The 57671-nt window shown below is 34.9% G+C and carries 65 protein-coding genes and 1 pseudogene (1 of these 66 running past the window's edge); 39 read left to right on the top strand and 27 right to left on the bottom strand.

Features of this window, described 5'->3' with window-relative positions; genetic code table 11:
- The 3 genes from IX38_RS17625 to IX38_RS17615 form a co-directional block, all read right to left on the bottom strand.
- A protein-coding gene (locus IX38_RS17625; RefSeq protein WP_131368711.1) for a hypothetical protein crosses the window boundary here: on the bottom strand, positions 1-326 show its 5' portion. It extends 4 nt beyond the left edge of the window; only the first 326 of its 330 coding nucleotides appear in the window; its start codon is at positions 324-326; its stop codon lies beyond the left edge, outside the window.
- Positions 327-389: 63 nt separating this feature from the next.
- Positions 390-1208: a hypothetical protein gene (locus tag IX38_RS17620; protein ID WP_131368710.1), complete on the bottom strand. Its 819-nt coding sequence runs from the start codon at positions 1206-1208 to the stop codon at positions 390-392.
- A 131-nt stretch (positions 1209-1339) separates the two neighbouring features.
- Positions 1340-1804, bottom strand: coding sequence for a hypothetical protein (locus IX38_RS17615; protein ID WP_034707185.1), 465 nt, complete (start codon positions 1802-1804; stop codon positions 1340-1342).
- A gap of 95 nt (positions 1805-1899) precedes the next feature.
- Here IX38_RS17615 and IX38_RS23510 point away from each other — a divergent pair, with 95 nt between their 5' ends.
- The 3 genes from IX38_RS23510 to IX38_RS17605 all read left to right on the top strand — a co-directional run bounded on the left by IX38_RS23510 (position 1900) and on the right by IX38_RS17605 (position 3873).
- Positions 1900-2010: a transposase gene (locus tag IX38_RS23510; protein WP_117585913.1), complete on the top strand. Its 111-nt coding sequence runs from the start codon at positions 1900-1902 to the stop codon at positions 2008-2010.
- A 240-nt stretch (positions 2011-2250) separates the two neighbouring features.
- On the top strand, positions 2251-2376 hold the full coding sequence (locus IX38_RS23505) for an IS3 family transposase (RefSeq protein WP_117585910.1): 126 nt from the start codon (positions 2251-2253) through the stop codon (positions 2374-2376).
- 225 nt (positions 2377-2601) lie between these two features.
- Positions 2602-3873, top strand: a complete 1272-nt coding sequence (locus IX38_RS17605) for a hypothetical protein (RefSeq protein WP_034707184.1) — start codon at positions 2602-2604, stop codon at positions 3871-3873.
- Between the two features lie 118 nt (positions 3874-3991).
- Here the strand turns inward: IX38_RS17605 and IX38_RS17600 are convergent, their stop codons facing one another.
- Both IX38_RS17600 and IX38_RS17595 read right to left on the bottom strand, forming a co-directional pair.
- Complete coding sequence (locus tag IX38_RS17600; RefSeq protein WP_034707183.1) at positions 3992-5839, bottom strand: chloride channel protein; 1848 nt, start codon at positions 5837-5839, stop codon at positions 3992-3994.
- 235 nt (positions 5840-6074) lie between these two features.
- Positions 6075-7676, bottom strand: a complete 1602-nt coding sequence (locus IX38_RS17595) for a tetratricopeptide repeat protein (RefSeq protein WP_084680320.1) — start codon at positions 7674-7676, stop codon at positions 6075-6077.
- 707 nt (positions 7677-8383) lie between these two features.
- Here IX38_RS17595 and IX38_RS17590 point away from each other — a divergent pair.
- From IX38_RS17590 to IX38_RS17565, 6 genes are all read left to right on the top strand, one after another.
- Complete coding sequence (locus tag IX38_RS17590; protein WP_228377991.1) at positions 8384-8788, top strand: helix-turn-helix domain-containing protein; 405 nt, start codon at positions 8384-8386, stop codon at positions 8786-8788.
- Complete coding sequence (locus IX38_RS17585; protein WP_034707180.1) at positions 8788-9108, top strand: helix-turn-helix domain-containing protein; 321 nt, start codon at positions 8788-8790, stop codon at positions 9106-9108. Before IX38_RS17590 ends, IX38_RS17585 begins: the two co-directional genes overlap by 1 nt.
- A 263-nt stretch (positions 9109-9371) precedes the next feature.
- On the top strand, positions 9372-10199 hold the full coding sequence (locus IX38_RS17580) for a hypothetical protein (RefSeq protein WP_034707179.1): 828 nt from the start codon (positions 9372-9374) through the stop codon (positions 10197-10199).
- Positions 10200-10211: 12 nt separating this feature from the next.
- Complete coding sequence (locus IX38_RS17575) at positions 10212-11036, top strand: hypothetical protein (protein WP_034707178.1); 825 nt, start codon at positions 10212-10214, stop codon at positions 11034-11036.
- 10 nt (positions 11037-11046) lie between these two features.
- Positions 11047-11943, top strand: coding sequence for a hypothetical protein (locus IX38_RS17570; protein ID WP_034707177.1), 897 nt, complete (start codon positions 11047-11049; stop codon positions 11941-11943).
- A 208-nt stretch (positions 11944-12151) separates the two neighbouring features.
- A complete protein-coding gene (locus IX38_RS17565) occupies positions 12152-13153 on the top strand; it encodes an aldo/keto reductase (RefSeq protein WP_034707176.1) in 1002 nt (333 codons plus the stop codon).
- 62 nt (positions 13154-13215) lie between these two features.
- On the opposite strand, the gene IX38_RS17560 is transcribed toward IX38_RS17565, so the two are convergent.
- The 3 genes from IX38_RS17560 to IX38_RS22680 form a co-directional block, all read right to left on the bottom strand.
- Positions 13216-14019, bottom strand: coding sequence for an SDR family oxidoreductase (locus tag IX38_RS17560; protein WP_034707175.1), 804 nt, complete (start codon positions 14017-14019; stop codon positions 13216-13218).
- Between the two features lie 75 nt (positions 14020-14094).
- Positions 14095-15753 (bottom strand): FAD-binding dehydrogenase, encoded by a 1659-nt coding sequence (locus tag IX38_RS17555; RefSeq protein ID WP_034707174.1) that lies wholly within the window; start codon positions 15751-15753, stop codon positions 14095-14097.
- Between the two features lie 215 nt (positions 15754-15968).
- Complete coding sequence (locus IX38_RS22680) at positions 15969-16136, bottom strand: lmo0937 family membrane protein (protein WP_034707173.1); 168 nt, start codon at positions 16134-16136, stop codon at positions 15969-15971.
- Between the two features lie 300 nt (positions 16137-16436).
- Here IX38_RS22680 and IX38_RS17545 point away from each other — a divergent pair, with 300 nt between their 5' ends.
- Complete coding sequence (locus IX38_RS17545) at positions 16437-16901, top strand: NUDIX hydrolase (protein WP_034707172.1); 465 nt, start codon at positions 16437-16439, stop codon at positions 16899-16901.
- 4 nt (positions 16902-16905) lie between these two features.
- Here the strand turns inward: IX38_RS17545 and IX38_RS17540 are convergent, their stop codons facing one another.
- Positions 16906-17397 carry a hypothetical protein gene (locus IX38_RS17540; RefSeq protein ID WP_034707171.1) on the bottom strand — a complete coding sequence of 164 codons (492 nt, stop codon included), beginning with the start codon at positions 17395-17397 and terminating at the stop codon, positions 16906-16908.
- 114 nt (positions 17398-17511) lie between these two features.
- The gene (locus IX38_RS17535; RefSeq protein ID WP_034707170.1) at positions 17512-17901 is read right to left on the bottom strand and encodes a Fur family transcriptional regulator; all 390 of its coding nucleotides are present in this window, start codon (positions 17899-17901) and stop codon (positions 17512-17514) included.
- 85 nt (positions 17902-17986) lie between these two features.
- Between IX38_RS17535 and IX38_RS17530 the strand changes: the two genes are divergently transcribed.
- A complete protein-coding gene (locus tag IX38_RS17530; protein WP_034707169.1) occupies positions 17987-18325 on the top strand; it encodes a MerC domain-containing protein in 339 nt (112 codons plus the stop codon).
- On the opposite strand, the gene IX38_RS17525 is transcribed toward IX38_RS17530, so the two are convergent.
- The 4 genes from IX38_RS17525 to IX38_RS17510 form a co-directional block, all read right to left on the bottom strand.
- Complete coding sequence (locus tag IX38_RS17525) at positions 18322-18930, bottom strand: DNA-3-methyladenine glycosylase (RefSeq protein ID WP_034707168.1); 609 nt, start codon at positions 18928-18930, stop codon at positions 18322-18324. The genes IX38_RS17530 and IX38_RS17525 overlap by 4 nt on opposite strands.
- A gap of 370 nt (positions 18931-19300) precedes the next feature.
- A complete protein-coding gene (locus IX38_RS17520) occupies positions 19301-19867 on the bottom strand; it encodes a YciE/YciF ferroxidase family protein (RefSeq protein ID WP_034707167.1) in 567 nt (188 codons plus the stop codon).
- 95 nt (positions 19868-19962) lie between these two features.
- Entirely contained in the window at positions 19963-20193 is a 231-nt protein-coding gene (locus IX38_RS17515; protein ID WP_131368709.1) for a hypothetical protein, read from the bottom strand.
- A gap of 10 nt (positions 20194-20203) precedes the next feature.
- Positions 20204-20431, bottom strand: a complete 228-nt coding sequence (locus IX38_RS17510; RefSeq protein ID WP_034707165.1) for a hypothetical protein — start codon at positions 20429-20431, stop codon at positions 20204-20206.
- Between the two features lie 174 nt (positions 20432-20605).
- On the opposite strand from IX38_RS17510, the gene xth reads away from it, so the two are divergent.
- The gene (xth, locus tag IX38_RS17505; RefSeq protein WP_034707164.1) at positions 20606-21379 is read left to right on the top strand and encodes an exodeoxyribonuclease III; all 774 of its coding nucleotides are present in this window, start codon (positions 20606-20608) and stop codon (positions 21377-21379) included.
- A 12-nt stretch (positions 21380-21391) separates the two neighbouring features.
- Here xth and IX38_RS17500 read toward each other — a convergent pair whose 3' ends face one another.
- The 3 genes from IX38_RS17500 to IX38_RS17490 all read right to left on the bottom strand — a co-directional run bounded on the left by IX38_RS17500 (position 21392) and on the right by IX38_RS17490 (position 24081).
- A complete protein-coding gene (locus tag IX38_RS17500) occupies positions 21392-22003 on the bottom strand; it encodes an alpha-ketoglutarate-dependent dioxygenase AlkB family protein (protein ID WP_034707163.1) in 612 nt (203 codons plus the stop codon).
- A 19-nt stretch (positions 22004-22022) separates the two neighbouring features.
- Entirely contained in the window at positions 22023-22805 is a 783-nt protein-coding gene (locus IX38_RS17495; protein WP_034707162.1) for an XRE family transcriptional regulator, read from the bottom strand.
- Positions 22806-23004: 199 nt separating this feature from the next.
- Positions 23005-24081: a lipocalin-like domain-containing protein gene (locus IX38_RS17490; RefSeq protein ID WP_034707161.1), complete on the bottom strand. Its 1077-nt coding sequence runs from the start codon at positions 24079-24081 to the stop codon at positions 23005-23007.
- Between the two features lie 441 nt (positions 24082-24522).
- Between IX38_RS17490 and IX38_RS17485 the strand changes: the two genes are divergently transcribed.
- The 3 genes from IX38_RS17485 (at position 24523) to IX38_RS17475 (ending at position 27475) form a co-directional block, all read left to right on the top strand.
- Entirely contained in the window at positions 24523-25083 is a 561-nt protein-coding gene (locus IX38_RS17485; RefSeq protein ID WP_034707159.1) for a recombinase family protein, read from the top strand.
- A gap of 4 nt (positions 25084-25087) precedes the next feature.
- Entirely contained in the window at positions 25088-25984 is an 897-nt protein-coding gene (locus tag IX38_RS17480; RefSeq protein ID WP_034707157.1) for a hypothetical protein, read from the top strand.
- Positions 25985-26128: 144 nt separating this feature from the next.
- A complete protein-coding gene (locus IX38_RS17475; protein ID WP_051884851.1) occupies positions 26129-27475 on the top strand; it encodes a KAP family P-loop NTPase fold protein in 1347 nt (448 codons plus the stop codon).
- A 980-nt stretch (positions 27476-28455) separates the two neighbouring features.
- Here IX38_RS17475 and IX38_RS17470 read toward each other — a convergent pair.
- Positions 28456-28908 (bottom strand): VOC family protein, encoded by a 453-nt coding sequence (locus IX38_RS17470; protein WP_051884849.1) that lies wholly within the window; start codon positions 28906-28908, stop codon positions 28456-28458.
- Positions 28909-29541: 633 nt separating this feature from the next.
- On the opposite strand from IX38_RS17470, the gene IX38_RS22775 reads away from it, so the two are divergent.
- The 3 genes from IX38_RS22775 to IX38_RS17460 all read left to right on the top strand — a co-directional run bounded on the left by IX38_RS22775 (position 29542) and on the right by IX38_RS17460 (position 31372).
- Complete coding sequence (locus IX38_RS22775; RefSeq protein WP_131368708.1) at positions 29542-29724, top strand: hypothetical protein; 183 nt, start codon at positions 29542-29544, stop codon at positions 29722-29724.
- Between the two features lie 510 nt (positions 29725-30234).
- A complete protein-coding gene (locus IX38_RS17465) occupies positions 30235-30897 on the top strand; it encodes a hypothetical protein (protein WP_131368707.1) in 663 nt (220 codons plus the stop codon).
- 61 nt (positions 30898-30958) lie between these two features.
- Positions 30959-31372 carry a hypothetical protein gene (locus tag IX38_RS17460; protein WP_034707154.1) on the top strand — a complete coding sequence of 138 codons (414 nt, stop codon included), beginning with the start codon at positions 30959-30961 and terminating at the stop codon, positions 31370-31372.
- Between the two features lie 98 nt (positions 31373-31470).
- Here IX38_RS17460 and IX38_RS23380 read toward each other — a convergent pair whose 3' ends face one another.
- From IX38_RS23380 to IX38_RS17450, 3 genes are all read right to left on the bottom strand, one after another.
- Positions 31471-31596, bottom strand: a complete 126-nt coding sequence (locus IX38_RS23380; RefSeq protein ID WP_262483460.1) for a hypothetical protein — start codon at positions 31594-31596, stop codon at positions 31471-31473.
- Between the two features lie 57 nt (positions 31597-31653).
- Positions 31654-32343 carry a hypothetical protein gene (locus IX38_RS17455; RefSeq protein ID WP_034707153.1) on the bottom strand — a complete coding sequence of 230 codons (690 nt, stop codon included), beginning with the start codon at positions 32341-32343 and terminating at the stop codon, positions 31654-31656.
- A gap of 122 nt (positions 32344-32465) precedes the next feature.
- Positions 32466-32921 carry a hypothetical protein gene (locus IX38_RS17450; protein ID WP_131368706.1) on the bottom strand — a complete coding sequence of 152 codons (456 nt, stop codon included), beginning with the start codon at positions 32919-32921 and terminating at the stop codon, positions 32466-32468.
- A gap of 383 nt (positions 32922-33304) precedes the next feature.
- On the opposite strand from IX38_RS17450, the gene IX38_RS23250 reads away from it, so the two are divergent.
- From IX38_RS23250 to IX38_RS17400, 10 genes are all read left to right on the top strand, one after another.
- Positions 33305-34078, top strand: a complete 774-nt coding sequence (locus IX38_RS23250; protein WP_228377990.1) for a DUF6630 family protein — start codon at positions 33305-33307, stop codon at positions 34076-34078.
- An 8-nt stretch (positions 34079-34086) separates the two neighbouring features.
- Positions 34087-34875 carry a GLPGLI family protein gene (locus tag IX38_RS22085; protein WP_051884846.1) on the top strand — a complete coding sequence of 263 codons (789 nt, stop codon included), beginning with the start codon at positions 34087-34089 and terminating at the stop codon, positions 34873-34875.
- A gap of 191 nt (positions 34876-35066) precedes the next feature.
- Complete coding sequence (locus tag IX38_RS17435; RefSeq protein WP_034707149.1) at positions 35067-35603, top strand: hypothetical protein; 537 nt, start codon at positions 35067-35069, stop codon at positions 35601-35603.
- Positions 35604-35813: 210 nt separating this feature from the next.
- The gene (locus tag IX38_RS17430; protein ID WP_131368705.1) at positions 35814-37307 is read left to right on the top strand and encodes a serine hydrolase; all 1494 of its coding nucleotides are present in this window, start codon (positions 35814-35816) and stop codon (positions 37305-37307) included.
- Between the two features lie 254 nt (positions 37308-37561).
- Complete coding sequence (locus tag IX38_RS17425) at positions 37562-38125, top strand: TetR/AcrR family transcriptional regulator (RefSeq protein WP_034707146.1); 564 nt, start codon at positions 37562-37564, stop codon at positions 38123-38125.
- Between the two features lie 41 nt (positions 38126-38166).
- A complete protein-coding gene (locus tag IX38_RS17420) occupies positions 38167-38577 on the top strand; it encodes a nuclear transport factor 2 family protein (protein WP_034707144.1) in 411 nt (136 codons plus the stop codon).
- 11 nt (positions 38578-38588) lie between these two features.
- Complete coding sequence (locus IX38_RS17415) at positions 38589-39557, top strand: alpha/beta fold hydrolase (protein ID WP_084680316.1); 969 nt, start codon at positions 38589-38591, stop codon at positions 39555-39557.
- 121 nt (positions 39558-39678) lie between these two features.
- The gene (locus tag IX38_RS17410; protein ID WP_034707142.1) at positions 39679-40317 is read left to right on the top strand and encodes a hypothetical protein; all 639 of its coding nucleotides are present in this window, start codon (positions 39679-39681) and stop codon (positions 40315-40317) included.
- A gap of 622 nt (positions 40318-40939) precedes the next feature.
- On the top strand, positions 40940-41752 hold the full coding sequence (locus IX38_RS17405; protein ID WP_034707140.1) for a helix-turn-helix domain-containing protein: 813 nt from the start codon (positions 40940-40942) through the stop codon (positions 41750-41752).
- Between the two features lie 70 nt (positions 41753-41822).
- Complete coding sequence (locus IX38_RS17400; RefSeq protein WP_034707138.1) at positions 41823-42296, top strand: DUF6265 family protein; 474 nt, start codon at positions 41823-41825, stop codon at positions 42294-42296.
- Positions 42297-42647: 351 nt separating this feature from the next.
- Here IX38_RS17400 and IX38_RS17395 read toward each other — a convergent pair whose 3' ends face one another.
- Positions 42648-42872, bottom strand: coding sequence for a SymE family type I addiction module toxin (locus IX38_RS17395; protein ID WP_034707137.1), 225 nt, complete (start codon positions 42870-42872; stop codon positions 42648-42650).
- A 148-nt stretch (positions 42873-43020) separates the two neighbouring features.
- Between IX38_RS17395 and IX38_RS17390 the strand changes: the two genes are divergently transcribed.
- The 7 genes and pseudogenes from IX38_RS17390 to IX38_RS17360 all read left to right on the top strand — a co-directional run bounded on the left by IX38_RS17390 (position 43021) and on the right by IX38_RS17360 (position 48125).
- Positions 43021-43443 carry a helix-turn-helix transcriptional regulator gene (locus IX38_RS17390; RefSeq protein ID WP_034707136.1) on the top strand — a complete coding sequence of 141 codons (423 nt, stop codon included), beginning with the start codon at positions 43021-43023 and terminating at the stop codon, positions 43441-43443.
- Between the two features lie 57 nt (positions 43444-43500).
- Positions 43501-45000, top strand: a complete 1500-nt coding sequence (locus IX38_RS17385) for an AAA family ATPase (protein WP_034707134.1) — start codon at positions 43501-43503, stop codon at positions 44998-45000.
- 3 nt (positions 45001-45003) lie between these two features.
- Positions 45004-45822: a hypothetical protein gene (locus tag IX38_RS17380; RefSeq protein ID WP_034707133.1), complete on the top strand. Its 819-nt coding sequence runs from the start codon at positions 45004-45006 to the stop codon at positions 45820-45822.
- A 105-nt stretch (positions 45823-45927) separates the two neighbouring features.
- On the top strand, positions 45928-46245 hold the full coding sequence (locus IX38_RS17375) for an ArsR/SmtB family transcription factor (RefSeq protein ID WP_034707132.1): 318 nt from the start codon (positions 45928-45930) through the stop codon (positions 46243-46245).
- A gap of 72 nt (positions 46246-46317) precedes the next feature.
- Positions 46318-46632: pseudogene (locus IX38_RS17370) on the top strand (SRPBCC family protein); the annotation flags it as partial.
- A gap of 121 nt (positions 46633-46753) precedes the next feature.
- Positions 46754-47311: a DUF4256 domain-containing protein gene (locus IX38_RS17365; RefSeq protein ID WP_034707131.1), complete on the top strand. Its 558-nt coding sequence runs from the start codon at positions 46754-46756 to the stop codon at positions 47309-47311.
- A 313-nt stretch (positions 47312-47624) separates the two neighbouring features.
- On the top strand, positions 47625-48125 hold the full coding sequence (locus tag IX38_RS17360) for a hypothetical protein (RefSeq protein ID WP_034707129.1): 501 nt from the start codon (positions 47625-47627) through the stop codon (positions 48123-48125).
- 103 nt (positions 48126-48228) lie between these two features.
- On the opposite strand, the gene IX38_RS17355 is transcribed toward IX38_RS17360, so the two are convergent.
- Complete coding sequence (locus IX38_RS17355; RefSeq protein WP_034707127.1) at positions 48229-49263, bottom strand: threonine aldolase family protein; 1035 nt, start codon at positions 49261-49263, stop codon at positions 48229-48231.
- A gap of 85 nt (positions 49264-49348) precedes the next feature.
- Here IX38_RS17355 and IX38_RS17350 point away from each other — a divergent pair, with 85 nt between their 5' ends.
- Positions 49349-50002, top strand: a complete 654-nt coding sequence (locus IX38_RS17350; protein ID WP_034707126.1) for a metal-dependent transcriptional regulator — start codon at positions 49349-49351, stop codon at positions 50000-50002.
- Between the two features lie 51 nt (positions 50003-50053).
- Here IX38_RS17350 and IX38_RS17345 read toward each other — a convergent pair whose 3' ends face one another.
- The 4 genes from IX38_RS17345 to IX38_RS17330 form a co-directional block, all read right to left on the bottom strand.
- Entirely contained in the window at positions 50054-51220 is a 1167-nt protein-coding gene (locus IX38_RS17345) for an aminotransferase class V-fold PLP-dependent enzyme (RefSeq protein WP_034707125.1), read from the bottom strand.
- 125 nt (positions 51221-51345) lie between these two features.
- The gene (locus IX38_RS17340) at positions 51346-52485 is read right to left on the bottom strand and encodes a hypothetical protein (RefSeq protein ID WP_034707124.1); all 1140 of its coding nucleotides are present in this window, start codon (positions 52483-52485) and stop codon (positions 51346-51348) included.
- A 29-nt stretch (positions 52486-52514) separates the two neighbouring features.
- Positions 52515-53417, bottom strand: a complete 903-nt coding sequence (locus IX38_RS17335) for a TssN family type VI secretion system protein (RefSeq protein WP_034707122.1) — start codon at positions 53415-53417, stop codon at positions 52515-52517.
- Between the two features lie 53 nt (positions 53418-53470).
- Entirely contained in the window at positions 53471-54412 is a 942-nt protein-coding gene (locus tag IX38_RS17330; RefSeq protein WP_034707121.1) for a type VI secretion system baseplate subunit TssG, read from the bottom strand.
- A 362-nt stretch (positions 54413-54774) separates the two neighbouring features.
- Here IX38_RS17330 and IX38_RS17325 point away from each other — a divergent pair, with 362 nt between their 5' ends.
- From IX38_RS17325 to IX38_RS17315, 3 genes are all read left to right on the top strand, one after another.
- Positions 54775-55566 (top strand): S1/P1 nuclease, encoded by a 792-nt coding sequence (locus IX38_RS17325; RefSeq protein ID WP_034707120.1) that lies wholly within the window; start codon positions 54775-54777, stop codon positions 55564-55566.
- Between the two features lie 235 nt (positions 55567-55801).
- Positions 55802-56668, top strand: a complete 867-nt coding sequence (locus IX38_RS17320; protein ID WP_002979276.1) for a sigma-70 family RNA polymerase sigma factor — start codon at positions 55802-55804, stop codon at positions 56666-56668.
- Between the two features lie 168 nt (positions 56669-56836).
- Positions 56837-57427, top strand: coding sequence for a hypothetical protein (locus tag IX38_RS17315; protein ID WP_034707119.1), 591 nt, complete (start codon positions 56837-56839; stop codon positions 57425-57427).
- Positions 57428-57671: the final 244 nt, after the last annotated feature.

Genomic DNA, 57671 nt, shown 5'->3' with positions numbered 1-57671 from the left:
TCCATAACACCTCCATTATCTAGATTGGTTAATAATTCATTTATTTTTTCTTTTAATTCATTCACTAAATTAATTGCTGTATTTATATCTGTTGCATTAACTGTAGTAATACTTTGTACAGGGGATATCGTTTTATCAATACTTATCCAGGAAGAACCATTATAATAGTATGGTTTGTTCTGTTGAGATTCGTAAAATAGCATTCCTTGCACATTGTTGTTAGTGGGAAGTGAAATGGTAGGTTTAATTATAGCTTTTGATAGAGTTTTATTAAACTCTGTCATTCCGAAAGCACCTAAAATAGACCAACTTCCAGAGAGAGTCAAAGTCGGATGATTCGGAAAGTCATATATGTAACTTCCCGCATTAGGATAATTTAAATTATTATTTTAAAATGTGAAATTATTTGGCTCGGAATAACTTTTTATTAATGAAAGATTTAGATTACTAGATGAATCAATAAAATTACATCCTATAATTTGAGTTCTATATATTTCATCGCTAAAATACAAGCAAATAAAATCATCACCATTTGCTACTGCTTGCCCCCAACCATTAAATGTACAATTAGAAATTGATATGTCAGAACAAATTTTTTGGACTTTAAGAGAACTCTTATTTATTCCTGTAATTGTACAATTATTAATTAAAATCATGGAGCTATTTTCAATATAAAACGCATGTCTGGTATACCTGTTTGAACTTGCATAAAGACCTTGTCCAAAGAAATTACAATTACTAAAAACAATATTTTCAGCATATTTTATAGAAACCAAATCATTTGGTATAGAAACCGCCCCTTCCGCGTTTGTTATAAAGGAATTAGAAATTTGAACGTCAAAAACCCTATGTTGAACATTATTAACCAACAATCCTTCAATATTAATAATTGGTTTGACTTCATTTCCTTCACCATAAACCTCCCCAATGTATAAATTTGAAATAGAAGTATTTCGAAGATTAACGGACGAGTTAAGAGGCTTAATTCTCAAGCATCCTTCTTTACCACTATTACACCAAATATTAGTTAATCTGTTTCCACCATCGGTGATATTAATAGGAATATCTCCTCTACTAAATTCGGAATTAGAAACCGCTGAATCACTTCTTAATTGTAATCCAATTTTGTTTTTGTAGCAAAATACATTATTTATTCTCCATAAAGCATTCGCATTTATACCAAATTCTTTAAAATTAAACGCTCCCACATTTTCTATAATTACATGTCCCCCATAAGTAGCATACAACCCTGAGTGACCAATCTTCTCAGGATCATCATTAAGAGGATCAGAATTAGGATCAGAGCCTTCAAGTCTTATATCTGAAATTTTAATCCAATTTACCCTTCATAAAAATCGAAAATTTTAATATTAGGAACAGATACCCATATAACAGAACCGAATTCTTTATTCCATCTGTCATAACCATTCCCTCTAATATGATTTCCAGAAAAATTCATAGTTAAAAATATGGTATTTCGGACATACCAAATTCCAGAAGGAACAAAAATAGAAACTTCTAAGTTTATTAGTTTTTGAAAACAAATTGAATTATCAAAATTAATATCATTTGCTTTTGCTCCAAAATGTTTAATATTAACTTCATCTTGAAGTTCTGCAATCCATGCTCCATTTGCTCCCGTTGGAACTATTATATTCCCTCCATTATCTGAAAACGTTCCTGCTTTATATATATAAATTAAAGGTTCTTTATCCCCCTTAATATAATATCCTAATAAGCAGCAAGTATCATGAGTAGTTGGAATATAATTTCTAAGATCTGTTATTGTATTTATTGTATCCATGAATGTATTATTTTAGATAGTTAGGATATACTAATTTGGCATCCAGTTAAAGTTAAGCATAAAACCTTAATTTAACATATGAAACGAGAGCAAAAATTTATGATCCAGCTTTTAAGACAAGAGCAGTTCAATTGAGCAATGAAAGAACCAATATCTCAGAATTAGCGAGAGAACTTGGAATCAAAGTCACCGTGCTTTATAAATGACGAGAAGAATATGAAGAGTTTGATGAGGGAAGCTTCCAAAGAAATGGAAATTTTAAACTAACTCCAGAGCGGGAAAAAACCTACGAATTGGAGGAAGTTTGCAAAAACAATTGAGTCTTACGGCGTCATTAGAAGTATGAGTCGGAAAGGAAACTGTTGGGATAATGCTGTGGCGGAGAGCTTTTTTAAGTCATTAAAAACTGAGTTAATGTATGACAACAGACTCATAACAAAGAAAAAATGGAATTGGAAATCTTTGAATACATTGAAATCTGGTACAATAAAAAAAGACATCACAGTACTCTAAACTATAAGACAACAGAAGAATTTATTAATCAAAACGGAATTTATCAAAATGTATCTTAATACTGGAAATTTTATTTGCATATCCAAATTTCATTTAAATCAATCATCAATATCCGTTCGGTTTTACTGAACGGATATTTTTTGTAAAAAAAGAAACTCCTTAACAAGAATTTCAGTGTATAAATTATCTGCTAATGTACCACTAAATCTGCAAAAACTAATCATTTTTTATTTCTCATTAATTGGATTTATTATTATATTTGCGCCCTTTAAATATTAAAAACTATGAAAAAAAAATTGCTCCCGCTTATCCTGTTGGGAAGTATGCTGTCTTTATTCTCCTTGCAGGGGTGTGTTCATGATGCATTGGAAAGAGAAGCCGAAACGGTACAACTTCAGCAAAATCCGCTTTCTTACATCAGACAAGAATATGTAAAGGATATGGATCTTATTGCGGGAAAGCAGATCGAATGGGAAAATGCCAGGACTTTTAAGCACAACAACAATGTTATCCTTATTTCCGTTCCGGTAAAAAATGAAAGTGAAAAACTAATTGAAGAGCTTACATTCAGGATCGATGGAGGCAAGATTTCCGGGCATCTATGGAAATTCGAAAGTATTGAAAACTTTTCTTCTGAAGACCACAGGCTGGGCGCTCACGAGATCATGAAAAAGATGACAGGAAATGTCACCTATATAGCGATGGAAGGTTCCATGAGATACCAGATCCGGGTGGTTGACGGGAAAATTGTTTCGGATATTTCATCCAAATTTTCAGGAGACGGAGATATGGATTCATGCGGAAAAAAATGCCACGGTTCCATTGATGAGGTGGTAATCACAGTACCTAACCCGCCTACCAACCCGCAACCTCCTACAGGTCCGCCAATTCCTCCTTTCGTGATCATTCCTCCAACCCCTAATCCGAATGATCCTTGTACAAAGGCCCAGCAAGGTTCACAAAAAGCTACAGACAATTCTAAAACACAGAAATTTAGCGACGCCAAACAGGGAATTCTTAACAATTTCAACCAAAACGGAAAAGAAAATGGAGTAGGCATGGGAAGAGATACGCCAAACGGAGAGCTGAAAGCAACAGGTGTACAGGAATTAAATGCTAACAGTGGCGATATCAGTAATCCGTACGCTTATCCTGAAGCAGATATCCATAACCATCCTGGAAATACACCTCCATCTGCAGGAGATGTCTACAGTATGATCAAATATTACAACAGCCACCCAAGTTTTAATACCAGATATATTGTAACGCCTAACGGGACAGTGTATGCTTTGATCATCACCAATGCCAACTTATTTGAGTCATTTATAACCAATGTTCCTCCAAGTCAGGTTCCCGGTTTTGCTCCTAATTTCTCCGGGGATATGTTTGCAGACTATGTAGATATCTCAAACAGAGAAACAGGAATGGCTTATGTCCTTGATAAATATAATTCCGGGATTGCCCTCACAAAAATGGATGCAAACGGTAATTTTAAAAAAATTAATGTAAAGCCTAACAGTAATGGCTCAGGTTATACTCAGACACCTTGTCCTTAATATCTAAACAGCATATCATTGCATAATAAAAAGCGGTCTTTTAGGACCGCTTTTCTATATTTTATCTTTAAAATCCAGCAAATATTGCAGATTAATTATACATTTCCAGTTTAAAAATTTAATCAGAATATTCTTTTAAAAGCTGTCTGTAGCCCATCAGGATAGATGATTTTGATATAAATCCGATAAAATCATTGTTTTCACTCGTTACAGGAAGATTCCATACACCGGTATCATCAAAGACCTGGAGGATTTCCAGCGGTTTATTTTCCTGATGAATTATTGCGGGCGGAGCTTTCATAATTTGGGCTACCGTCATGGAACCGTCTGCTTCTTTATTGAAAAGATAAGGACGGATATCATCCAGAGTAAGAATACCTTTCAGTTTTCCGGCTTCATCTGTGGCTGCAAAAATATTTTTAGTCCCGTTTTTCACCTGTCCAAATAATTCAGTGACAGAAGCATTTTCATTAATCGTCTCCGAATACTTATCTATAAAATCTTCAGTTCTTAAAGCAAAAAGAAGATTGGTATCATGTTTATTGGTCAGTATTTTTCCTTCGTCAGCCAAAGATTTCAGTTCAGGAGAGATAGGGGAGAACCATTTAGCAATAAGGTAGGAGATAATAGATACAATCATCAGCGGAATAAAAAGATCATAGCCAAAGCTGGACTCAGCAATCAGAAATATGGCTGTGAGAGGGGCATACAGTACACCACTCATTGCTCCGGCCATTCCCACAAGTACAAGATTCGTCACCGGAACCTCTGTAAAGCCGATATGCTGGCATACCAGAGCAAATAAATACCCCACCGTACCTCCGGCAAAAAGTGACGGGGCAAAATTACCGCCGTTACCGCCGCTGAATATCGTAAAAGAAGTAGCAAAAGCCTTTAAAAGACATACCAGAACCAAAAAAATAATGATAGTCCAGTCTCCGATCTCAAAATACCTGAAAAAACTGTTTGCGATAATAGAATGAGTACTTCCGTTAGTAAAAGCCTTCACTGTATCATATCCCTCTCCGAATAGCGGAGGAAAAAGCACACACAATAACGACAGCACCAGCCCGCCGAACATAGCCTTACGCATCCTCGAAAGCTTCAGCCCTTTGATAAAATGCTCCACTTTCTGAGAAATCACTACAAAATAACGTGCATACAGCCCGGTTACAATTCCTAAAATAAGATAATAGGGAACATTTTTATAATTAAAAGGCTCTCTGGCATAAAACCTGAAAAGTATATCCTCCTGAAGCAGAATCCTTGATAAAAGACTTCCGCAGACAGCAGCTACTACCAAAGGTATGAAGTCTGTAAAAACCACACCCGTCAAAAGAATTTCAAAAGCAAACATAATCCCCGCAATCGGAGCATTGAAAGCCGAAGCTATTCCCGCCGTGGCACCCGCAGCCAGCAGAAGAGTCCTTTCCTTATAACTGAGCCTGTAAGTCTGTGCATAATTGGAACCTATGGCAGCCCCGGTAACTGCTATAGGGCTTTCTAATCCGGCAGAACCTCCCAACCCGACTGTAACGGCACTCTGAATGATCTGGGAATACATCTTTACAGAAGATACAATGCTCGAATTCTGGGCAATTTCATACAGAATTGCACTGATTCCTTTTCTGTCCTGTCCTTTAAATATAGTAAGAACAATCGCAGTGGTAAGCACAATTCCCATGAAAGGAAATACAATATAGAATAAGATCTGATATTCAAAATGAACCTTATGCGTAATAAAATTGTGAATCGTATGGACAAGGGTTTTCAATACCACCCCGGCAAGGCCGGCAGTACAGCCTACAAGAATTCCGGAAAGCACCAGAAACTGGTTCCTGCTGAGCCTGTTATTCAGCCAGTGAAGGATAAGTTCATAGCTGCGGGCTTTTTCCAGTCCGTATTCCTGGAAGTCTCTTTTAAATTTTAGAAAGCTTAAATACTTTTTTTTATTGTGAATTTTCACCTGAGAACCAATTTTAAAACCGTAATGGCTTCGTAAATTTATGAAATATCTTTATAAGAATTTTACCTTAGATCACCACAAAACAAACAACCCACTGAAATTAAGCAACTTGCGCCCTTATAAATATTTCTTAGAAATTTTCATTTCAATATTAAATTCAAATTTGCCGGAAATTTCCATCATTCAACTTAACCGAAATCAATATTAGCTTTGAAAAATACTGTAAAAGCATTCTCTAAGATAGGGATTCCAGGCTGTCTTTTTTCAGGTTGTTGATGAAATAGGAGGGACTTACTCCGGTTTCCTTCTTGAAGATAACAGCAAAAACCTCCCTGGATGAAAATCCGCAGGCTTCAGCCAGATAGCTTATTTTGTATTCCCTGTAAATAGGATTTTCATAAAGCTTATTGGTAATATAGCTGATCCTGAGACCATTGATGTAATTATTATAGTTATTTTCTTTATATTGTTTAATAATCTCGGACAGGTATCTGGTATTGGTATTCAGATCATTGGCCAGGGAAGTAAGACTCAGATCTTTTTTAATGAATTTTTGTGATTTTTCAAATTTTTCCAGCTTTATCAGGATCATTTTCACTGTCTCGTCAGTAATATTAATGCTTTTCTCAGCAGATATTTCTAGCGGGATATTCTGTGCGGGAAGATTATTGGTATTTTTAAGGTTATTGATCGTCGCCTCATAACTTTCATGAAGTTTTTTCTGGTTTCTTTTCCAGAAAAATATACCGCCTGCTAAAAGAAGTATAATAAAAATAAGAGCCACTATCAGAATATTCTGAATATTCCCGGTATGAATTTCTACCTGTTCGTCCATTATCTTTTTTACAGGAGTATTAATGCTTTTCTTCTCTTCATTAACGAGACTGTCATTAAGTTTCGTGTACAGATTCATGTATTTTTTTGAATCTTCCTTTTCTCCTAATTCTACATAAGATTTGAATTTGACCTCGTAAATATCTCTACGGATATAAGGTGTGCTTATTCGTTTCTCCAGCTGTTCAGCTTTTTCTGCGAAATGGACTGCCTGATCATATTTTTTTTGATCATAATACAGCCATGCATATTCATTCAGAATAGTAATTTCCAGGTTTTTTGATACCTCGTATTGCTCATTTTGAGCTATCTTTAATGCTTTGTCAAAATAATTTTCCGCATCATTGATCCGTTGGGAAGCAACACTTGTCATCCCCAGATTCATGTAGGACAGTGCAAGGAGATAGTATTTTTTTGTCATAAACTCTTTACTGTCTCCAATACGGACCGCACTTTCCAGGCTTTTTTTCTGATACTGTATTACAGAATCCAGCGGTGCATTCACATGGGCAAAATAAGAGCCAATACCCGTATATATTAAAGATTTCAGATAATTTTTTCTGTCTTCAGACGTTACTTTTTCAGATATTTTTAATGCTTTTCTAAGCTCTGTGATGCTTTCATTATTAAAGCCTAATTCTGTATACGATGAAGCCTTTATCCTGTAAATATTCGCCAGTTTTGCATCATCATTTGCATCTATGGCAAGTTTTTCAGCTTCCGTACTCAGATCAATTACTTTTTTATGATTCCCGGCATCATAATATTTTGCCATAAGGAGAGAGATGCTCTCCAGAAGCCCTTTTTTATAGTCAGCCTTTTTAGAATCACGATAGATTTCGTTCAAAAGTTCTATTGATTGCGTAGGATCCCCTTTAGATACCTTTTCAGCCCGGATAATTTCGGAATCAATTTGTGATTCCACTGAAGGCCCGGGATTGAGCTGGGCACTAAAAAGCCTGAAAATCAAGCAGAAAAGTAGTAAAAATATATTTTTCATCATGTTTTTTTAGAGTGAACAAATTAAGCACAATATAAATAATTATGGCATAATAATAATGTTATTTTTTCAGAATTTACATTATCAATAAAAATACACAATCGGTTGAATGCTAACTATTTAAATTCAAATTATTTTTTAGAGCCGAGTGGCTTAAATTTTTAATAAAACACCGAATAAACACTTGATTTTTTCAGAAATTATTTCATACCGTCCTTTTTTATCCTTGAAGAAAGGACTAATATTGTTATTATATCAGAAGAGTAAACTAATTCACCTGATATGAAACACACAAATGATGAAAAGAAAATTATTAACCATTATCAGTTATTAATATTCTGATATTTCACCAAAAATGATTATTTAATTTACAATATAAGGTTCTTGTTCAATTCTATTAAATTATAGTAAGGTATTCGGAATTTACAACATGATGCATCTTTAACTGTCCGGATAAATCTTTAACATTGCACAAGAATCTTATATGTTTGTACAATAAAATAATCAGGCTTAAAATTCTAAAACACAAGTATGAAAAGCAATAATTCTGTCAAGATTTCTAATCCCCTCAATTAGGAATTTTGTTTATTGCTTTTCCTTTATTTTGTCCTTCATTTCATCAGGAAATAGGCATTACCCGCAATTCATTTTAAAAAAAAACACTAATAATTAAAAACTATATGGATCTGAAAAATCTTAACATTGGATCGATGATAAAAGAGAAGGTTGACAAAAGCGGGATAGAAATGCCCCGCATATGTAAATTTCTAAACTGTAAAGAAGAAGATATAATGAAAATGTACGAATCCTCTGCTTTTGACACAGAAGTTCTGCTACGCTGGTCAAAACTCCTGCAATATGATTTCTTCAGACTCTACTCACAACACCTGATTTTATACTCCCCGCAGTCTTCCATGAATTATGTCCAAAAGAAAAAAGCACATGACTCACTTCCCGCATTCCGGAAGAGCCTCTACACCAAAGAGATTATTGAATTTGTTCTGGACAGGATCAGAAAAGGGGAAATGACGAAATCAAATGTTATTTCTGAATATAAAATCCCCAAAAGTACACTCTACAAATGGCTGCATAAATATAACCTGATGGAAAAATAATGGAAAATACCCCGGATTACAGAAGGATTTATACAGACCTTATCAATGAAAAATATCCTGAGAAAAAAGAAGAATTTAAAGCGATACTATCTAAAAAGAATTTCTCAATACTTGATGTCATTACATGCAGCAACATTCTTACAGGTAGAGAAGATAAAAGTACCTTTACTTTTAATCAGAAACACCGCTTTTTTGACCAGCAGTCGATTCTTGAAATACTGGACTATCAAAAGAAGTACGGATACAACAATGCACAGCTGGCACGGCATTTCAAATTAAGCAGAAATACAATTGCAAAATGGAAAAAAAGGTTCATTTAAAGTAAAAATAAGCCCTACAAATCAAAATGTATGTGAATGCATATAAATAACTATATTCCAGTTATTTAAAATCATTAAAAGTAGTGTCTTTTTCCGAAAATATTACACCTTTCATTTTTCAATCTGAAAGATTTCATGAATCTTTGCATTCAATAATGATTTTGATTTTCAAAAATTGAAATATTAAACATCGGGACCTGAACTTTGATACATTTTAAAGCCATTAGGTTCCGTTAAAGCTGACATTTTAAAAACACAATTCAATGAAAAGAAATTTGCTATCCTTAGCTATGGTTGTTTCGTCGCTTATTAGCGCACAGATAGGAATCAACACTAGCAATCCCTTGGGGGCATTACATGTAGACGGTGCAAAAGACAATACCGCTGCAGTGACTCCCGCACAAATCAGCAATGACCTGATTATCACCAATGCAGGCTTTATAGGAGCCGGAGTTTTAAATCCAATTGTAAAACTTGATATGCGGTCAGCAGGACTGCAGAATGCAATAGGACTTGGCACCACTGCGATGACAGCCAATGCAGCCGGAGCCGGAGCCGTGAGATATGAGCCTACCCAGGCAAAAATTCAGGTGTCTGATGGGAATGTATGGGAAACAGCGCTTATCCTTCCCACCAAAGCAGTAGTGGTTGCAAGAATGACTACTCCGTTCTCAGTTCCTTACAATTCTGATGTCAATATTAGCGGATGGGACGAGGTCAAAGATTTTTCCAACAGTTTTGATCCTGGTACAGGGATTTTTAAAGCACCGAGAGCAGGTGTCTACACCTTCCTGATGACGTATAACTTTGTTGCCGGTTCAGTGGCTCTTTCTTCTGAAGTCATCAGCCAGTTTTACAGTCCAAGTGCAAATGCTATCCTGGCCCGTTCATACAAGACATTTGCCCGCGGTAATGAAGATGCCCAGGTAGGTGGTTCTGCTGTAATTACGGTAAGGCTAGATGCTGATCAGACTGTTCGTCCACAACTTAATCAGAACATAGCAGCATCTGTGGCAAGAGCTTTAAGAGTAAATGGGGACTGGACCAATCCGGATGCAGGCTTTAACAATCTCACCATTATTGAAAATTAAAAAATACAAAAAATGAAAATTAAAAATTTATATAAATTACTGATTCTGTGCCTTCCGTTCACTATACAGGCACAGACAGGAATCTTCACTAAAGACCCGATGCAGACTTTTCATATAGATGCAGGAAAAGATAACAGCAGTGTTCCGCCTTCTGCTCTTCAGATACCCAATGATGTAGTGCTCACTTCCGACGGAAAATTAGGGGTAGGACTTTTAAACCCTAAAACTAAAGTGGATATCCGTTCTACTGATGATAAAGGTATTATAGGATTGGGAACAAGCTCCCAGACAGCCGCTGCTGCCGGAGGTGGCGCTATCCGTTACAGTAACGGAAATATTATACAGTATTCTGATGGTGTAGCTTGGCATAACCTTCCAATGACCCTGCCACCTAAAGCTTTGGTACTGGCTAATAAAAGCATTCCTCTTAATTTGACAAACGATGGGACAACCCTCATAGACAAATGGGATGAAGTTACAGATTCTCAGTCTAATTTTAATGGTACAACTTTCACTGCACCGAGAAGCGGGTTTTATATTGTTTCTTTCAATATTACTTTGGCGAACGGCAATATTGTCCAGAATTCAAGAATAGAAACCATTATCGAAAGTAATACCGGCCTTAACAATATTAAAACATACAGAAGTGTAAACTCATACCCGGCTTGGGATATAAGCGCCGTAAGTAATATTGTCGGAGGTAACTGTACAGCTATTTTTAATTTATCTGTCAATGATACAATCCAGTTTAAGGTATTTCACAATTTCGGTAGCGACAGAGGTATAAACACCGCAAACACCGGCACCAATAACAGTATCAGTATTTACGAATTATAAACTAACAAAGATGAAATTAAATAAAAAAAGCATACTATTTCTGGGCATGGGGATCCTTCCGAATTTAATACTGGCCCAGATCGCTATCGGCGGCAGCAATCCCAGTCCAGCCAATGCCGTTGAGATCAATACAACGGAAAAAGTGATTATTGATAAAGCCGGGAAAATAGGAGCAGGGGTAGCTGTTCCCAAAATGGCAATTGACCTTAGAAACGGAGCCAACGGTTCTATGGCGATAGGCATGACCAATCAAACCGCAGCTGAAGCCGGAGCTGGAGCTATGCGGTATAATCCTAACCCAGCCATCGGAGTGCAGGGTTATATAGAATATTCCGACGGAACAGTGTGGGTTCCTATTTTACCATACGGAAAACCAAGAATTGTGGTAATGGCAGAGAAGACAGATAATAATTGTACCGTTTTTGAAAACGGCTTATGGCCTGTAGGAAATTATACAGATGGAATTCCGGGAAGATCTTCTACTTATCTTACTTCATGGGTGGAAAAGCTGGACTCAGATTCCGGACAGCCCAGAACAAATTTTAACCCTGCTACCGGAGAGTTCATTGCTCCGAGATCGGGTGTATATTTTGCCACTTTTACTTTTGCTCTTGATGCAAAACAGGTTAATAACAGTTCCGGACAGAACCAGACAGAAGCGATCTGGGAGGTAAGAAATTCTGCAAATGCGGTTATACAAAGAATAAAAACTAATAATGGATATCCTCAGGATACAGGAAATGCTCCAAATGAAGTAATAGTAGGATCGGCCTGTACTGCGAGTTTATATCTCAATGCAGGGGATAAGCTAAGGCCATTTGTATGGATTAATGTATCCTGGGATCCGGACAAACGTATTCTAGTCAACACAGGAGGTTATAATGTTCTGACTATTGTTGAGCAATAATATATTCCTGTAACAAAGATTATAAGACTATAAACTATACACCAAAATAACCTCTCATTCGGGAGGTTATTTTTTTATGTAAACAAACCGGATGAACTATAAAACAATAAATATTTAACATAATATAAGAAAATTAAAGGCATTGTTCATAGTATACTCTGCACGATGTTTGCATCTGAATATCAAACCAACACTTAAATACAATCATATGAAAACAGATGTTTTAACAGAAAAGCACCGGTTAGGAATAGGTGGAGTAGCGATAGGAACTGCGTTCGGGAATATCAGTGATGAGGAATCTTACAGTATTCTTCAGACTGCATGGGATCTCGGGATCCGTTATTATGATACATCTCCCTGGTATGGTCTCACAAAAAGTGAAAGAAGATTCGGACACTTTCTGAAAGACAAAGACAGGAGTGATTTTATATTTTCAACCAAAGTAGGAAGGCTGTTTCACGAAGTTCCTGAATCAGAAGTTCCGCCTACCATGTGGAAAAAGCCATTGAATTATGATTTTAAACATGATTATACCGCAGATGCGATCAAAAGATCTGTCGAAGACAGCCTGGAGAGAACGGGACTGGATCATATCGACATTGTTTATGTGCATGACCTGTCTGAAGACCAGGTAGGAGACCGCTATCCTTATTTTTTAGAGCAGGCAAAAAAAGGGGCTTTCAAAGTTCTGTCCGAGCTGAGGGACCAGGGAGTAATCAAGGCCTGGGGAATGGGAGTCAATAAAATTGAGCCTATTTTAGACTGTATAGATTCTGCGGATCCCGATATCTGCCTTTCTGCAACGCAATATTCGATTCTGGAACATGAAGATGCTGTTGACAGACTTTTACCAGCAGTTAAAAAGGCCGGAGTAAAGCTGGTTTCCGGTGCAGGGTATAATTCAGGATATATTGCCGGAAGGGACAGGTACAATTATAAGGATGTAATTCCAAAAGGAATGGCGGAAAAACGGGCCAGAATAAAGGATATCGCCAAAAAATACAACACGGATATTGTACATGCTGCGCTGCATTTTGTTTTGGCATCGGATGAGTTTGCTTCCATTATTCCCGGAGCCAGCAAACCGGAACAGGTTAAAGATAATTGGGAAGGTCTTAATGCCGATATTCCAGCGGATTTTTGGAGTGAACTGAAATCTGAAGGACTGATTTATGAGAAAGCTCAGACACCGAACTCTTCAAGCTTTTAAGATTAATAAAAAATCTGATTTGCAATATAAAACCTCTCGTTTCGGGAGGTTTTTATCATAATTCACACTACTTTTGCTTTACGGACAATTTTGGCCAGCAGATTAGGGAAAAATCTCTGAAGGTAGGTTCCCAATACTTCCTGACCGCCTATGGAAGCCTGGTTTTTCTTTTTTCCTATGGCAGAAAGCATTTTTTTCGCGAAAACATCAGCGGGCATTCCTTTCATAGTGGCATCATCCATAGTTCCCTGTAAGGAACCGTTACCAGTCACTGCATTAATAGAAATATTGGTTTGCACAAATCCGGGGCAAATGATGGTCACTGTAATTTTCTTTGTATACAATTCGGCGCGCAGGGAATCAAAAAAGCCGTGAAGTGCATGTTTGGCAGCCGCATAACTGCTTCGCATCGGAGCTCCAAAAATCCCCATAAGGCTGGAAACTACAGCAATATGTCCGCATCCGTTCCTGATCATGTAGGGGAGCACGGATTTTGTAAGGGCTACGGTTCCAATAAAATCAATATCCATCAAACGTTTATCAACTTCTATATCTGTCTCTATGGCAAGGGAACGCTGGGAAAGTCCGGCATTATTGATCAGAATATCAATCTTTCCAAATTTTTCTATGGCTTCCGCCACAATATCCGGCATCTTTTTGTAATCTTCCAGATCTAAAGGAATCACAGTGAAACGATCTGCATCGAGCCCGACCTTTTGGGCAACCATATTCAGCTGATCTTTATGTCTTGATGAAAGGATAATTTTCGCATTACTCCTGACTGCCAATTCATTAACCAGGGCTTCCCCGATTCCCGATGAAGCCCCCGTGATCCAAACCACTTTATTATTAAAATAACTGTTCACTTTGTTTTTATTTACTGTTTAATTCCTGACTTAAAATTCATCATTCAGTTTTGAAGAATATTCAGCACTGGACTTTTAAAGTCCTGCAATGTATTTTCCGGCCTTCATTCCTGAAAAGATGCAACCTCCGAGAAATGTTCCTTCCAGCGCACGGTAGCCATGCATTCCGCCTCCGCCAAAGCCCGCTGCTTCTCCTGCTGCATATAGTCCATCAATCACAGTATCATCATCTCTCAGCACCTGTCCGTTAAGATTGGTTTTAATGCCACCCAGTGTTTTCCGGGTAAGAATATGGAGACGAACTGCGATGAGAGGCCCGTTCTTAGGATCTAAAATTTTATGTGGAGCGGCAACACGGCCGAGCTTGTCACCTAAATAATTTCTTGTATTCCGGATATAATTAATCTGTGTATCTTTTGAATACTTATTATCCAGTTCCCTGTCCCTGGCTTCTATCTGTGCCTTAATCTTTTCATAGTTCAAAAGGTGGGCGCCGGACAGCTCATTCATCCTTTCCACCAGATTTTGAAGATCATCTGAAACGATAAAATCTTTCCCGCGCTCTTTAAATGCCTCTACGGGACCCGGTGCTTTTTTACCAAAAATTCTTTTTAGAAAAAGTGAGTAATCTTTATTGGTAATATCCGGATTCTGTTCTGATCCGGAAAGGGCAAATTCTTTTTTAATTATTTTCTGGGTGAGGATAAACCACGAGTAAGAAAAACCCGTATCCTGAATATGCTTCAGGGTTCCCAGGGTATCAAATCCCGGAAGAAAAGGAGCGGGGAGACGGTTCCCTTTGGCATCAAACCATAGGGAAGAGGGGCCGGGCAGTATTCTGATGCCGTGTTTTGGCCATATCGAGTTCCAGTTCTGTATTCCTTCCGTATAATGCCACATCCTGTCAGGATTGATGATATGTGCTCCCGAATTTTCTGCTATACCTATCATTTTTCCATCTACATAGGCAGGCACGCCACAAATCATATTTTCCGGTGCCCGGCCCAATCTTTCGGGCCAGTTCCTGCGTACCAGTTCATGATTGGCTCCTATACCTCCTGATGCAATAATTATGTGAGAGGCATGGTATTCAAACTGTGAAATCACATTTCTATTGGTCTCAGCACCTCTTTCTTTGTCATCATTTTCAAGAATATCACCTTTAAGGCCTTTGGTTTTTCCATTTTTCATAATAAGTTCAGTCACTCTGTGCCTGAATTTCATCTGTAAAAGGCCTTTTTCTTTAGCCTGATAAGCTTTATCTACAAAGGGTTTCACAATTCCTGTCCCGGTTCCCCAACTTACATGGAAACGGGGTACAGAATTTCCGTGACCTGTTGCTGAGCCATCTCCGCGTTCTGCCCATCCTACCATGAACATAAACCTGATGCCGAGTTTAGAAACATAAGCATGTTTTTCATAAGCTGCAAATTTCAAATAGGCTTCCGCCCACTTTCGGGGCCAGTAATCTTCCGGGCGGTCAAATCCAGCTGTCCCTTTCCAGTCCTGAAGGGCAAGCTCATAGGAATCTTTGATTCCCATTCTCCGCTGCTGGGGCGAATTGATGAAAAACAGTCCTCCAAATGACCAGAATGCCTGTCCGCCTATATTCTGTTCGGTTTCCTGATCGAGGAGAAGCACTTTTTTTCCGGCATTGGTAATTTCCATAGCAGCCGTGAGCCCTGCCAGTCCTGTTCCCACAATAATAACATCAGGCTGGAATTTTTCTTCCATTGTATGATTTGCTTTTGTTTGTACTTATTTCATATTCTACAATAAATATATAAAATATTTACGCTCAGACCAGCCAAAATATTTCACATGGAAACTTTACAAAAAACTGCTGCTCAATATTTCTTCATTTAACTCAGTTATTAACACAAAAAAACAGGTCAGAAACGAATTTCTAACCTGTTTTTATCCTGATATTCAGCAATGTTTTTTAATTATCAGAGAGGTTTTTTACCTGAAATGATATTATAAAGTATTACAATAACGGCAATTACCAAAAGAACATGTACCAGGTAACCGGTACTCATTCCCGGTACTACACCTAACATTCCCAGAAGCCAAACTACAATACAAATGACCGCTACTAACCATAATAAATTTCTCATGACTTTAAATTTTTTAATGTTATTATGTTTTATTTAATACATATTCCATGCCTTTATGAATAAAAATTGTCATTAGTGTTGAAAATGTGGTATCTATAATATCTTTCTGATAAAAACAAAGCCAATAACCGCAGTGTACGGTAAATTCTTAAAACATTTATGAATAAAGGATTACGGGCCTACAACCTGAAAAATTTGGATACAATCTGAGTTATTCATTTTTTCCGTTTAAGATTATCTTTTATGCTAAGGAGAATAGCAGTTACCTTTTATTATTTAAAAATATCTTATCTTAAAGCTATGAAAACAAGTGCAGGCATTTTGCTGTTTAAAAGAGAAAACAACAGCTCATATTACTTTCTGGTTCATCCGGGCGGTCCGTTTTGGAAAAATAAAGATGCAGGGGCATGGTCTATTCCAAAAGGGGAGGTTATGCCTGATGAGGATCCGTTGAAACGGGCATTAACTGAGTTTAAAGAAGAAACCGGCCAAACGGTGCGGGGAAAGTTTACTGCTCTGCAGCCTGTTAAACAGAAAGGCGGAAAAACTGTTTATGCATGGGCTTTGGAGAGTGATATTGAATTGTCCGGACTTTACAGCAATACATTACTGATGGAATGGCCTCCGAAATCTTCTAAAATGATCGAAATTCCCGAAGTAGATCAATGGGAATGGTTTGAATCTGAAGAAGCTCAAAAAAGGATCAATCCTGCACAGGCTGCTTTTATCACGGAACTGGAAAAAATACTGGATGAAACGGAATAAGCTTTTATTTTTTAATACCAATAGACTTTAACGCATGGGCCGTCAGAAATATATCATCAAAAACAGTAAGCGCTTCAATATCTGAAAAAGCGGGTGACATGAAATCATTTTTATTAAAAGAAAGCTCGACAGCCTGGTCATAGGAAGCTACAATCCTTACCACAGAATATCCATTGTAAGCAATGGTAAAGCCTTCAAACAGACAGTTGTATTCTGCGTTCTGATAATCGGTGTATTCTTCAAACCCGGCATTATCATTTCTTGTTACGGCATTATGGTTAAGTGATTTCCAGGAGGCATAATTTTTGGGTTCTTTCAGTATATTTCCTTGTGGATCTACAGGAACAAACATTCCAAGGTTCAAAGGTTTTCTTAAAAAATTGGCATAGTTTTTCAGCAGAGTGAGTGTCTGAAGATCGGCATATCCTTCGTTAGAGTAATATTCAATAACAAAATCTGTCATCGGAATCAGCTTGTGGGAAGCTTCAGTAGGCATAATGAGTGTTTTCTTTTCTAAAAATAAAAATAGTACTTTTATTTGCTTTACCCAACATTAATCTGCTTCAGGTATCGGAAAGCAAACGGGAGATTATAACTGTAGTCTAAAATTCTATATTTTGGAACATTTCGGGCATATTCCGCTCACTATAAAATTATATTCCTGCGCTGTAAAACCTGGAGGCAGGCTGATATCGGGAACTACATTTTCAATGCAGGTTACCGAGTGGCATTGTTTACAATTAAAATGAACATGATTGTGGAAATGCTTTTCAGTACTGCATTTACCGCTGCATTTTGCAAAATTTACAACTCCATCAATATTTACAACTTTATGAATAAGCCCTTCGTTTTCAAGTCTTTCCAGCACTCTGTAAATGGTAACTCTATTGCAGAGATCACCCAGTTTTTTCTGAATATCCGGTTGAGATAAAGCTATATCTGAATGATTGATGACATTTAAAATTTCAGTTTTAGCATGGGTATTTCTGATCTTTTTCATTCTTTAACGCAACAAAGTTGCTTTAATTAATTTTTATCTATATTTTTGCAACAAAGTTACAATAAGAAATTTAATCCCCATCTTTATGAAATCTAAAATTCTTGATGCAGTAGGAATTTCTGCAGCAGTCCTGTGCCTTATCCATTGTATTGCCTTTCCCATGCTAATGATCATTCCTTTGGGAATATCACATAATCCTTATATTGATATTGCTTTTCTTATTATAGGAGCTGCAGTAGTTTACAGAGTTACAAAAAATATGGAACTCAGCTGGCTTAAACTGCTGTTTTGTAATTCCATTATTCTTATCACTGTTTCTGTTCTGGCTGATCTGATCTTCGAAATTCATCTTCCTCTGATCTATATAGGAGCCGCGGGATTAATTGCCGGCCATATCATTAATTTTAAGAATCATAAACACTAAGATCTGGGCTTGCTTACATACCGGTTTCCTTTAACATAAAAACGCCATGGCAGCAATGCATCTTCCCGGGCATAATCCACGCCAATCCGTGGTCCTGCTATGATCTCGTCGGGAGAATATTTAATATCCCGGTCCTCAATCCATATTTCATTTTCGGTTAAATCTTTGTTATTGAAAGAACGGTCAATACCTAAAGCCTTAGCCGCCGATCCCGGTCCTGATGAAATAGCAGCTTTTGAAGCCGGCATATTTCTTCTTAACTCCATAGTCTCCGTCCCAATTAACGGTTCTATGGCCCTTACCAATACTGCATGGGGTTCACCTTCGACAGAGGTTACGACATTAAAAAGATGATGGATTCCATAGCACAGATACACATAGGAAACTCCGCCCGGACTGTATAATGTTTCGGTACGTCCGGTACGCCGGCCTCCATAGGCATGGGAAGCTTTATCTATAACCCCGAAATAAGCTTCGGTCTCTACAATGATACCTGCTGTAATCCGGCCGTCTATTTCTGTGAAAAGTATTTTTCCCAAAAGGTCTTTAGCCAGAAAAATAACATCCTGATTAAGGTAATAAGAGGGTGGCAGCTTTGAATTCATTTATTGATAAGTGTTGAACAAAGTTAGCCATCTGATTTTTATTATCAAATTTGTTTAAACTTTTTTGTTGGAAATCGCAAAGGCGCAAAGTTTTAACTGTATGGATTTTTTCAGGCGCAAGAAAATCAAAGATTTTCAGCAAAAACTCTGTAATAAAAAGTTAGAAATTTTATCTCAGATAAAATCTTTGCGCCTTAAAACGTCTTTTATAATCTAATTTGCGCCTTTGCGATTGGCCAACTATGTAAAATAAAAGTTTGAACAGATTTATCAAAAAAATTAGCTGAATCCAGATAAAGAAATGATTGAAACTAATATAACAAAAAAGAGACCTCTTGATAGGTCTCTTTGCATCATCTATTGATTGAGTTTATTTTGCTTTACTGTTGATGGCGGTGTCTGCTATTTTAGTTAACAACTCATCGCATTTTTTTTCTTCGTTAAGAGTGGCCAGAATATTTTTCAGGCAGTCTTTTTCTTTCAGAACTTTAGCATAAGCGGCCAATGAGCCATAGGTAGCTATTTCATAATGCTCCACTTTCTGTGCAGCGGCAATTATGCCTGCATCTCTTACGGCTCCCACTTCTGTTTCTTCCATGATACTTTTACCTTCGTCCAATAATCCCTGCATGGCATCACATTTTTTAGCCTGTGCTTTTTTTCCTAGTGCAGCAAAACATTCTTCGAGCCTTTTTACATGGATTTCGGTTTCATTAAGGTGCTGTTCAATAGCTGTTTTCAGATTTTTGTCAGTAGCATTTTTATGCATTTTAGGAAGGGCTTTTACAAGAGCTTTTTCTGCCCAGTAAATATCCTTCAGTGAATCTTCAAACAAATCTTTCAGTTGTTTTGCCGCATTTTTTTTAGCTGGAGTTTTTGCGGTTTTTTTTACCGGAGTTTTCGACGTTGCTTTTTTTGCGGTTTTTTTAGTTTCCATATAATATAATTTTAGTGTGTTATTTTTTTAGTCTGAAAATGTGCAATTGTAGCACCAGTTTACAATTAGGGTCTATTTGCGATAGGGAAGAGGCTTTACTCTTCCGGTTCTTTCCTGAAGCTTACCACCTCATATTCATCATTTGAGCAGTACTTTTTACAGCTGCTGTCGTTAAAATCATCAGGTTTTTTTGAAAAATCCTCTATGTATTTCGCACTTTCTCCGGTATCGGCAGGCGTAATTATGATATGATAATCACGGAGTACGGATTGATCAGCTTTTTTCAGGGCTTCTTTTTTATATTCTAACGCTTCACTGTATTTCATAAGATATTTTTTATTTTTCAAAAATAAGTCTGCCATCGAAAGGTTCGCTCCATTTTATAAAAATTTGGTCATTCAGTCTGGTGATCATGGCCTGAACGGTTTCAAATTCGCCATTTTCATTTTTCCTTTCAATGGTTAGATTGGATCCCTGGCCAATTTCTTTACTTTTAAATTCTAACTGATACTGGTTTTCAGTATTCAATACAAATTCTTCTTTTGTAAAATATTTATTTAACATGATATAATGTTTTATTGTTAAGCTAATGAATAAATTATGCCAATATAAATCCGGATTTTATTTTAATTTTAAAATACATCCCACACTTTCACAATACCATATTGTCATTCAATATGATGGAATAATTATTGCCGGATGAAAATAATTACACTATCCTTAAAACCTTCCTGAAATATGAAAATAGCAACATATAATGTAAACGGAATCAATGGCCGGTTGCCGGTTTTGCTGCAATGGCTGAAAGAAGCCCAGCCGGATATTGTCTGCCTCCAGGAATTGAAAGCTCCCAACGAACGTTTTCCTGTAAAGGAAATCAATGCCGCAGGATATGAGGCTATATGGAACGGACAGAAAAGCTGGAATGGGGTAGCCATCCTTGCAAAAGGCCTGAAGATTACGGAAGTTCAGAGAATTCTACCCGGAGATCCGGAAGATGTGCAGAGCCGTTATATTGAAGCTATTATTGATCAAATGGTTATATGCTGCCTGTATCTTCCGAACGGCAACCCTTATCCGGGCCCAAAATTTGACTATAAACTGGACTGGATCAAACGTTTTAAAAGACGGACCAATCAGCTTATTAAAATGGAGCTGCCTGCAATACTTATCGGTGATTTCAATATTATTCCCGAGCCTGAGGATGTTTACAAGCCTGAACGCTGGGAAAATGATGCCTTATTCAGAACTGAAGTCCGGAAAGCTTATAAAGACCTTTTAAATAAAGGCTGGCTTGATTCCATACGTACATTATTCCCTGATGATACTGTTTATACTTTCTGGGATTATCTGTATAAGGCATACGACAGTAATGCGGGAATAAGGCTGGATCATATTCTTTTAAGTCCCTATCTTCATTCAGCCTTACAATCCGGAGGCGTCGACAAGCACGTCCGCGGGTGGACAAAAAGCAGTGATCATGCACCGGTATGGATTCAACTGGAAAAGTAAAATACTCTTCAACTATGTTTCATGAATGAGCCGGAAGGTAAGATTGATGCGTGGTTTCATGGGTTTCACAGACCTGGCAATGCGGTGTTCCCAATTGACCTGAAGATCTCCTTTCATCAGCAGCAGCGATCCGTGCTGAAGCGGCAAACTGTATTTATTCCGGTGGTCATCTGCTTTCCGGAAATCGAAATTTCTTACCTGACCAAGGCTTACAGAAGCTATTACAGGACGGCTTCCCAATTCGTTTTCTTTGTCACGGTGCCATGCAACAGAATCATTTCCGTCACGGTATAAATTCAACAGTACGGAATTAAACTTATGACCAGATGATGTTTCTATCTTCTGTTTTAAAGATAATAATCCGGGAAGCCAGGGATTGACATTAAATGTGTTCCCTCCTAACTGATAGGTTGTGTTTTTCTCTCCATACCATGCTGTAAGACGCGGTGTAAGAACCATTTTATCATACATTTTCCTAGTGCTCTGCTTCCACGGGACAGTATGAAGAAGAAACTGCTCAAGTTCAGAGGCTTCATCTTCCGGCAGAAAATGTTCTGTATACTCAAGCAATTCTTCCGGAAACCGGAGAAATTCTTCTGAATTAAACAGGCTTAACTGGTCCATGTATTAATTTTTATTAGCTTTAAGATTTACGGCGTCCTGATACTTTTTTATCCAGCTGCCTGATATCCTGTTTCAGCTCGCGGAACATTTCTTTAAAATTATAATTATCATAGTCACCGGGCTCGAAATCTTCAGGAAAAATTCCCGATGCATACCGCCAGATCTCTACAATTTCTTCCACCGGAATATCATAAGGCTCATAGAATGAATTATCTGCACTTACGCAAACTGCATTTCCTTTTCTTTCTTTAAAACGTTTGTAGGTAATCCCGTCATTCAAAGTAATAAAAACATAGGTTTTCCCCGGTTTCAGCTCATCAATTCCCTCAACATATTTCCCTACGATATATGAACCGTTTCTGAATGGAGGCATAGAATCTCCGTCTGCCGGAAAAGCTCTATATTTGCCGTTGGTAAGGAATGGAAGGGCAATTCTCTGCAGGCTTTCGATGTAGCCGATATCACTGTAACCTTCAAGGTAACCCATGGATGCTTTCTGTGGAATAATTTCAATGGTATCGTTTCCGAGATCATCTACCGCTACCGGAAGGACAATTCTGTTGTCGGGAAGCTTAAGCATTTCTTCTAAAGGATATTTGCAGATATCTACAGAAACCAGAAGATCGATGCTGACGTGAAAGTATCTGGATATTTTTATAAGCAGCTCAATAGGAGGTTCAGATATTCCGTTTTCATATTTGGAATACCGTACACGGGAAATTGTAAGTTCACTGGCTACGGATTGCTGGGAGAGACCTCTTTTATCTCTCAAAAAGCGAATGTTATTTGAAAAAACTGACATTGATACAAAATATATCAACAAAAGTACAAATTCTGATTAAAAACACATCATTTTGTAAGGTTAAAATGTAAGTTTAATCAGAACCTGTTTAAATTTTATTTAATAAAATTGATGATGCAGAAATAATTACTAAAGAAATATATTTCTCTCGCAGATTTGGCAGATTTTTATAACTGAAGTAAATCTGCCAAAACTTATTTTATCCAAGATTCTGTTCTATCCATGAGGTTCCCTGAGAGATGACGATTTGTTTTTTTTCTGTCAGATCAAAGAGAAATTGGGCTGTGGCAACGCCTTCATAAACATCAGCTCCGGGATCTCTAAAAACCTGGTCAGGATATGAACTCTCTACCATAAAGCTTAAATGTTTATAATCTTCAAATTCAATTTTGAAACGTAAAAAATAAGTCACTCCTTTTTTGCTTACGAATGTAGGCCCCAGTGGAGTAGTAACGGTATTGACAAAAATGCTTTCACCGTCTACCAGTAAGGTAGCATTTGAAGGGATAGGGACGTTTTCCTGCGGAATAACACCAAACTTTGTATAGTTGGACAAATGTAACCCGTTGTCCAGCTGAATATCCTGTAATAACCAGATTACCTTACCAGTCGATCCATTAGGAAATGCACCATACTCATGGTCCATCCAGGTTAATCCCGTAACCTTGATTTCTTCAGTTCCAATTCTGATTGTTCCGGCAGCCTGTAAATGGGTCAGGGAGTAATAATAATTGTTTCTTGTAATCGGGCTTTTACCAGCCGGATCCACAAGATTGCAGCCATTACCCCAAACGAGTAGAGGAGAACCCTGCTGAAAAAAATTAAGATCAATCTGGCAGTCGGTTTTTGTGGAGGTTTCAGGATCATTATCCGTAAAAGTTGCCTGTACATGCATATGAAGCGGGTTGCCATCAATTGCAGTCATTGATACAGCACCGTCCGAATTATCCTCTCCCAATTTAACGAACCATTGTTCGGTGGTATCATATTCAGCCCAATCAGCAGGAAGGGGATTGAATACTGTTACATTTTGATAATTATGCTGGTTTTCTACATCAGTAATCTCTATTTGCGTAAAAGCATAGGAATATGGAGCGTTTTTAGTAGCCTGCATTCCGGTTGCATTTATTTCAAATCCGAACGTGCGGCCATCTTCGGAATGGAGAGTGCCTATATGCCACCACCATTCTGTAGGTGCACCTGTATGGCCAAACTGGTCAGCAGGTAATGTAATTGCGGGTATTGCATTCTCTTGGTTTTCTTGATTTGTAGACATATTAGTTTTTTTAGTTTGATTATCCAGAATAGTTCCATGGATAACAATTCAAAGCAACACATAATAAAATAGGAAAACTACAGTACTAATAACCAATAATAAGTTTAGGTAAAAATACGATTTTCAAAATCTCAAGAATGGAATACCAAAAACATTTTTCCACTAAACAAATTTCATTTCTGTTCATTTTTGTCAAAAAAATTCTGTGAAAATAATCATCTAAAAAATGCTACCAAGCTTAAATAAATAAAATCTAAAATAATATAGCAGCTTTTTTATTTCTGTAGCTTTCAACACAAATAAAAAGTATTAGAATTCGGTCGGTTATCTGTACACGTTTAGATTTTTAAAACCAAGACTTTTTTATTCTATTACATGTGCATTTTCGTTGTACACAAATTCAAATTACATTATATTTGTTTTAAATGAGTAAAGTGTACTATGTTAATTGGATATGCAAGAGTAAGCAAGTTTGAGCAAAATTTAGATTTACAAACTGATGCTTTAAAGAATATCGGGATTGAAAAAATTTTTGTTGACAAGATTAGCGGTGTAAAATCGGAAAAGCCACAGCTTAACGAATTATTGAAATTTATCAGAAAAGGAGATACTTTAATCGTTTGGAGATTAGATCGGCTCGGGAGATCTACAGTTGGGTTAATTCAGTTTGTAACACAGCTTAATGAAAAAGGAATACATTTTAAATCTATTTCAGAGAATATAGATACAAGTTCTGCAAGCGGAAAATTAATATTCCAGATTTTTTGTGTTTTGGCTGAACACGAAAGAAATGTTTTAATAGAAAGGACTAGTGCAGGTCTAAAGTCTGCAAGAGCTCGAGGGAAAAAGGGAGGCAGGCCAAAAGGAATGACTGAAAAATATAGAAAAATTGCCCCTTTAGTAAAGACATCCTACGAAAGTAAGAATGTTCCTATTGAAGAAATTATGAAAGCTTTTAATATTGGAAGTAAAGCGACATTTTATAAAATAATTAAATCTTAGTACAATGAAATTTTCCCGCATATTATGGATTATTGGAAGTCTAATTTCACTGATTGCAATAGTAATGCCTGTAATATTCTATGTTATAAATTTTCATGAAAACGATCGCTCAACAGATCCTGCAGATTGGGGAGTTTTTGGAGATTATTTGGGAGGTATTTTAAACCCTATTATTTCATTCTTGACATTAATAATAACAGTCATCATTGCTGTAAATATTAGTGGCTTAGAAAAAAGAAATCATGATGAATCTGTACATAATCCTATCAAACCATTTTTCATAATAAATAATTTAGATTTTTTTTCTGCTGATGTAAGTAGGTTTTCTTTTAAAATAGGTCAGAACTTTTATAGTTACAGTCCGCCGATACATCATGCTACTCCTTATGAGTATATTAATAAAGTTTTTTTTCTTCAAGTCGAAAATAAAGGATTAGGTCTTGCAACTGAACTTCAGGTGACATTTAAAGTTGATCTTACTCAATTAAAACAATTATTGGAATTTAATAATCCAGAATTAAAAATTACAGTTAGTGATATTCTTATACGACCCGATGGCAGGGAATTCATAAACGTAAATTTGCGTCATGCAACATTGAAAAGTTCTTTTTTAATTTTTGAATCTGAAACGATAGGGATGGGTGTTGTTGATAAAGGTGAAAAAACTGAACTTCGTGTACCATCATTGCTTATGAAAGCTTTTGAAATTCACAATTATCTTCAAGAATTTAGTCTAAGAGCAGATTTTCCATTACTTTCTTTAATATTTCAATATAAAAACATAAATGGGAAATTGCTAAATTCTCATTTTGAAGTTGCTTTGTTACATCTTCAGGATCAAACAAATTATTCTGTATACAGAGTAGTTAATCGACAACTACAAAATAACAATGAAGTTTGATACTTTTAAAATTCATAGTGTTTTATTAGTCAAATAATAAATTAGTCCTAAAAAACGATAAATGCTATTAAAAACCCTGAGCAAATTAAAGAATATATTGCAAAAAATCACAATTTATAAAATAATTAAATCTTAAAAACCAATATGGAAATTAGAAACTATGATGTAGAAATTGATTCTCAAAAGCCATTTAAAAATTGTGTATTAAGTAGAGAAAAATATGCTGAAATACTTAGTAACTTTATTGATAAATATAATAATAATTTAGTATTAGCAATCAATAATCCTTGGGGGACAGGCAAAACTACATTTATAAAAATGTGGCAAAAAAGCATGCAACTTAAAGGTTACAAAACAGCTTTTTTTAACGCTTGGGAAAATGATTTTAATAATGATTCATTAACTGCAATTATTGGTGAATTAAGTTTACTTAAAAGTGAACAAAAAATTGAGCTAAAAAAGGTAGTTAAAATAGCGAGTAAGCTATCATCCGAATTGATTCCGTTACTTATCAAAGGATTTGCAGAACAAAAATTTGGAAAGGATTTCATTGAATATGTCGATGCTGCTGTAAAGGGTGGAGGAAAAGTTTTGGAGCAATATGTTGAAGATTATACAGAGAAAAAACAATCATTAATTGAATTCAAAATTGAATTAGAAAAAGCAATTTCTTTAGTCTCACCTGATAAACCAGTGATATTTTTCATTGATGAACTAGATAGGTGCAGACCAAATTATTCAGTGGAGATATTGGAAAAAATTAAACATTTTTTTAATGTTAAAAACATAATATTTGTATTAGCAATTGATAGAGTTCAATTATGTCATTCCATTTGTGGTGTTTACAATTCGGAAAAAATCAATTCTGATGAATATTTAAAAAGATTTATAGATATTGAGTACACAATACCAGAGCCGAAATCTGACTTATACATCAGCTATCTTTCACAAAAATTTGACATAAACAATTTTTTTGTCTCTAATAGATCTGAAGAACTTAGCGATTTTCAAAGATTCAGCAAAGTAATATTTGGTAAAAGTTCATTAAGAACAATTGAAAAAATGATGGGTGTTTTGGCGATTTCTCTAATTTCAAATCAATCAAGATTTATTCACTTTCCTTTACTTCTGATATTAATTTATTTGAAGATTGAGAGAAAAGATTATTATTACAATTTTTATGATAAAAATTATACTTTTAACCAAGTACCAGATATACTAGACGATCTGTATAAGATATTTCCCAAACCTTTGTTTAGTGCTATAGAAGCGCAATTTGTGATTGCGTATGCAAATTATCAAGGTTCTGATGTATTAGATAAAATGGTGATAGACATGGGAAATGTTAAATATACTAGCAAAAATTATTCAAGTGATGTTATTAACACTCTCCAATCTTATTCGAGGGAAATTAGAAATGACACAATTTCGTTAAACCTAATGGATTATTTTAACCGAATTAACATTACTGAAGAATTTGAGATTTTTTAAGGATGTAAAAATCCAGAAAACGATACTATGGCAGAAAAACTTTTATACTCAGCTGATGAAGTCGAAACTATCTTGAAAAAGGGCTATTGAAGCTACTTCGAAAGGTATTTTTGAATTTATAAATAATGAGATTGTAATTGTAGATAAATTGCACAAAATGGAAATTCCCGGAGCTATTTTAGAGACTAATTATACTTCTCAAAAGAAAGCTTCGGAATATATAGATCAAGAACTAGTAAAAGTTGGAATTATCTATAATAAGCAATATTAAAATCTCAAAATACGATCCTTCTTAAATAAAATAAAAGGCTCTTCAGTGTGTTTAAGTTTAGAGGGCCTAACTAGCACAGGATAACGCACGAAGAAGTCTGTCAATATTTCACTGAAAAAAAACAAAAGGCTTCTGTATTTGCCATTCGTAGTAGAGATTTTCTTGCTCATCAAGCAATCATCAATCAAAACAAGCTTAACTGACATATGCTGGTCATAGGCTTACTTTGGAACCGCTGCCGGTGCACCATCAAGTTATAGCTATAACTGGTCATATTATGCCACTGTTTTGCTAAATATTTAGAGAGTTTTAGACCGGTTCCCTGAGGGATGGCTTCCGGAGCCGCTGCTAGTGTCCCGTTAGGATATAGCTGCAGCTGGCCAAATCATGCCCCTGATACTCCTTACAGGGACTCACTTAGCTCATTATGTGTCTTTAATCTTAATTAATGAAAAATTAAAGTCGCAAAATGTCTTTAATTCAATATATTTTTCAGGCAGCTCTGCTGACTTTTTGAGTTTCTCGGCTACAAGATATTTCAGGAATTCAGGCATAGAATGTTTTATAATAAAATGCCTATTCTTAAACCATTTTATTGGAATTATAGCTCGAAATCTCTCGCATAATCATGCGATTTAAACTGGATGATGACTGAAGAATTTAAACCAAAAAGCGTTCGGTGTCAATATCCACGCTTGCTAAATCAATATCAACTCCAGTTTAGGAGTTCTATTATATTTCCGTCAGGATCCGAGATATAAATAAACTTAAACACACCCATATTATCAAAATGATGTTCGCTTAGCTCTCCAATCTTCGATGCTCCATTCGATAATGCTAATGCTAAAAGTCCGGCAATGTCCTCTACCTGGAATGCAATATGTCCAAATCCTTTTTGATTAGCTATGTGTCTTTCAGCATTTATCATTTTTGAATACTGATATATCTCAAGTGTTGGTCCATTATCGCCATAGCCAGGTAAACGTAATTGCATCCCTTGTAAATGAGCATTTACAACACCGGTGCCTTTGTCAAGCCACTCTCCTTGATAGGTTCGTATAGGTGGAACTGGTATGCAATTAAATACGATTTCATAGAACTTTGCAAGTTTCTTCCAATCCTTCGTTATAATGTTGGTATGAGCGTACTTTATTTTTATCATGAAAATTTGACTATATTGTTCGAAACGTTATTAATGCTAACACTTTTTCAATTTATTATTTCCTGGTGAATAAAATCTTTTGTTCTTTAAGCTATACAAAAGTATAATTTTGTTTTCGAATCTCTGCAATATATATTTAAAACAGTTTGGAGTTTATTTTCGCAATAACAAAATTATATATCTTACCATGCATACCAGAAAAATTATCCAGCTGATATTGCATCATTATATTGAATAAATGAAATATATATGCTGTTTATTCTACTTGTAATTATTTTATGACGTTTTTATGACGTGCTGGCTCTTATATTAGATAGATCTTATAAGCTGCAAATTAGCCAGTCTTGAAAAAATCATATTGTAAACATTAGGTTTCATCAAAACGATCAAAATAAATTTTTATATTAGTGGCATAAATTACTTTACGAAAGTTGTATAAATCAAATTGACGCAATGCGTAAATTTGAAAGTTAGCAGTATTTTTATAGAACCGAATGTGAAAGAAAATTGCATGAAAAAGTACCTTATCTTAATAATACTTACTTTGACAGTCTTGACAATTTTAATTTGTCAGATTGAAAGAAAAGAGGTTATAAATTCAAACAACTCAAAGAAGAAATAATTAAAGAAGCTGTGAATAAGTTAAATCCAAAAGATTCACTTTTTATAGTTACTACAAGAAGCTTTGGAGTTTGTGGAAATGATGAACGCTATGATGGATTTACAACACCAATTGAGAAGTTTTCGGAAATAAAATTTATATTAGAAAATCCTTATTTCGTTGACGGGAGCAAAGATTTTAAAGAAAACTACTGATAAATAACAAAACTATAATTACAGGTGGAGCTCTTGACAATAGGTTTTCTTCAAATACTTTAAATTTTACGTATGATGAAGTGAAAAATGACAAACAAGTGTATGACATTCAATTCACTACAGCAAATAAAGACACGGTTTACGTTTCCATATTCGATTATTTTAACAGCGAAAACAAGAATATTAAATTTAAAATGGTACAAAATAATTCAAAATGGAATATTGAAACAGCTGAATAAAAACTACTGTCAACAAGGGTTTTGCAATAGTGGGGCGAAACTGCAAAGTTCAACAGTAGTTCTTCTATTCAACTTTGTACTTTGATTGCACTAACATCGCAAAGTCACAAAGCGTTATAATATTGTAAGATTAAGTCTCAAAAAATGATTGCTTAATTTAGCGCATATCACTACGAATTTGGATGGATATGCGCTATTGTATAACGGATATAAATTAGTTTCGTCATTTTAAATGAACGTGTACAAAAACGAAAGAACTAAAAACCTAATAATGAAAAAAACTTCTATATTTATTATTCTTTTTATCTCAATACAGTATTTATCTGCACAAAAAATTGCTGATTTTTTCTTTATAATTCCAGCTGAATATTTAGACGATTTAAGCTATATTGAACGAAAACACTTAGTTTCAAATGGCTCATTGACCAATGATGATATGTACTATTCTTTGAATATTGATAAGAAAAATGGATATTTAAGATTAGAGCAATCATATACAGAAGGACAATCTGGTTATCAAATATTTGAAATCACATATTGGAATATTAAAAACAAAAAATTAATTGCTATTTCTTCTATTGCCGGAAGCAATGGTGGCTTTTCTCAAAATAATTTCAAATTTTTTGAGTATAGAAATAAAATACTTACAGAAGTGAAAACAGGATATTTAAAAAGTTACACAAATAATTTTGATGTATTTATGAATAATCTTGTTGGTGAATTCTGTAAAACGTCTGTTAGTCAAAGTACAAAAGAGGAATTGGTAACATCACAGTTTACAATTGAATTGCCAAAGACCGGGAAAAATATTAATATATCATTTAAAGATAATTATATGTCAGCACCTGATTATTTTGAAAAAAACTATTCAAAGTTTATAAAATTTAAAGAAAAAATATATGTCTGGAATATTACAAAAGAACAATTTGAATAAATAATGAACGCACAACAATGGTTTTTAGCAAATCAATGTTTAGAAAATTTAAAAGAATAAAATGATTTATATTGATAAAACCATATTTCCACATTGCTTTGTTGAAGAAAAAAAATTTGAATGGGATGAGCCGTACATTCAGACATTCCCAATCTTCGATTTAGTAATTAATCCGGAACTATCTGATATTGAATTCACCATTGAGATACTTGGAAAAAATAATTTTAAGAGTAACTTAAAGAAATTGTATAATATTTTAATTAACAGAGAAGAAAGTTTTCGCTTACCTAATTTTAATGAAGTTATTTTAAATCGAGAATTCCTTATCGATAAAATTTTAGACTTCAGTAATGAGAGTATTAATAAAGTTGCGCCATGGGAAACTGAATTTTATATTATTGGTGAAGAATTTTATTTGGAAATGATTGAAGATGACTTGAAAAGATTATTAATATTTGACCGGAATATATATTAGATAGTCTCAAAAAACGATGTTTTAAGTAAGATATCATTTTATTTTATTCATAATCAATTATTATGTGTGGATATTCAGATAAGTAGAAATCCTCTGTTTTAGGTGTATTCCTTTTTATAGACAGGAATTACAAACTCATAGAGTGCCACAGACTTTTCCTTAGTAGCCTTTCTGTCATCAGAATTTGCATTCAGTGCTTTGATATCGTTGAGGGACTTTTCCATATACAGGGAAGAGTCTTTATTATAAAATAATGCTCAGCTTTCCGTTGCGGTTGCCCCCTAATATGTAAGGACATACTCTACGGTATTGGTCGTCAAATCCTTGAGATGATATGAATGGTTTGTTTGTTTTTCCAATAAATACGTCCTTTCAGAATTATTAATATTTGTTTCCATGTAAAATTCTAACTTATTCCAGCTTTTATAGTAATATGGGTTGGATGAATAGATTGTGTAAGAAAACTTGTTTTTATCGTAGACGCATCTTACTTCATTTCCACCATTAGTACATTTTACACTTACTTCTTTATTTGAGTGTACATCTTTAATTATTGACAACCTTGTAAACTCAATATATGTTTTTGTAAGTGTTTTTTTTGTGTCAAAAATATCATCTTTACTGATATTTTGATTTCGAATATAGGTACTGCTTTTTTTTTTCGTTTTATATGAAATGGTATTTTCATTAATGTAGGTATAAAAAGCTAAACCATCTGTATATATATCTTTTGTAATTTTTTTTATTGATTTGAATTTAGGTTTCACGGAAGGCTCCACCTGATAAAAGTTAGCCACTTTATTTTTTGAAATTTCAAAAAACATCGGTTGCATAATTCCGGAGTTTTTTGATTCTAATGAACCATCTAAAATTGAATTTCTAAGCTCTTCGTTTAACCAGACACCATCTATATGCTGCGGAAAGAAAAAACCGGACCATAAACAACAAAATAACACACTTGTTTTTCTCATATTCTTATATTTATTTAATTTCCTGAACAAAATTAACTTTGTCCTGAACATTTGACTTTCAATCCGCCTAATGCTTTTATTGGGTTTAAAAATTTGGTATCCTGTTGACAAGAAGTAATCATTTATTCAAGAACTACTCTCAAAATATTATTGCGGGAATCCTGAATCGGTTTACCATTGATCCGGGCAGTAGAAACACGACAGATTTCGATCTCCTTATGATTCCTACCGTCAATCGCCGTTTCTCTCAGATTCCTAAAATCATAGATCTTATACCCTTTTCCCTTATAATCAATTGTTATGGTATCCTTAAGCTGTAGACTTTCATCGATAAAATAATTGATATGGCCGGTTCCAGTTTCTTTATTTTTAGGCAGTACCTCTTTATTTCCAAGTCTGAAAGTAACACTGTTTTCCTGCAGGCCTTTAGAATAGAGATCAATCCAGAATCCTTTTTTGCCTGCCACAAAAACTTCACAAGGATCATCTTCGTCATTTTTTACCACTGTCTTTTTACAGGAAAATAAAAGCATTAAAATGATCAGAGATGCTATTCTATTCAACTTTAATATAACCATGATACTTATTTATGAAATGTTCCATTGGGATAGCCTTTCTCAGAAAAGTTCTATTGCCATCCAAAAATAAACTGTGAAATCTAAGGTATAAAATATTTCGGCTTCTATGTTGATATTTTTGTTTTTGGAAATAATCAGGGACCATAGGGTGAAAATGTGAAGTTGGTCTGGTAATAACAGGATATAAAAATCTCACAAAACGATCTGAAAAGAAAATGCCCGAACCGCTAACAAGCGTTTGGCGAGGTTGCGAATTTTGTAGTAAATTCACGTCTATTTCTCGCAAGAAATTTTATCTTTAACAGAAAATAATTAGTTCCGAAGTTCGCAGCCTCGCCAAGCGCCGGAACGTTAGCGGTAATGCAAAAACACATGAAAAACCTATGTGGACAGAAAAAGAATTTTATAAAATAAAAAAGAGAGAAAAGATATTTTATACCTTTCTAATACTTGTATGGACAACTGCAATTGTACTCGAATTTACAATAAATTTCAATAATAAATATTGGATTATTTTAGTAGCTGGAACCGTTATTTATCTATATCTAAAAGACATTTTCACAGGATTGAAATGGTCTGAAAAACTGGTAAAACCTAAAATACCAAAAGAACCATCACCTATTTTTGGGTTGACAGAAAATGAATATGAAAAATATGTTGAAGAAAATTATCCTTTAATTTCTGAACAAGAAAAAATCGGTTACATTTCACTTGTCAAACTCTGCTTAAGACCAAATAGGCAAAATGATTTAAGCTCATTTTTTGATCATCTAAGGGACTATTCAAAAGATGAAGATTATATGACAACACTTAATTATGTTATGGAATATTCTGACAAACAGAACTTATTTTTCATAATGGTTCTTGATTGGAAACAAGATATTGAGACTTTGCAATGGAGATTGTCAAATTCCTTAAGCAATAATTTTGATTTAGCTATTGAATTGCCAAATCCAAAAAACTACGAACAAACAGCATCAGTTGCATTCGATAATATTTTTGAAGATTATGACAAACCATTACGAAATAACGGACTTCAAATGGGATTTATCGATACACAATCGGATGAATATGTGATTTTTGTACATAAAATAGACGATAAAGAAAAGGTTGAAAGTGCAGTTGAAAAAATTGGATACAAATACCACGAAAAATAGCACTACAAATGAAATTTATTATATTTTTTCTTGGAATTTCTACATTTTGCTTCTCGCAAAAAATAAGTTTTATTTACGAAACAAAATACAAACTGAATTCAGAAAAACCAAATGATGTTAATTCCGAGAATATGATTTTGGATTTAAAAAATAATATTTCAATTTTTAGAGATTCACTAGACAAAAAATCAGATTCAATAAAGTTGAATAATGGAAACGGAAGGTTGAAAATGGGGGTTGAAAACCAATTCTATGTCAAAAAGAATTTAACTCAAAAAAGAATTGAAAAAGTAATAACTTATTTGGGAACAGATTATCTTCTTCCAGTTGAGGAAATATTAAATTGGAATATTACTTCGGAACAAAAAATAATTGGAAAATATAAATCTCAAAAAGCAGAAACAAATTATGGAGGAAGAAACTGGATTGCTTGGTTTACTACAGAATTACCTTTTGCAGATGGTCCATATATTTTCAGTGGTTTACCTGGATTGATTATTTCTATTCAAGATTTAAACAATGAATATTCATTTAATTTGATAGAAGTCAAGAAAGGCGGGAATATTTTTGACGCACGAAAAAAAACAGTAAAAATTGATTGGAAAAAATATGAAACACTTGCAAAATCATATTTTAATGATCCATTTGATATACAGTCAAGAGGTTGGAAGAGAGCTACATTTACCGATCCGAAAGGTAATACAGTGGATATTTCTGTAAAAAATAAAGAAATACAGAATAGTATTTTGCAAGAAAATAATCCTATTGAATTAAATCACAAAATAAACTACAAATAAAATTTCTGCTAACTACGTTTAGTTTTCCTGAACATTTTATTCTTCGAAACCCGCACTTCTCCAATACTTTTTCCGTTTATAGATGAAATTATATCTTTACGAAAGTTATATAAATCAGATTGACGCAAGGCGTAAATTTGAAAGTTAGCTGCAATTTTAAATCCCGAAATTCTAAAGAAATATTGTTTAAAATGAAAAAACTAATTATTCTATTATCGCTTTTTAGCATAACCATATCCTGCCAAACAACACGCAAATCTATTTTTTATAAATTGAGTGATTTTAATATCGTTGCAGGAAATCAATTCATTAAAAAAATAGAATCTTTGAGTTCAATTCAAAAAATATCAATTGTTGACACAAATAAAGAGAAAAATCAATTTAGAGTTAATGATGTAAATATTTTTAATGACACTTTACAGACAAACCAACCAAATAATTATAGTTATTCAAAATATGCTGTAGAAATAAGCGTTAACAAAGAAAAATTAAATGAAGTATTAAATGATTTTAAGCAAATAAAAGTAAGTGAGTTTATTAGAAAAAAAGACTTTTATCTTTTTCCTGTAGAGAAATATGCTTTAGCAAAACAAAACGGATATTTATATACTCAAAATATTAAATTGAAAGTAAATGACACATTATTCGTTGAAGAAGTTTATGGAGAAAAAATAATATTGAAAAAAAGTGTTGATAAGAATTGGTTTGAATACGAGAGTGAAAAATAAAAACTACTGCCAACAAGGGGTTTGCGTCAGGCGGGCTGAAGTACAAAATTCAACGGTAGTTTTTCAATTGAACTTTAGTAATAATACCGGCTTTTGTGCTTCGATTGCCCGCCCGAACGCAAAGCCCCAACCCCCAAACCGTTAGCTGCAATATCAAAAAAACATCGTGTAATAAAATACGGAACTAAATTGTCTCCATTAAAAAAGAAAATGAAAAAAATAATTTGCGTTTTAACATTAATGTCATTTAATTTTTCTTTTGCACAAAATGCTAATGAAAATCTAAAAGAAATTGACACTGAAATTGAAAAAATAATGACAGATTACAAAGCTGTTGGAATTTCTGTGGCAATCGTTAAAGATGGAAAAATAATTTATACAAAAGGTTATGGATTTAGAGATTTAGAAAATAAACTTCTCGTAACACCCAACACGATTTTTGGCATAGGCAGTAACACAAAATCGTTTACTGCAGCACTCATAGGAATTTTAGAAAAGGAAGGGAAGTTAAAAATTGATGAAAAGCCTTCTAAATACATTCCGCATTTAGAATTCTCAACCGATAAAATGAATAACACCGTTACCATCGAAGATTTGCTCGACCATAGAAGTGGTTTGGGAAGTTTGGATGGTTCCTATATTTTGTTTCCTGCAAAAAACAGGTTCGATTTGATGGACAGACTTCCTTACTTAAAGCAAAATGCTGAACCAAAAAATAGCTGGAGATACAGCAACTTCGGCTATATTATGTTGGGAGCCATTGCCGAACAGGTATCGCAAAAAAGCTGGGATGATTTAATAAAAGAAAAATTGTTGACACCTCTAAAAATGGATAACAGCAATACTTCGATTGGCGAAATGGTAAAACAAAAAGATTTCTCTTATCCTTACGGAATGTATAAAGGGAAAGCTCAAAAATTGCTATTTCAAATACCCAATAACGACAAGCCTGGAGCCGCAATTAATAGTTCTGCAAACGATATGGCAAATTGGCTAAGATTATGGTTAAATTATGGAAATTTTGAAGGAAAAGATATTTTGACCAAAGATTTCGCCAAAAATGCAATGAGTGAAAAAGCGATTATTGATGGAAATCCACCTATGAAACCCGACCAAAATAATTTTCTTTTCGGATATGGATACGGATGGAATACCCAAATATTCAAAGGTCATTATAGAGTAGCTCACGAGGGTGGAGTTTCTGGATTTTCCTCCAAAATGGTTCTTTTCCCTGCCGAAAAATTTGGGATTGTAGTTTTAACCAATCAACAAAACACCGATTTACCTTCTACAATTTCTAGTATGATTTCAATTCGAATGTTGGGTTTAGACGAAAACAAACCTTATCAATATGAAAAAGAAATTTATGACATTTATAAGCCAACACCAGTAAAATCGATTAACGAGCAATTTAAACCCACACATAGTTTAGACGATTATTGTGGAGAATATACCAATAAAGGCTATGGGACAATCGAAATAACAAAAGAGAATAATAACCTTTATATTACTTTCCCTGCCTTTAAATTTGTTTTGGAACATCAGAAATTTGATAATTTTATCTCAAAGCCAATCAACGAAATTCCTCAGCAAATGAATCCTGAATTTGATTTCAAATTCAATCTCGACTATAATAATGGCGAAATAAAAGAGCTTGTTATGGATATACAAGGTGGTGTTGTTTTCAAAAAAGATAAAAATTAGAAACTACGGCTAACAATGGCTTTGCAATAGTGGGGAGAAACTGCAAAGTTCAACGGTATTTCTTCGATTGGACTTTTGTACAAAATTGAAGATTTGTGCTTCGATTGCCCCACCATCGCAAACCCGCAGAACGTTATAGATGAAATTTATTTTTAAGAAAGAAGAAAAATAAAGTGCCAATGGGTTTGTGTAGAAATAAAAAAAATATTTTAACGAACGTTAGGTAATAAATAATTTTTGCTTATATTTGCACTATGAGACCACAGAAAATTTTAGATACAGATATGATAGCCGGACTTACCAAGGTTTTTAGAGATAAAGGGTATGAGGGAGCGAGTTTAAATGATTTAGCAGAAGTAACCGGATTAAAAAAAGCAAGTCTATATCATCGATTTCCAAATGGAAAACAAGAGATGGCAGAATGTGTATTGAACAATATAGATCAGTGGGTTGATGATCATATTTTTTTTCCTCTAATGGACAAAAATAAACCAACAAAACTGAGATTAAAAGATGCTCTAAAAAATATTGAAATTCTTTATGATAGCGGAAAAGAAACGTGTGTTTTGAGAGCATTTTCCATGCATAGCGGATTATCGTTATTTGAGCAACAGATAAAATCTGGTATGGATAAATGGATTTCCGCTTTTACTGCGTTGGGTATTGCCTTAAAATTAACTTCCACAGAATCTCAACAAAACGCTATTCAGACCTTAATAGAATTGCAAGGCAGTCTCATTGTAACAAAAGGATTAGCTGATACCAGTATTTTTAAAAACACTTTAAAAAATATTGAAAAGCGATACTCAATAGAGTAAAAAAAATTTGAACTAATAAATTAACGAACGTTCGGTAAATTATGATACAATTACATCCGCTACCACCTTTTAACGAAGAAACAGCGATACAAAAAATTCAAAAGGCAGAAGATGCCTGGAACAGCAAAGACCCAATTCGAATTTCAAAAGCATATACACTTGATACAGAATGGCGTAATCGAAATCAATTCATTAACGGAAGAAAAGAAGTACAGGATTTTCTTGCTAACAAATGGAAAAATGAATTGGATTATAAACTTAAAAAACAGCTTTGGACATTTAATGACAATCGTATTGCTGTAAGATTTGAGTACGAATATCAGGATAAAAATGGTCAATGGTATAGAGCTTACGGAAACGAAAATTGGGAATTTGATGAAAATGGATTCATGAAAAAAAGGTTCGCAAGCATCAATGACTTAAAAATTGAAGAAACAGAAAGAAGGTTATAAGCCATCAGAATATGAAAAAAATAATCCTATTACAACTAATTATCCTATTCACATTATTTGGATGTAAAAGCCAAACAAGTAATAAAACTATCGATAAATCAAAAAGTATGACACACAAACACCCCACATTATTTAAAACCATCGAAATTGACGGAATTAACATTGCTTACAGAGAGGCAGGAAACCCCAAAAATCCTACAATAGTGCTGTTACACGGCTTTCCTTCATCTTCACATCAATACCGGAAAGTTTTATCACAGTTATCTGATGACTTTCATTTGATTGCACCAGATTATCCCTCATTTGGAAACAGCGATTTTCCACTGGCAAGTGAATATGAATACACTTTCGATAATATGGCAAAAACAATAGACGCCTTTTTAGAAAAGAAAAAAATTGACTCTTATGCATTAATGATACAAGATTATGGAGCACCTATTGGTTTCAGAATAGCTACAGCTCACCCGGAAAGGGTTACGGCAATAATTAATCAAAACGGAAACGCCTATTTAGAAGGTTTGGGCGAGGCCTGGGCTGGAATCAGAGCACTTTGGAAAGACCGAAACCCTGAAACCGAAAAAGCAATACTGCCAGCCTTTTCATTAGACGGTTTGAAATGGCAATACACACACGGAACAAGAAATATTGAAACCATAAATCCAGACACTTGGCATTTAGATTATTTAAGACTTTCAAGGCCAAATGCACATCAAGTCAATATGGATTTATTTTACGACTATCAAAACAACTTAAAACTATATCCAAAATGGCAACAATATTTAAGAGATAATCAGCCACCTTTATTAATAGTTTGGGGAAAAAATGATGAGTTTTTTCCTGAAAGCGGAGCAGCTGCTTTCAAAAAAGATGTAAAGGAAATTGATTATAATATTTATGATACCGGGCATTTTGCATTAGAAGAGGATGGAGATGAAATTATAGAAAAAATTAGAATATTTATGACGAAAGTTGGGCAGTAATTGCCAGTTGCTAACGTTCTGCAACCGAAATCGCGGAGATTTCGGTTGCAGAACGTTCTGTTTTCACGAAGAAAGTTTTATCTTGGCAGAGAGAACTCGGTCTGCATTGAATCTGCGATTGATGGTTAAAGTCCTAATATTAGATCTGGAAAAAATTAAGTCTCAAAAAACGATTAATAATGCTATTAAAACAACATCTTATGAAATAATCAAAACTAGTATGAGTATAGTAATTGCAACTTTAGTCCAGAATAAAGAAATAAATATTTTTGCGGATAGACGGATGATCGAAGAGGAAATGTCTGGTTCGCACTATAAAATTCATGAAATACAAAAAATATATAAATTATCTGATACTATATTGTTTGGAATGACTGGCGATGCTGAATGGGGTATTCAACTTGCAAATGCACTATCAATACATGAATTACCATCGCAGTTGATTCAGAATATTAGAAGTTTTAAAATTACTCCAAAAGATCATTCTACTTTTATTCTTGGCGGAAAATATGATGATGGAGATTTATTTCTTTTTGGTTATAAGACAAAAGGAGGTGAACTGTTTCGCAAAAATGAAAGTGAATGCATAATTGCAAGTCCAAATTTAGAACTCTCCAATGCTTGTGCAGATCTTTATCTACATTATAAAGAAATGGGATATTCTGAGGAGCAAAATTGTATAGAAACAATAAAGTTCGCAGCTTCTCAAGAACCTAAATATATATCTGAAGATTTTAATCACTTTCAAATTTTGTATTGAACTTATAAAACAAGGGATATATTGGCGAAGGTAAAATAAATGTAATTAATTAAATTAACAAACATACAACCATCATCAATTTAACATAATATAAATTATAGGACAAATAATAATTCAAGACTTATAACTTTCAACTTCAGTGAAAATGGAAAAGCTTGTTTCTTCTGCTCTCGATTTTTGCGTATAACTTATAACGATCTCTTCGTGAAACAAACATTTAATATCAATGGCTAACTAACTTTCAGCTATCAGAGAATTTATGCCCATTTAACTACTTGTTTTCACGGTAAATAGCTTAGTACCTGACTTGAAAAATCTGGCTTATTCGGGCGTATTTGGTTTTTCCATATATACTAGTTTTGAACAGGTTTTTACTACTTATAAATTTAACTCTGAGCTGAACATTAATTCAGAATCTGTTTAAGCAATTATTATGGTATAGCCGATCTTTCGGGAAAAGTTTATCAATTTAAGCAAAATGCAGGGCGTATTATTTCTTCTCTATAAACTTTATTTCAACAACAAATATAAATCACAAAATAGTGATGTAAAATAAAATATTCCTCACTCAATTTTATTTAGTAGTTTTATACGGATCATTCCCGAAAAAAATGACTAAATAATGGATTATCAAACCTTTCAGCCCCGTCTGGAACTCTCCTATCTTATAAAATGCTACTGGACCCTGGAAAGCCCGCAAGAAAAAATTCCCCGGCAGCAGACCATTGTTCCTGATGGCTGCATGGAAATGATCTTTCACTACGGTGATCTGTACAAACAGTATATGAATGACGGCCAGGCAGTTGTACAGCCCAGAAGCTGTGTTTTTGGCCAGCTCACCAAACCGCTTATGATTGAGCCTACGGGTGCCACCGGAATTTTTTCCGTACGTTTTCAGTATGAAGGATTTATACCGTTTGCCAGCATTCCGATTAAAGAAATGGATGATAAGGCTATTTCACTCGATCAGTTATTCGGAGAAGACGGAACCAAACTGGAGAAAAATATCCTGGAATGCAAAACAGCGGAAGAGAAAATACATACTGTTGAAGAGTTTTTACTCAAAAAACTGGATGCCGCTGCCATTGACAAAATTGTACAATCCACTGTGGATACCATTCTTACAGCCAAAGGGCAGATTTCAATCGGCGAACTTTCCAGGCAGACCAATATCAACCGAAGACAGCTGGAAAGAAAGTTTTCTTCTGCCATTGGCCTCAGTCCCAAACAGCTTTCCAAAACGATAAGGCTTCAAACAACACTGAAACTCCTGCTCAATAAAAAATTTACAACCCTCACCGCTTTGGCCCATGAATCCGAATATTATGACCAGGCGCATTTCATCAAGGATTTTAAAGAATTTACAGGACTTACTCCAACGGAATTCTATGGCGAAAACCTGAAAATGTCTTCACTTTTTTACGGTACAAACTAAACTGTCGCATTTTTACAATTTCCAGCTTTAGCATATCCGGATCTTTGTCTGAATACTAAATATCCCGACAATGAAAACAAAACTGATCCTCTCTGCCGTCTTAATGACCATTTTCTGTTCCTGGACGGCAAAACAAAATGAACTCGAAAAGATGGAATGGCTCATCGGCACCTGGAAAACCCAAACACCCAAAGGAGTCCTCTATGAAACCTGGACTAAAAAAAGCAACACAGAATTCCAGGCAAAAAGTTATTATCTGAATAAAAAGGATACCATCATGTTTGAATTCGTAAGGTTGGTAGAAAAAGACCAAAAGCTTCACTATATTGTCTCTGTAAATGGCCAGCATGATGAACAACCGGTTGATTTTGTATCAACAGCGGTCTCAAATTCCACTTCACTTGTATTTGAAAATCCACAGAATGACTTCCCGCAGATCATTACTTATAAGAAAATTCATAAAGATTCTTTAATTGCTGAAATTTCAGGAACTATGAACGGGAAAAAAGGAAAACATGCCTTCCCAATGAAAAAAATAAAATAATTCGGTTGAATTAAGACAGGAAATTCTTTATCGAAGAAACGTATTACGATATCCAATAGACAAGGCTCGGCCACCGCAGGTGGCCAGCTAAATGTCAGCTTCATCAGGCAGGTTCACTTGCTTCCTCTTTGCTACCCTGAAATATAGCAGCATCAGCTTCGCAACTTTGCATTTATAGAATACACAAGTTGATCCGGTTAAATATTTTTTATAATCTCCCACAGATCGCACGGATCACACAGATTATATTTAATCCCTGTCAAATCCAATAAAAATTAAATGCAAACATCTGCTCAATCTGTGAAATCTGCGTGAGATAGAAATAACACATTATCAATAGGTTAAAATCACCTAATCCATCTCCATTTTCTTTAAAATATTCCTGTTCCTGCACACCGTTACCACTACCCTGTCACCCGCTTCAAAACCACATTCCTGAACCCATTTCCCGGCAATCCGTATTTCCGGGAAAAAGACATGCCGCCTGTAAGATCTTTCGAAGCACTTATGGGAAACCTTAAGATTGCGGTTGCGGAACAGCTTATATTTGTTCTGGAAATTAATCTTCTTTTTCATTACTTGTTGTTTTCTGCAAACCAAATAATATAAGGCAGGATATTCTAATTTCAGGAAGGGTATTTTATACGACTGAAAGATATTTTAGAATTTAATTTATTTTAAAAAGGAGCTTTATTTTATGTCTTAAAACTTTATATTTGTTATTATGATTGACACAGATATGCAAAATAAAAAAATACACCAGGGCCGAAATATTAAACGTTTCCGTGAAATGTTAGGAATTAAACAGGAAGCTTTGGCTTTTGAGCTGGGTGACGACTGGAACCAGAAGAAAATCTCCCTCCTTGAACAGAAAGAAACCGTAGAACATGATATTTTAGCCCAGGTAGCTAAAATTCTGAAAGTTCCGGCTGAAGCTATTGAGAATTTTGATGAGGAACAGGCGGTGAATGTTATTGCTAATACTTTTGGCGATAATGGTATTGGATATCAAAGAAATGAAAATCCAATTTTTCATCCAATTGATAAACTTATGCAACTTCATGAAGAGAAGATTGCACTTTATGAAAGGATGCTGAAGGAGAAGGATGAGATGATGGAGAGATTGGAGAAGTTAATTGTTAAATAGCAAAACTTTATTAATTTAGCTATTTAAACTTAGATAAACTGTTCTGAAAAATAATATATGAAAATCACTGAAACAACTTTCAATAACTTTCGTTGCTTTAATCAATATGAAATAAAATATGGAACAGAAACAACAGTGTTTATTGGTAAAAATGGCACAGGAAAATCAAGTGTATTATCTGGTATTCGTCGTGGGCTAAGTTTTATGTTTGCCAAACCAAAAGAATATGCAAAGAACCTATCAATATCCAATAATGCTAAGGTTAGATCATATCAAAAAGATGAGGCTAATTTTGATCCTATCAATAGAGTATACAATTACCCTATTGAAAACAAATTTAAAGCCATCTTTTTTAACGAGGAATTAAATTGGTCAATGATAAAAAAAACTCAAACCGGAGGTTATTCTACAAATTATTATAAAGATATCCTCCATTCGGTTCTTAGTTATTATAATGAAAATTTAAAAGCTGAGCTACCAATTTTAGCAGTAATTACCGATTCTTTTCCACATCAGATGATAAATTTTGGTAATAAAGTTAAAAAAACTGTTGATAGTGATATTTTACCAAGAGATCTAGGATATTATGGATGGGACGAAAGAACTAATTGCATAGAGCTTTGGCTACAAAGATTTTATAAAGTCTCTAATTTTGAAAAGGATTTAAATGATGAAATTAGGGCAGTACAATTGCAAATTGAACTATTGAATTCAAAATCATTGGCTTCATCCATAAAGTACAGTGATGATTCACCCAGATTTGCAAAAGCCACTCATTATCATATCAGTATTGAGGTATTAAATAAAAGATTAGAATATTTATATAGTGATAAAAGAGCCAATTTATTTAATCATGAACGTTTGTTCATAGAAAATAAATTATTGGAATTTACCAAACCTCTTTCTGAAGATCTTAGTTTTATTAATAAAGAATTTGAACTTTTTAGAGTTGCTGTAAATAGATCTTATAGTAAAGATTACACTATAGAATTTAATTTCAAAGATGGTAGGGCAATATCCTTTGAAACATTACCTATGGGCTATAAAAGAATGTTTTCTATAATAATTGATATTGCATATAGATCTTATATATTAAATCAAGGAATAGAAAGCACTGGTGTAGTATTAATAGATGAGATTGAATTACACTTACACCCAACACTCCAGCAGGAAATTCTACAACGTTTAAAACGAACATTTCCTAATATTCAATTCATAGTTACCACACATTCTCCCCTAGTTATAAGTAACTTTAAATCTGATAATAAAAACAGAATTATCAAATTAGAACATGATGGCAATTATTACTACAATGAAGAAGTTGACAATATTTACGGGATTGATTACAACACAGGGCTAACTGAAATTATGGGAGCCAAATATAGAGAATCTGAACTGGAAAAGCTTATTGATTCAATTGTTATACTTACCAAGTTTGGTAAAACTGAACAAGCTAATCAAATTAAGAATGAATTAATAGATATAGCAGGCGAAAATAACAAGTATATAGAAGTTGAAATAAATAAACGGTTGAAACAAAACAATAAAGCTAATTGATAAATGATTTATATTGACAAAACAAATCAGGAAGCTATAGATTTTGTTACGACTTTTATTGATTTTAATTGGCTTGAACAAAATGATAAAACTTATAAGTATCAAAATATAGGTTACCCACAGATCAAAAATCCTGTAAAAAGATTTAGAGCTTTTTTTGTTGACGAGCAAAATAATAAATGTTGTTATTGCTGTAGAGATATTGTAAACGATAATTCTACAGAATTAGAACATATTATTCCTAAAACTAAATCAATTTTAATTGATTTTGAACCTTATTATCAACATAGTAATGTTCTAAGGCAAAATGTTGTTCCTCAGAGTATTTTTGAATTATCAATAAGTAAATTAAATAAACCTCCCTTTCCTCATCATATTGCATATCATAATATTGTTGCATCTTGTAATGGCAAAACATTTGAATCTTCCGAAGATTTTACATGTTGTAATAGAGAACGTGGTGATGAATTTGTTCCTCCATTTAATTTAATGCAAGATGCCATTGAATATCTTCCAGATGGTACAATTGTTTATATGCGCGAGTTACAAAATAGAACGTATTTTGAAATTCTAAATCTAAGCAAAGAAATTTTAATAAACATCCGAAGGTTATGGTATTTATTTTCAATTTCACAACTTACTTTAGAACAGATATTAGATGAGAAGAGTATTATAACTTTGGAAGAAAAAATAAATGTACATGCCATTGCACACTCTCCAACACTTATTGAAGATTTTAAGTTATTGGAAACTTTTTCAAATCCTAATATTTGGAATATTTTCAAAGAGTATTCTTATTTTTTTGATTATTATAGAAATTAACTTTATGTATTAGATTATTTTTTCTTTAAAATTAGAATATATTTCCAAAAAAAAACTTGCGTAGTCAAATGACTTCATTTAAATTTGTAGTCAAATAACTACACAATGAATTTAAGAAGAGATGTATTCCAAGCTATAGCAGACCCTACCAGAAGATCTATCCTGATGCTGGTGGCCGCACAGTCTATGACTGCGGGTGCTATTGCTTCCAATTTCGATACGGCAAGACCTACTGTTTCCAAACACCTTCAGATCCTTACGGAATGCGAACTGTTGAGATCCGAACAAAACGGCCGCGAAATTATCTATCATCTTAATCCCAATAAAATGAAAGAAATAGCCGATTTTATAGAACCTTTCCGCCAAATGTGGGACGACAGATTCAACAAACTGGAAAGCATTATGAAAAATTATAAAGCATAAACATACCTGTGTGGAGAACTTACTCTCCTACTCTAATACTCTCAAACCCTCCAACTCAAAACACTCAAAATCATGGAATTAAAAACAAAAATCCAGGCCGAAGACGGTAAACAGGAAATTTTCATTACCAGAGAATTTGATCTTCCTGTGGAACTTCTTTTCAAGGCGTATACGGAAGCAGAACTGGTAGAACAATGGATGGGAACCAAAGTGCTGAAGCTGGAAAACAAACCGCACGGAGGCTATCAGTTTGAAACCTCCAACCCGCAGGGCGAAGTTGTTTTCCGGGCCAACGGAGCCATTCACGAAGTGATTCCCGACCGGAAAATTACAAGAACATTTCAAATGGAAAACACTCCTTTCCCTGATTATCATATTTTTATAACTGAAATAAATCTGCATAATCTCCCTAATCTGCGAGAGAAATATATCAATAAAATTTAAATAGGCTCTTAAATAATAATAAAAATCAGCATTTAAAAATCAAAAACTACAAACAGAAATTAATATGAGCAAAAAGAAACTAACAGCTAAACAGACCGGAGAACTTTTAAAGATCTTAAAGAACCGTTTTGAAAAAAATATGAACCGTCATAAAGACCTGAACTGGGAAAATATCCAGTCGAAGCTGGAAGCAGCTCCCGAAAAGCTCTGGTCACTGAACCAAATGGAAGACACAGAAGGAGAACCGGACGTGGTAACCTACGACAAAAAAACGGATGAATATATCTTTTTCGATTGTTCCCCGGAAAGCCCGAAACGCAGAAGTCTTTGCTACGATTACCAGGCCTGGGAAGCCCGTAAAGCCAACAAACCAGAAAGTAACGTAATTGATAAAGCCGCCGAAATGGGCATTGAATTATTAACAGAAGAACAATACCGCCAGCTTCAGGAATTAGGAAAGTTCGATCTGAAAACTTCCAGCTGGATAAAAACACCTGCAAATATCAGGGAACTGGGTGGTGCTATTTTCTGTGACCGCCGCTACAACACCGTTTTTGTATATCACAACGGAGCAGATTCCTATTATGCAGCGAGAGGTTTCAGAGGAATGTTAAAAGTTTAAAATCTGCGAAATCTCCTCAATCTGCGAGAGAAATATGTTCTTTAAATTCTTCTTAATGGTTTAAAAATAATAGAAATTTTAAAAGGCCGTTTAAATTTTTAAAATCTCGCTGATTAGGCAGATTACACAGATTTTTATAACTGAAATAAATCTGCGTCATCCGCAAAATCTGCGAGAGAAATATTATTTCTGCATAATAATTTTATTGAATAAAATTTAAACAGGTTATATTTATGCTTAGTTTTCTTTCATATTTAAATACTATTGCTAATTTAGTACACTGAAATTTGAATGTAATATAACAACATTAGGTATGAAAAAATTAATCTTACTGGGCTCGCTGTCTGCTTTTCTTATGAACTGTAATAAAAAAACAGAAACTCCGGCTCCCAAAACAGAAACCGATACAGCAGCTGTAATAGAGCCTGCTAAAGATACACTGGGGCCAAAATCATTCTGCTATATGGGCGTTACGGGCAAAGACAGTGTTTTTGCATCCATTGATGACAACCTGGGAACCATTACCGGGAAATTAGCCTATAAAAACAGTGAAAAAGACAGCTCGAAAGGAGATGTAAGCGGTTTTAAATCAGGAGATACCCTGAAATTAACCTATGAATTCCAGTCTGAAGGTAAAAAAAGTAAAAGGGATATTTTCTTCATCCAAAAAGAAAATACATTAACGGAAGGAATCGGAGATCATAAAGAAGAAGACGGACAGTCTAAATATGCCGATGAGAAAAAGATCAGCTATAAAGACGGTCAGAAGCTTGAATCTGCGGACTGTAAGATGGTTTTGAAAGCTTTAAAATAATAAAATATATTATTCCGGTTATTTAAAGTATTTCTTTACTATAAATCACTATCAAAAAATAAAAGGTGGCTGGAAAATTTCCAGCCACCTTTTTACAGTAATTTTATTGAAGTTCTTTTTTAATAACCTCTATAAAGCTTTCTACCGCTTCATCTGCTGTGTTCCAGGAAGTAATGAGGCGTATAGCGGAATATTTTTCATCCATTTTTTTCCAGACATAGAATTCAAAATGTTCTGACAGAATTTCTATAAGCTTATTGCTGATAATCGGGAAAATCTGGTTGGTGTACGTATCAGACAGAAACGCTACTCCCCTTTCCTTCATTGCATTCTTGATCTTCATTGCCTGAATATTGGCATGCTTCGCCAGGTCAAAATACAGGTCATTTTTCATCAGTTCCATAAACTGGATCCCAAGAAGACGTCCTTTGGCCAGCAATGCTCCTTTTTGCTTGATATTAAAAGCAAAATCCGGCTGCAGATCCTTGTTACTGATCACAATAGCCTCTCCTATCAATGCTCCGTTCTTTGTTCCTCCCAGATAGAAAATATCCGTCAGTTCCGCTACTTTTTCCAGTGTAAGGTTACTGATTTCGGAAGTTAATCCATGCCCCAACCTGGCCCCATCCATAAACAGATACAGCCCATTCTTCCGGCAAAAACCCGAAAGCTCTTCCAGCTCTTCTGCCAGATAAACTGTTCCAAGCTCTGTAGAATTGGATATATAAACCAGTTTTGGCATCACCTGGTGAGGGATATTGCTGTGGCTTTCCAAAACCGGAACAATATCTGCAGGTCTGAGTTTTCCGTCTGCTGTTTCAATACTTAAAATCTTGTGCCCTGTGGCTTCGATAGCTCCTGTTTCATTATTTAAAATGTGCCCCGGTGCTGCAGAAATTACACATTGATAAGGCCTTAGAACCGAAGAAATAACAATCAGGTTGGCCTGTGTTCCTCCGGACACCAGATAGACTTCAGAATCCGGATTTTTAATTTTTTCCCTGATCAGTTGTTTTGCCTTTAGAGAGTATTCATCTTCACCGTATCCGGCCTGCTGTTCAAAGTTTGATTTTAAAAGTGCCTCCAGAATATTCGGGTGGCATCCCTCGGAATAATCGTTTTTAAAAGAAAATTTCATGAAGTAAAATTAAAAAAAGTTAAAACAACAAGACCCGATTTTACATAATATTTTGTTAGATTTGTAATGAAAATCATCTAACATTTTGAGAACAACATTAACAGAAGAAAATTATCTGAAGGCTTTGTTTCATTTAGTTGACAATGAAGGGAAAGTAACGATCAATGAGCTCAGCAAATTTTTAAATGTAAAAATGCCGAGCGTAAACAACATGATGAAGAAGTTCGCCGACAAAAAATGGGTCGTCTATGAAACCTACAAGCCTCTGGTAGTTACAGAAAACGGAAAACGGGAAGCAGCGCTGGTAGTCCGCAAACACCGCCTTACCGAAATGTTCCTGGTAAAAAAAATGAACTTCGGCTGGGAAAATGTCCACGAGATCGCAGAACAGCTGGAGCACGTGCATTCGCAGATTTTTTTCGACAAGATGGATGAGATCCTGGATCATCCTAAATTTGACCCGCACGGAGAACCTATTCCCGATAAAGATGGAAATATTATTTCGCAGGATCTGCAGAAACTGAGCGCCTGCAACGTTGGAGAAACAGTAATCTTTGCTTCCGTTACCCTTTCAGACGATGGCTTCCTAAGTTATTTAAATGAAAGAAAACTGCTTCTGAATACCAGGATAAAGATTATTAAAATTGAAGATTTTGACAAATCAATGACCATAGAGATTGGAAATTCCAAACAAATACTCAGCAGAAAAGCCACTGAAATAATACTGGTGAAGAAATAAACCATCATGGTGGCTGAGGCTCCCGAAGCCACCATGTCCCAATATTAAAGACTACCCTTCCAGCATTTTTATCACCTCCTCAATTTCACCGGAAGTATTAAAATAATGCGGCGACAGGCGGATAGCCCTGTCAAGGTTCTTCAATGTAAAATCAATCAGTGCATTACTTTTATTACTCACAGAAAAGTATACATTATTCTCTTTCAGTATTTTATAAATATTGTCAATGCTACTGTCCTGAGCACAACAAGTAACGATACTGCACAAATTCCGGCCCTGATCCAATACCCTTAAACCGTTATTTTGCAAACCGGTTCTTAATTTTTCCGCCAAATTTCTGTTGTAATTTTCAATATTCTGCAAACCTATTCCATTTGCATATTTTAGAGCTTCCGCAAATCCTAAAAGTGAACTGATGGAAGTCTCCCAATGTTCAAATCTTTTTGCGGTTTTAAGCAGTTTATAATCATTGAACGCTGTCCATTCCGCACCTGCCATATCCAGAAATACCGGGGCCATATTCCTTTCCAAAACCCTGTCCGAAACATATAAAAATCCTGTTCCTCTGGGTCCCCGCATAAATTTCCTGCCCGTAGCGGTAAGAAAATCACAGCCTATTTTCTCAACATCCACAGTAAGCTGGCCAACGGACTGGCAGGCATCAACAAGATAAAGGATATCATACTGGCGGCAGATTTTCCCTACACCCTCCACATTTTGGATCAGCCCGGAATTGGTCGGAATATGAGTGACAGCAACGAGTTTCGGATTGTGCTTTTTAATAAGATTTTCCACATCTTCAAGATCCAGTTCGTGATCGGGAAGATTTTTAATTCTCACAATCTTAACTCCCAGCTTTTTCTGTAGCGAAAAAAAGGCAATCTGGTTCGATATATAATCATCGTTAGTTGTAATGATGACATCCCCGCTTTCAAACTGAATACTGGATAAAGCTTTGGCATAAGCATCGGTAGAGCTTACTGTAAAAGCAATGTTATCGGGTTGAGTATTGATCAGTTGCGCTGCTTCTGCATAAAAACGGCTGCACTGCTCCGAATTTCTGTCAGCAGCTTCATACCCGCCATGTTGCTGCTCCAAAAGAATGTAGCTGGTCATTGTTGTAACCACAGGTTCCGGCATCAGTGATCCTCCTGCACTGTTCAAAAATATTTTATCTCTACAGCCCACAGTATCCCGTCTTATCTTATCTATGTCCATGTATATTATTTAGAATTGATTATTTTTAAGCCTTACTGAATCTAAAATTTCCTGTCACTTTTTATTTCTATGCATAAAAAATCCCGAAAATTTCAGTCCGGGATTTATATCTTAAGTTGTTTCTGTTAATCTAAAACACTCCAACCTCTCTTCGGATTGGTATTTGAAGTAACTTCCTGCTCGTTAACAATAATATTTTCTTTTCTCTGACCGATGTAGTCAAGCTCACTCAACTTGGAGAATATAATTTCCAGGCTGCGAAGCATCTGCTGGATATACAGTAATGGCTCTCCACAATTGTGGTGGTCATAATTGGTCTCTGCCACAATAGAAAGCTGGTTCAGTAAAGTATGAGGTGCAATCTCACTCCACTCTAAGCTGTAATTCAGCATTTCTTCCAATTCTGCAGGAACCAGGAGCTGGGTTGAATTGTAAAGATGAAGGGCCAGTTTTGCAAATGCCTCGATCAAAAATACCGGTGGCTGCCACGGAACAATATTCCTGAACTGGAAATACATATCTCCAAAAGTATTTACCAGGGTGGTACACAAAAATTTAACATTTTGTGCCAAAGCTGTATTTTGATTTTTATGAGATGCTTTCTGAATGATCTTAAACGCATACTGCTGAAGATTTCCAATAGATTTTGCATAGCTTCCGTAATAATCCAGCAAAACAGGATGACTCTGGATAGAGGTACACGGCGGAATAAAATTGGAATCTACCTGTGCAATATTGGCTTTCAGATCTACTTTTCCAATGATCAGGTAATTCCCTCCGGAATAGCTGCTGTTCAGCGAAGTGACAGGAAGCAGCTCGATGTGGTGGTTCGGCTGTGCACTCGGATGGCGGGGCGGAATTTCTTCCGGGTCAATATCCCCAAAAGGCACTTTATCAAAAGGGTTCACAGAGATCAGGATATAATAATCACCGTCTGCCTGCTCTTCATTCATAGATCTTGCCAGAGATTTTACACTCACTCTTCTATCCGTTAAATCTATACGGTAACCTGCCATGGTAATAGCGCTGCATCTCTTTATAACAAGCTGTACATCATTGGTAGCAGTATTATGAACGTCAAATATTGTCTTATCCGTAAATTCATTGGAAATAGGCAAAAGTCCATAATTATATGTGGTGATCCCAAGCGAGCTGGCATCTCTGATCGTGTCAATTAAAAAATTATCCTGATCATTAAGGTGTCTCTGGGAAACTTTCATCCCGTCTACCCAATTGATCGCAAAATGCTTAATAGGCTGTATCATATTTAATACTTTTTTTAAATTTTCTGTGATTATGATTTTTTCAATACTCCTTCTTCCTCATGCTGGATCACTCTTTTGCAGATCACCACTTCATTTTCCGAAATGTTGTTCGTAGAGATATCCTGGTCGAAATCAATATACTTTCTAAAGCTGAAAAACGATTTTTTGGTGTAAAAAATCCAGTAATAAGGCTCTTTTTCTATATCTGAAAGATGAATGACAGAATTGGGATTCTTATGATTATAGTCGTCCACTACCCTGTAGAACCAGTCTCCAAATGTTACTCCGGTTGGCAGCGTTTTGGCTTTGATCCTGAATCGGTTTGCATCTTCAAGGTTTTTGCTAAGTTCAACATTCAATACCATTAACCTGTCAAAATCAACACCGTCAAAGTCCGGAAGTTTCTGATCGGGAGAATATCTCCATGTTTTATAGATATCAAAAGGAATGCTTATAAACTGAACATAGCAGTAATAAAATACCATGGGAACAACGAAGATCAATATACTTGTGGCGGCCATTACGGCATAACCTGTCCCATTGCTCAGCCAGTTAAAGATCAAGGTAAATAAGTAGCCCCCGAAAGCAATACACGTTAACGAAAGTATGGATTCAAACAAAATGCTCATTCCTACAGAATCAATATGCTTTCTGAAGTACCTGTGCAGCAGGTTGACATGGATAATACCCAAAATAAGATAAATCACCTGTGCAATAAGATACCAGTATGGATTAAAAAGATTTCCTGCAAAACCAAAAAATCCAGGCAGGGCCAGACATAAGCTGCACAGCAGAACATATATAATAATTACTTTAATTTTAATTGCAGGTTTGTTCCTTCTGATAATTCCCAGAATAAACATCATGATCACCGCGATTAAAGGCATTAAAATATACCTTAAAAAAATACCTTTTACTGAAGAAATTTCCATTAGTTTCTTTTCAAATTTATACTTTGTTGGTCGTTGTAAATATAATAAATTATTTAGAGAAATGTAGAGTATCCAAGCCTGCTGGCATTTCTTTCATCATCTTCCAGACTGAATGAATATTCCTCTTTCTCTGTAATAAAATTTTCCTCCACGTCTACCGTTACCGGAAGAAAATAATCATATAAAGCCTGCAGAATATTTCTGAACGGGCTTCCCGAAATATACTTTTTCATTTCCGTATAAGGAATCGGACCTATATTCACTACCCAGTTCCGCTGTCCGTCCATATGTCTGCCACTGGGAATATAGGTAACTCCTAATTTTGAATTCCCCAACAACATAGAGTCGTCATTTCTTTCTATCCTGTCTATAATATTCGGCGCAAAAGTGACTTCCACCGGTACCTGAAGGAAAGCTGTCATGCTTCTTTCAAACCATTTCTTGTCACCTCTGATCTGGTGAAAAAACGGCAAAATGTAGATGAAAATATACGCATTCTGCTTATCCAGCATTTTTATAAGGGGCCAGAGCTCACTCACAGTATCCAGGAGCGTGTCTGTATCACTTGAAATATCAAATTCAGCTTCTTTAAGCAGGGAGCTGATTTCCGTGAAAAAAATCTCCAGTTCAAAAGGACGGAAAAATTTTCGGGCATCCTCTTCCACTCTTTTCTGCTTACGGATTTCACGCACTACAGTATCCACATTCTTCCGGGAAGCTCCTAAAGACGGCGGGTGAAACAACCCTTCCGGGAGATAATCGTAAATACCTTCCCTATAGGTTTCTATGGTGAATACTTCCTCATCAAATCCTAAATAGCTGCTCGAGATACTTTTGATATCCTTAAGATAAGCACGGTCATTGATTCCGATCCGCTCTATAAATATATTGCTTACCGCACGCTGGTATTTCAAAAGATTCACCGCCACGGCTTCAGCTTTGAAATCAGTCTGCAGCTTATTGTAATACATGTCTACAATATTATTCTCATACATAGTATTTCCTGTGATTATGACTTGTAAAGATAGTATATCTCATAAGTTTGAAAAAATAATTTTACTATAATTTTATCCTAAAAATACTAATTTATTGACATTAAAAGGAATATTCCTTAATAAATTCCGTAAAAATACGGTAATCGTGTTTTAGGCAGAGTTCAGAAATGAATTTCATGAGCTGATATATAGCGCTTTACACTTCTTTTATCCTTTATTTCAGAGGCTTTATAGAATTTTAAACTTTAGATCTTTATTTAGATTAAATTTTATTAACACGTTTTGAAACAAGAAATTTGTCATTATTGATACAGGTTCGGAAACCGGGCCGTATCTTTGCAGCCTGTAAAATGTTATTTATAATGAAAAGTATTTATTCTAAAATTCTGATTTTAGCATTCATTTCATCTTCACTTTATTCTTATGCATGGGGATTGACGGGACACCGTATCATTGCAGAGATCGCAGAAAACCATCTGTCGGGAAAAGCAAGAAGGGAAATAAAAAAGATAATGGGTAAAGAACGCCTGGCGTATTGGGCAAACTGGCCGGATTTCATTAAATCCGATACCACCGGGGTCTGGAAGCAGGCTTCATCATGGCATTATGTAAATATTGATCCGCAGGCAGATTTTAAAGCGTTTGAGCAGAATCTTAAAATGCAGGCAGGTCCAAGTCTTTATACTCAGGTGAACACTCTGTCCAGCCAGATCAAAGACGAAAAAACATCCGCAAAAGACAGGAAAATTGCCCTGATCTTCCTTATCCATATTATGGGAGACCTTTCTCAGCCACTCCACGTAGGAAGAGCTGAAGACCTTGGCGGAAACAAAATCAATGTGACGTATTTCGGTGAAAAAACCAATCTTCACTCGGTATGGGACGGTAAGCTGGTAGATTCGCAAAAATACAGCTATACTGAATATGCCAGTCTTTTAGACATCAAATCTAAAGAAGAAGTCGCGCAGATCCAGACAGGAACACTGGAAGACTGGTTATATGATTCTCATAAAATTGCCAACAAGATCTACGCACAAACTCCAAACGATTCAAAATTATCTTACGACTACCAGTATAAATTCAATGATACTCTTGAAAGACAGCTTCTTTACGGAGGACTGAGACTGGCAAAGCTCTTGAATGATTTGTTTTAACAGCTGATTATTCAAAATAATATAAAAGCGGGACTTCGGTTTCGCTTTTTTTGTTGGTGGAAAAATCTGGGGTTGCAAGGCAGAAAGACAGGAGAATTATTTATACTGCCTATCTGAAATCTCATGCCTGATATTGATGACAGCCTCAAATTTAAAAAATAATTAAAACACATGTAACCTTTTTACCACTTCATACGTATAATATATAGTAACTCTTTTTTGAGGATAAAAATAGATGAGACAATTAAAAATCACTAAGCAGGTAACCAACAGGGAAACTGCTTCATTAGACAAGTATTTGCAGGAAATTGGTAAAGTGGAACTGATTACTGCGGACGAAGAAGTAGAATTGGCACAAAGAATACGTGCAGGCGACAGAGCAGCACTTGAGAAATTGATCAAAGCCAACCTTCGTTTCGTAGTTTCTGTATCTAAGCAATACCAGAATCAAGGTCTTTCTTTACCCGATTTGATCAATGAAGGTAATTTAGGACTGATGAAAGCGGCAAAAAGGTACGATGAAACTAGAGGTTTCAAATTTATCTCTTATGCGGTATGGTGGATCCGTCAGTCAATTTTACAGGCTTTAGCTGAACAGTCAAGAATTGTAAGGCTTCCGCTTAATAAAATCGGTTCCATCAACAAAATTAATAAGGCATACGCTCACCTTGAACAGGAAAACGAAAGACCACCTTCTCCGGAAGAATTGGCTGAAGTTCTTGACATGAGCGAGGAAGATATTAAAGAATCTATGAAAAACTCCGGAAGACACCTGTCTATGGATGCGCCTTTGGTAGAAGGTGAAGATTCTAATCTTTATGATGTATTGCGTTCAGGAGAATCTCCAAGTCCGGATAAAGATCTGATGCTTGAATCTCTTCAAATTGAGATCGAAAGAGCATTGAATACTTTGACTCCACGAGAGGCTGACCTGGTAAGATTGTACTTCGGACTGAACGGAAAACACCCGATGACTTTAGAGGAAATCGGTGAAACTTTCGATCTTACAAGAGAGAGAGTACGTCAGATTAAGGAAAAAGCAATTAAGAGACTAAAGCATAATACCAGAAGTAAGATTCTCAAATCTTATTTGGGTAAATAATTTTTAGCGTAAAACAATGTATGCGGAGTCTGTTTTCAGGCTCCGTTTTTTTATTTATAATCCATTTAAATTTCAAGAGTAAGGATATTTTTACACTCAATTATAAAATAATGTAACAATCTTTAAAGTATTTTCAACTAATAAGAAATAAAAACAATTTAAAAACTTATGAAAAAAATACTTTTCATTTCTGCCTTAGCTTTATCAGTACTTTCATGTAAAGAAAACAAGTCCAGAAATGCTCCAGCTGTAGAAAATGTAGTAGACAATACAGATTCTAAAATATCCTCATCAAGATATATTAAAGGTCAAAATATGCTCGATGCAATTTATTTTGAGCAAATAAAGAATGATGAAAGTCTTAAGAAGATGGATGAAAAAATCACCTCATTACAGGAAAATAGCAGCAAAACTAAAAATATTTATAATGATATCCTCCGTAAAAATAATGAATATTATTCTGATGCTGAATATGGCGCAAAAAGTATTAATGATTCTGTTTTAAGAAAACAACTCATCAGTTTAATAAAAGAAAGCTCAGATAAATACAGTATAAAAACGCAAAAGCTAAAAGAATTAACCTTACAAATCAATCGCAATAGCCAAAGTATTTACAGTTACTATGTGGCTTTCAAAATCAGAAAAACTCTTCCCGAAATTGAAAAATACCAAAACGCTCATCCTTTAAAAACAGACAGTTTAAATAACTTTATCAGCAAACAAAGTAAATTATTGAACGAACTGAAAAATTTAAAATAAAAAATGAATTTTAGTGCTATAAAATCTACATCAGAATTATAGTTTCTACTGATATAAAAAGGACTGCCTTGTAATGACAGTCCTTTCTTTTTAGTAATTCAGGGTGATTCCGGCTCCCCAGCCCATTTCATTATCATAATTTCCGGAAACGGATAGCCATTTTTGTACAATATACCTTAATCCTGTATCAAATTCTCCGTCAGAATTTATACTGAAACTTCCTCTCAACCTTCTGGAAAGCGGG

Origin of the sequence: Chryseobacterium luteum, assembly GCF_000737785.1 — a bacterium.
Classification (GTDB): Bacteria; Bacteroidota; Bacteroidia; order Flavobacteriales; family Weeksellaceae; genus Chryseobacterium; species Chryseobacterium luteum.
This window is presented reverse-complemented; position numbering and strand designations above follow the sequence as displayed.

Excerpts from the sequence above, each read along its gene's own strand:
- IX38_RS17615 (WP_034707185.1), bottom strand. The coding sequence starts at position 1,804 with ATGGATACAATAAATACAATAACAGATCTTAGAAATTATATTCCAACT.
- IX38_RS23505 (WP_117585910.1), top strand. The coding sequence starts at position 2,251 with ATGGAATTGGAAATCTTTGAATACATTGAAATCTGGTACAATAAAAAA.
- IX38_RS17605 (WP_034707184.1), top strand. The coding sequence starts at position 2,602 with ATGAAAAAAAAATTGCTCCCGCTTATCCTGTTGGGAAGTATGCTGTCT.
- IX38_RS17595 (WP_084680320.1), bottom strand. The coding sequence starts at position 7,676 with ATGATGAAAAATATATTTTTACTACTTTTCTGCTTGATTTTCAGGCTT.
- IX38_RS17590 (WP_228377991.1), top strand. The coding sequence starts at position 8,384 with ATGATAAAAGAGAAGGTTGACAAAAGCGGGATAGAAATGCCCCGCATA.
- IX38_RS17585 (WP_034707180.1), top strand. The coding sequence starts at position 8,788 with ATGGAAAATACCCCGGATTACAGAAGGATTTATACAGACCTTATCAAT.
- IX38_RS17580 (WP_034707179.1), top strand. The coding sequence starts at position 9,372 with ATGAAAAGAAATTTGCTATCCTTAGCTATGGTTGTTTCGTCGCTTATT.
- IX38_RS17575 (WP_034707178.1), top strand. The coding sequence starts at position 10,212 with ATGAAAATTAAAAATTTATATAAATTACTGATTCTGTGCCTTCCGTTC.
- IX38_RS17570 (WP_034707177.1), top strand. The coding sequence starts at position 11,047 with ATGAAATTAAATAAAAAAAGCATACTATTTCTGGGCATGGGGATCCTT.
- IX38_RS17565 (WP_034707176.1), top strand. The coding sequence starts at position 12,152 with ATGAAAACAGATGTTTTAACAGAAAAGCACCGGTTAGGAATAGGTGGA.
- IX38_RS17555 (WP_034707174.1), bottom strand. The coding sequence starts at position 15,753 with ATGGAAGAAAAATTCCAGCCTGATGTTATTATTGTGGGAACAGGACTG.
- IX38_RS22680 (WP_034707173.1), bottom strand. The coding sequence starts at position 16,136 with ATGAGAAATTTATTATGGTTAGTAGCGGTCATTTGTATTGTAGTTTGG.
- IX38_RS17545 (WP_034707172.1), top strand. The coding sequence starts at position 16,437 with ATGAAAACAAGTGCAGGCATTTTGCTGTTTAAAAGAGAAAACAACAGC.
- IX38_RS17540 (WP_034707171.1), bottom strand. The coding sequence starts at position 17,397 with ATGCCTACTGAAGCTTCCCACAAGCTGATTCCGATGACAGATTTTGTT.
- IX38_RS17535 (WP_034707170.1), bottom strand. The coding sequence starts at position 17,901 with ATGAAAAAGATCAGAAATACCCATGCTAAAACTGAAATTTTAAATGTC.
- IX38_RS17530 (WP_034707169.1), top strand. The coding sequence starts at position 17,987 with ATGAAATCTAAAATTCTTGATGCAGTAGGAATTTCTGCAGCAGTCCTG.
- IX38_RS17525 (WP_034707168.1), bottom strand. The coding sequence starts at position 18,930 with ATGAATTCAAAGCTGCCACCCTCTTATTACCTTAATCAGGATGTTATT.
- IX38_RS17520 (WP_034707167.1), bottom strand. The coding sequence starts at position 19,867 with ATGGAAACTAAAAAAACCGCAAAAAAAGCAACGTCGAAAACTCCGGTA.
- IX38_RS17515 (WP_131368709.1), bottom strand. The coding sequence starts at position 20,193 with ATGAAATACAGTGAAGCGTTAGAATATAAAAAAGAAGCCCTGAAAAAA.
- IX38_RS17510 (WP_034707165.1), bottom strand. The coding sequence starts at position 20,431 with ATGTTAAATAAATATTTTACAAAAGAAGAATTTGTATTGAATACTGAA.
- xth (WP_034707164.1), top strand. The coding sequence starts at position 20,606 with ATGAAAATAGCAACATATAATGTAAACGGAATCAATGGCCGGTTGCCG.
- IX38_RS17500 (WP_034707163.1), bottom strand. The coding sequence starts at position 22,003 with ATGGACCAGTTAAGCCTGTTTAATTCAGAAGAATTTCTCCGGTTTCCG.
- IX38_RS17495 (WP_034707162.1), bottom strand. The coding sequence starts at position 22,805 with ATGTCAGTTTTTTCAAATAACATTCGCTTTTTGAGAGATAAAAGAGGT.
- IX38_RS17490 (WP_034707161.1), bottom strand. The coding sequence starts at position 24,081 with ATGTCTACAAATCAAGAAAACCAAGAGAATGCAATACCCGCAATTACA.
- IX38_RS17485 (WP_034707159.1), top strand. The coding sequence starts at position 24,523 with ATGTTAATTGGATATGCAAGAGTAAGCAAGTTTGAGCAAAATTTAGAT.
- IX38_RS17480 (WP_034707157.1), top strand. The coding sequence starts at position 25,088 with ATGAAATTTTCCCGCATATTATGGATTATTGGAAGTCTAATTTCACTG.
- IX38_RS17475 (WP_051884851.1), top strand. The coding sequence starts at position 26,129 with ATGGAAATTAGAAACTATGATGTAGAAATTGATTCTCAAAAGCCATTT.
- IX38_RS17470 (WP_051884849.1), bottom strand. The coding sequence starts at position 28,908 with ATGATAAAAATAAAGTACGCTCATACCAACATTATAACGAAGGATTGG.
- IX38_RS17465 (WP_131368707.1), top strand. The coding sequence starts at position 30,235 with ATGAAAAAAACTTCTATATTTATTATTCTTTTTATCTCAATACAGTAT.
- IX38_RS17460 (WP_034707154.1), top strand. The coding sequence starts at position 30,959 with ATGATTTATATTGATAAAACCATATTTCCACATTGCTTTGTTGAAGAA.
- IX38_RS23380 (WP_262483460.1), bottom strand. The coding sequence starts at position 31,596 with ATGGAAAAGTCCCTCAACGATATCAAAGCACTGAATGCAAATTCTGAT.
- IX38_RS17455 (WP_034707153.1), bottom strand. The coding sequence starts at position 32,343 with ATGAGAAAAACAAGTGTGTTATTTTGTTGTTTATGGTCCGGTTTTTTC.
- IX38_RS17450 (WP_131368706.1), bottom strand. The coding sequence starts at position 32,921 with ATGGTTATATTAAAGTTGAATAGAATAGCATCTCTGATCATTTTAATG.
- IX38_RS23250 (WP_228377990.1), top strand. The coding sequence starts at position 33,305 with ATGTGGACAGAAAAAGAATTTTATAAAATAAAAAAGAGAGAAAAGATA.
- IX38_RS22085 (WP_051884846.1), top strand. The coding sequence starts at position 34,087 with ATGAAATTTATTATATTTTTTCTTGGAATTTCTACATTTTGCTTCTCG.
- IX38_RS17435 (WP_034707149.1), top strand. The coding sequence starts at position 35,067 with ATGAAAAAACTAATTATTCTATTATCGCTTTTTAGCATAACCATATCC.
- IX38_RS17430 (WP_131368705.1), top strand. The coding sequence starts at position 35,814 with ATGAAAAAAATAATTTGCGTTTTAACATTAATGTCATTTAATTTTTCT.
- IX38_RS17425 (WP_034707146.1), top strand. The coding sequence starts at position 37,562 with ATGAGACCACAGAAAATTTTAGATACAGATATGATAGCCGGACTTACC.
- IX38_RS17420 (WP_034707144.1), top strand. The coding sequence starts at position 38,167 with ATGATACAATTACATCCGCTACCACCTTTTAACGAAGAAACAGCGATA.
- IX38_RS17415 (WP_084680316.1), top strand. The coding sequence starts at position 38,589 with ATGAAAAAAATAATCCTATTACAACTAATTATCCTATTCACATTATTT.
- IX38_RS17410 (WP_034707142.1), top strand. The coding sequence starts at position 39,679 with ATGGTTAAAGTCCTAATATTAGATCTGGAAAAAATTAAGTCTCAAAAA.
- IX38_RS17405 (WP_034707140.1), top strand. The coding sequence starts at position 40,940 with ATGGATTATCAAACCTTTCAGCCCCGTCTGGAACTCTCCTATCTTATA.
- IX38_RS17400 (WP_034707138.1), top strand. The coding sequence starts at position 41,823 with ATGAAAACAAAACTGATCCTCTCTGCCGTCTTAATGACCATTTTCTGT.
- IX38_RS17395 (WP_034707137.1), bottom strand. The coding sequence starts at position 42,872 with ATGAAAAAGAAGATTAATTTCCAGAACAAATATAAGCTGTTCCGCAAC.
- IX38_RS17390 (WP_034707136.1), top strand. The coding sequence starts at position 43,021 with ATGATTGACACAGATATGCAAAATAAAAAAATACACCAGGGCCGAAAT.
- IX38_RS17385 (WP_034707134.1), top strand. The coding sequence starts at position 43,501 with ATGAAAATCACTGAAACAACTTTCAATAACTTTCGTTGCTTTAATCAA.
- IX38_RS17380 (WP_034707133.1), top strand. The coding sequence starts at position 45,004 with ATGATTTATATTGACAAAACAAATCAGGAAGCTATAGATTTTGTTACG.
- IX38_RS17375 (WP_034707132.1), top strand. The coding sequence starts at position 45,928 with ATGAATTTAAGAAGAGATGTATTCCAAGCTATAGCAGACCCTACCAGA.
- IX38_RS17365 (WP_034707131.1), top strand. The coding sequence starts at position 46,754 with ATGAGCAAAAAGAAACTAACAGCTAAACAGACCGGAGAACTTTTAAAG.
- IX38_RS17360 (WP_034707129.1), top strand. The coding sequence starts at position 47,625 with ATGAAAAAATTAATCTTACTGGGCTCGCTGTCTGCTTTTCTTATGAAC.
- IX38_RS17355 (WP_034707127.1), bottom strand. The coding sequence starts at position 49,263 with ATGAAATTTTCTTTTAAAAACGATTATTCCGAGGGATGCCACCCGAAT.
- IX38_RS17345 (WP_034707125.1), bottom strand. The coding sequence starts at position 51,220 with ATGGACATAGATAAGATAAGACGGGATACTGTGGGCTGTAGAGATAAA.
- IX38_RS17340 (WP_034707124.1), bottom strand. The coding sequence starts at position 52,485 with ATGATACAGCCTATTAAGCATTTTGCGATCAATTGGGTAGACGGGATG.
- IX38_RS17335 (WP_034707122.1), bottom strand. The coding sequence starts at position 53,417 with ATGGAAATTTCTTCAGTAAAAGGTATTTTTTTAAGGTATATTTTAATG.
- IX38_RS17330 (WP_034707121.1), bottom strand. The coding sequence starts at position 54,412 with ATGTATGAGAATAATATTGTAGACATGTATTACAATAAGCTGCAGACT.
- IX38_RS17325 (WP_034707120.1), top strand. The coding sequence starts at position 54,775 with ATGAAAAGTATTTATTCTAAAATTCTGATTTTAGCATTCATTTCATCT.
- IX38_RS17320 (WP_002979276.1), top strand. The coding sequence starts at position 55,802 with ATGAGACAATTAAAAATCACTAAGCAGGTAACCAACAGGGAAACTGCT.
- IX38_RS17315 (WP_034707119.1), top strand. The coding sequence starts at position 56,837 with ATGAAAAAAATACTTTTCATTTCTGCCTTAGCTTTATCAGTACTTTCA.